A 42,681-nucleotide genomic window follows, 5' to 3' on the forward strand; every position below is an offset into this window, starting at 1 on the left:
CTGCCTTAATTTTTGATTTCAGAATAAATTAACGAAATTTGATTTTCATCATTAAATAAAAAATCAAATGTTTGACACGCTCCTCTATGAAGTGAAGGACGGTAAGTGCTATATTACCCTCAATCGCCCCGAAGTTTTTAATGCACTCAATAACAAGCTATTAACAGAGCTAAATAAGGCTATAACCCATTGTCAAAACGATGAATCCATTAGAGTAGTCATCCTTTCTGGTGGAAGTGGCAAAGCTTTTTGTTCTGGGGCAGATTTAAAATCTGGAATAACAGACTCGAACCTTGGCAATGTTCTAAAGGCTACTTATAACCCACTAATTACGGGTATGAAGGCTTTGAAAAAGCCCATAATATGTAAACTAAACGGAATGGCTGCTGGTGCTGGAATGTCACTTGCTTTGGCATGTGATGTGATAATTGCAGACAAAGACACCTATTTGACAGAACTTTTCGTTGGAATAGGCTTACTACCTGATGCGGGTTCTATGTATTTTTTACCTAGATTAATAGGAACCTTGAAGACCTTTGAACTTTGTAGTACTGGTAGGAAAGTATTTATGGAAGAGGCTCTTCAGCTTGGCTTGGTAAACAAAATTGTTGATTCAGCGTTTTTAACTGAGGAAGTGGAAAAAATGGCAGATTTTTATGCCAAATCAGCCACAAAAAGTATTGGCTTGATGAAAAATATCTTAAATAAATCGTTTGAAAATGACCTTGAAGGTGTCCTTAACCTTGAAGCAGAAGGCCAAACCCAATGTGGTTATAGCCATGATTTTGCAGAGGGTGTAATGGCCTTTTTACAAAAAAGAGAAGCCAGTTTTCAGGGGAAATGATACAAATGTATGTATTAGAAAATTATTAATTTATTTTAGAGATATTCAGATTAATTATAAAATCAATATATTTTTTAGGATTAAATCAAGTTGCCTTTGCAAAACACCAAACTCAAAATACAATATTAGAAGTGCTTTTTATAAATTAGCTTTTTGGTACAACAAACATCGAGTATGTCAGAAACAATTAAAGAACGTAGTTTGAATTTCGTTGAAGAAATCGTCGAAGCTGATCTAAAATCAGGAAAACATAATGGCAGGTTGCTTACACGTTTCCCACCTGAACCTAATGGCTATTTACACATTGGCCATGCTAAATCCATTTGTTTAAATTTCGGACTAGCTCAAAAATATGGTGGTGGCACTAATCTTCGTTTTGACGACACCAATCCAGTAACCGAAGACACAGAATATGTAGATTCTATCAAAAATGATTTGAGGTGGTTAGGTTTTAACTGGACCAACGAAATGTATGCTTCTGACTATTTTGACCAACTCTTTAAATATGCAAAAAAACTCATTACCAAAGGCTTAGCCTATGTAGATGACAGCTCTGCTGAGGAAATGGCCACTCAAAAAGGATCCCCGAACGCTCCGGGAGATGAAAGTCCATACAGAAACAGAACGGTAGAAGAAAATTTGAGCCTGTTTGATGGAATGGCCAATGGCGATTTTGCTGAAGGAAGTAGAGTATTAAGAGCAAAAATAGACATGACATCTAGCAATATGCTCATGCGTGACCCTATTATTTATAGAATTAAGTTTGCGGAACACCACCGTACTGGCAACAAATGGTGTATTTATCCCATGTATGACTTTGCTCACGGGCAGTCAGATTCAATAGAAGGAATTACGCATTCAATTTGTACACTCGAATTTGTTTCTCACAGAGAATTGTACGATTGGTTTTTGGAACAATTAGAGATTTTCCCTTCTAAACAATATGAATTTGCTCGCTTGAACCTCACCTACACGGTTATGAGTAAGCGAAAGCTGCTTCAACTGGTCAACGAAGGTCATGTAACCAGCTGGGACGACCCACGAATGCCAACCATTTCTGGTATGCGAAGACGTGGTTACACACCTAAATCTATCGTGGATTTTTGTGATAGAATAGGCGTTCAAAAAAGAGACAACCTAATAGATGTCAGCTTATTAGAGTTTTTTGTTAGAGAAGACCTCAACAAAACCTCCACAAGAGTTATGGCGGTTTTTGAACCTTTAAAAGTGGTCATAACCAATTTGCCTGATGGAGTTGTGGAACCTTGTAGCCTCGAAAACAACCCTGAAGATCTAGAATCTGGACATAGAACGGTGAATTTCACAAAAGAGATTTATATAGAACAAGGGGATTTCATGAAAGAACCTCCTGCTAAATACTTCAGACTTTCTCCAGGCAAAATGGTAAGGTTAAAAGGTGCTTACATCATTCAGTGCGACGAAGTCATTGAAAATGAAGACGGTAGTATAAAAGAACTTCATTGCAGCTATATTCCTTCCTCAAAAAGTGGTGCTGACGAAAGCGGCATAAAGGTAAAAGGTGTGATTCAATGGGTAAGTGCAACGGAAGGTATAGCATCTGAAATCAGAATTTATGATAGGCTTTTTAAAGTAGAAGACCCCAGTTCAGAAGAAGGCGATTTCAAAGAATACATCAATGAGAATTCACTTGAGGTTTTAACTGCTTATGTAGAACCCTCACTAAAAGATGCCAAACCTGGTGACAGATACCAATTTATGAGGAATGGATATTTTGTACCAGACACTGACTTTTCTTCACAAAAATTAGTCTTCAACAAAACTGTAGGTCTGAAAGAGGGTTTTAAAGTGGGTTAATTCTAATACAACAAAATTGACAATATAATGGGAGGTGGTCCTCGCTCAGAAATTGAATTCTTAGACGGTCCAAAATCAAGGTGGACAGAGTTAAAGTTTACTTTTAGTGTTTTCAAAGAGTTTATCAATGGCTTTAGAACACTTCACTTCGTTGGCCCTTGTGTTACCGTATTTGGTTCAGCCAGATTTACCGAAGAAAATAAATATTATCAGGACGCCCGAAAACTTGGAGCAGGCTTGGCACAACTTGGCTTTACCATATTGACTGGTGGTGGCCCAGGTATTATGGAAGCTGCCAACCGTGGGGCAAAAGATGTTGGCGGAAAATCCGTGGGATGCAATATTGTGCTGCCATTTGAGCAAAAACCAAATCCATACCTCGACAAATGGATGGATTTTGAATACTTCTTTGTTAGAAAAACACTTCTTATTAAGTATTCATACGCTTTTGTTATTTGTCCGGGCGGATTTGGAACTTTAGATGAGTTTTTTGAGGCACTCACACTCATTCAGACTGGGAAAATAGAGAAGTTTCCGGTGGTTATTTTTGATGATGGATTTCATTCAAATATCATTGACCATATAAAATATATGATAGAAAAGAAAACCATATCTAAAGATGATGAGCATTTGTTCCTGATTACAAATGATGTGGAAGAAGCTATTTCTTACATAAAAAGAAAGACTGAAACTGGTTTTGGGTTAAAATATAAACCTATTAAGTGGCTGGGTGAAAGTAAGGGCTAAGTCAAGGTATTTTCTGAAACTAAATCTAAACAAATCAATCAAAAATAGTATTTTTGGGAAACACTAAGTGCCAAACTAGAAGTAAAACCAAATTTATGAAAATACTATTTTTCGTCTTTTGTTTCCAAGTTATTTCATTTGCCCAAAACGGCACAGAAATTTATTTGCTCGAAATCCAGAAAACATCAGATGGGTTCAATATTCAAAACCCAGTAAATATCTCTAATAGAACCGGTTACGACAATCAACCTAGTTTTCATCCCACCAAATCATTGATTTATTTTAGTTCTCAAACAAACAGTCAAACCGACATATATGCTTATAACTATAACTCAAAAAAACTTACTCAAATCACTAACACCGAGGACTCTGAATACTCCCCTACTGTAACTCCAGACAAAGATTTTTTTTCCTGTATAGTTCAAAGAAAATCAAATGGAGACCAAGATTTGGTGAAATTCTCGATAAAAAATCCAGAAAAATCAGAGATAATATTAGAATCGCAAAAAACAGGAAAGGTTGGATACCACGCCTGGAGTCCTGATAACAAGTTGATTACTTTTGTTTTAGGTGAACCAAATACACTGCAACTGTTTGAAAATAAATCAAAATCTGGAAATATTCTTGGAAAAAACATAGGTAGATCTTTACATTATCTACCTCATAAAAAAGCATTTAGTTTCGTTGAAAAGGAGGGTGAAACCTGGAAAGTAAAACTATTGGATCCAGAAAATCAGACGATTTCAGTTTATACTGCTGCTTTACCAACCTCCGAACAATACAATGCTTGGGATAAAAATGGGATTTTGTTTGGTACTAAAAACGAGGGACTTTACTTTTTTGAAGAAAAAACCAACTCTTGGAAAGAACTAACTTTACCACCAAACTTACCAAAAAATAAAATTAGCCGATTAGCTATAAAAAATCAATATTTGGTTTTGGTCATCAACGAATAATTATCATTAAAAACAATATTTAACGAATGAAAAAACTAGTTATAAGCTTACTATTTGGTCATACAGTTTTGTTTTCTTGTCAAACAGAGGAAGGAAACGAAAAACTTGCTGATGCAGGACAAACTGTTGGAAAGTCTGCTGCAACCATTGCTAAAAGCGTAAAATCGGGCATTGAACAAGCTACTAAAATAAAAATTGACCTATCAGAAAACCTTAAAAACAGAGGTTTATCGACAGGCAAGATAACTTTGGGTAGCAAAGGAGGCAGACACAACCTGCTGAATGTTTATATGATTTTTGACAAAAAAATCAATAGAAATGTTACCATGAAAGTATTGGACGCTGAAGGACTAGAACTTGGTAGAACAAAAGTACTTGTAAAAGGAGAGCCAGGAGATGCCAAATTCATAGACTTCGTTTTTGACACCCGAACCAACATCGACAGAGACAACAAAATTATTATGGAATAAAAGTAAGCGTCAATCAAAAAATCATTCGGCTATTTTTTATGACCAATGAAGCATTTTTTAATGATTTGCTATATTAATTACGTTCAATTTCGAGGTTAATTTTGCACCAAACCAAAGAAAAAATGACAAAAGGAATTTATATAGCTTCCATAGAAGACCACAGCGGCAAATCACTTGTTTCACTGGGGTTGATGCAGAATTTATTAGGAAAAATGCCCAAAGTTGGATATTTCAGGCCAATGGTTGAAGGTGGTGAAAAAGATAATCATACCCAGATTATGCTTTCACATTTCAATCTCAAACTTACCTATGACCAAGTAGTTGGTATCACGAGAATAGATGCTGTTAACCTAATAAATAGCGGAGAAACTGGCGAATTGATTGACTTAATTATATCAAAATATAAACAGATAGAAGAACAATACGACTTTGTGTTGGTTGAAGGTACTGACTTTACGGGAGATGGAAATCTGGTAGAACTCGACATCAACGTACTGATAGCCAAAAACTTAGGTCTTCCTGTGATTTTAATAGGAAATGGTATAGGAAAGTCAAAAGAGGAATTGACCGCAAGTATGAAGCTTGCTTACAACTCCTATCACCAAAAGGAGGTTCAGATTATAGCCATTATCAACAATAAAATCTTGCCTGAAAACCTTGAAGTGGCCAATGCTGCGATGAGAAGCTTTCTCCCAAAAGATATTGAAGCTTATGCTATCCCACGAATTGGTTCATTGTTAAACCCAACCATGAAAGAGGTGGCGAATGCATTGAACGCCAAAATTCTGTTTGGTGAAGAATTTATGGAAAACCAAATTGGCTCAATAGGTGTGGGTGCAATGCAACTCCGAAATTATCTTCCTCAAATAAAAGAAGACAATTTAGTAATAACACCTGGAGACAGAGCAGATATTATTTTAGGAGTTTTGCAGGCCAATATTTCGAAAAGTTATCCTAGAATAGCTGGAATTATATTGACCGGCGGCCTTTTGCCTGAGGAACCTATCATTAAACTGATAGAGGGTTCGCCCCAAATTGTACCCATTTTGACCGTTGAAGAGGGAACATTTCAAGTTGCCAATCTTGTAGGTGATTTAAAATCAAATATTTATGCCTCCAACAATAAAAAAATCCAGACTTCTATCGAAACTTTTGAACATAATGTACCCATTGGAGCTCTACTAGAAAAACTCATGCAGTTTGAAAATAAAGGGCTTACTCCACGGATGTTTCAGTACAGTTTAATTAGAAAAGCTCAAAAAAATAGAAAGCATATTGTATTGCCTGAAGGTACTGATGAGAGAATTATACAGGCCGCTGCAAGGCTTATCAAATCTGATTTAGTGGAGATCACGCTTTTAGGAAATCCTGAACAAATCAAAGAAAAAGCGATTCAGCATGGCATTTCTCTGGATTTTAGCAAATTGCACGTAGTTGATCCAGTAAAATCTCCAAATTTTGAAGATTATGTGGAAACCATTTACCAGCTACGCAAACACAAAAATGTAAACATGGATATAGCCAGAGACCTTATGTCCGACGTTTCGTATTTTGGCACGATGATGATTCACAAAGGTCATGCAGATGGCATGGTGTCGGGTGCCGTACATACCACACAGCATACGATAAGGCCAGCTTTGCAGTTTATAAAGACCCGCCCTGGCGTAAATATCGTTTCTTCTGTATTCTTTATGTGTTTGGAAGACAGGGTTTCTGTCTTCGGCGACTGTGCTATCAACCCCAACCCTACTGCACTAGAACTGGCCGAAATTGCCATTTCATCTGCGGAAAGTAGTTTGGCATTTGGCATTGAACCCAAAATAGCCATGCTCTCCTACTCTTCTGGCACTTCAGGTAAAGGTGAAGATGTAGAAAAAGTAAGAGAAGCCACCGAAATTGTAAAAAAAATGCGGCCAGACTTGAAAATCGAAGGACCGATTCAATATGATGCTGCGGTAGACATGGAAGTTGGGAAAAGTAAACTACCCAATTCTGAAGTAGCCGGGCAAGCGAGTGTTTTAATTTTTCCTGATCTCAACACAGGAAACAACACTTACAAAGCCGTTCAAAGAGAAACGGGAGCGTTGGCCATAGGACCTATGCTTCAAGGACTTAACAAGCCAGTAAACGACCTCAGCCGTGGCTGTACGGTAGACGATGTGTACAATACGGTCATCATTACGGCAATTCAAGCACAAGATTTATGAAAAAAATATTAGTTATTAACTCGGGAAGTTCATCGCTAAAATTTCAGTTAATTGCTATGCCCGAGGAAACTGTCATCGCTTCCGGATTGGTCGAGCGAATCGGAATGGATGACGCCATTTATAGTTTTGAGTCCATCAAAAACAAGGATACCAAAATATTAAAAATCCTTGACCACCATCAAGCTCTGGAGTTGGTTGCTATTTTTTTGTTAGCTATCGATTTAGGCGTAATTGCTAGTCCAAAAGAAATTGACGCTATTGGTCATCGGGTGGTGCATGGAGGTAAACATTTTTCGGATACAACGCTCATTACCAATGAAATAAAACAAAAAATTCATCAACTATCCAGTTTGGCACCCTTGCATAATCCACCCAATTTGGTAGGAATAGAGGTAGCAGAAAAAATATTCCCGGATGCCAAACAAGTGGCGGTTTTTGACACGGCTTTTCACCAAAGTATTCCAGAAAAAGCTAATCGATATGCCATTCCGAAGGAACTTTACGAAAAAGAACACATTAGATTATATGGTTTCCACGGCACAAGCCACAAATATGTCAGTGAAAAAGCTACGGCGTATTTAAATAACCCAAAATCTAAAATCATTGTGCTGCATTTAGGAAACGGATGTAGTGCCACCGCCATAAGTGCTGGAAAAAGTGTGGATCATTCTTTGGGTTTTGGCCCACTTACTGGTTTGGTAATGGGAACTCGAAGTGGAGATATTGACCCTGCTATTATTCTGTATTTGATGGAAACCAAAGGCTACAGCTATCAAGAAATCAGCAACTTACTCAATAAAAAAAGTGGCATGCTTGGTCTAACGGGTTTTAGTGATATGCGGGAAATTCAAAAAGGATATACCAATGGTGATCCTGATTGTATAATCGCTTTGGAAATAACCGTCCACCGCATCAAAAAATACATTGGAGCTTACGCAGCGGCCATGAATGGGCTCGACGCATTGGTTTTTACGGCTGGAATTGGTGAAAACAGCTCCATGTTGCGTGAAATGGTATGCTCTGAGATGGACTTTTTAGGAATTGAGCTTAGTCAAGAAAAAAATAACTCGAAAGAAAAAGGAATCAGAGAAATACAGTCTGACAACAGTAAAGCCAAGGTGTTGATTGTCCCTACCAACGAAGAGCTGGAGATTGCGAAACAATCTTTTCAATTGATAAATTAAAATTCAACGTCAAGCGGATAAATAAAATCAAATTTGACCTTTTTTCAGCCTGCACTGTTTGAACACAATCAAAATTCTCAATACGAGAAAGTTAAATTGCATAAATAAATGATTTTGAGAATTTTGAGTGTGTGAGTTTGCAGGCGGTCGGCCGCTGCCGTGCAGTTTTTTTTGGGGTCCGACCCCTCGGTTCGTTTTTTTTCGAAAAAAAAGGAAGGCGGACGGCTAGTTGCCCAGGCGGCAGCCGACTCAATGAATGTGATAGTTTTTTTTCTATTTTTAACAAAAATGCAATCTAAAACTAGATTAAAGGCCTATTTCTTTATAAAAAATATTAAACCGTTTGACAGAAATAAAACTCAAGAATTGGTTTTGGATTAAAAAGCAAGATTTATAAAGAATATACTAAATTTGCACCCTAAAACTTCAACAAATGTCAGAAAACCTCTTTGAATGGATTGGCTATGCAGCTTCATTGATTGTAGCAATTTCGCTGGTGATGTCTTCGATTGTCAAATTTCGTTGGATAAACCTTTTGGGCTCAGCACTTTTTGCTGCTTACGGGTTCTTGATTCAAGCTTGGCCGGTTTGTTTTTTCAACAGTGCCATCGTATTTATAAACCTCTACTTTTTGTATAAAATATATTCAAAAAAAGACGAATTCAAGATTATCAAAACTTCTGAGAATGAGTCGCTTCTGAACGAATTTGTAAACTTCAACAAAAAAGAAATAGAGAAAATAAGTCCGGATTTTGACTTTAAGCTGAGTGACAAAGAATATAATTATTTCATTACCAGAAATATGGTATTGGTTGGTTTGTTTTTGGCACATAAAGAATCCAGTAGAATTTTATGCATCGATTTGGATTTTGTAACACCACAATACCGTGATTTCAAAAACGGGGCATTTTTGTATAATTCCCTTCAATCAAGCTTTGAAAAATCAGGAATTGACACCATAAAGGAAATAGCAAAAACCAATGCTCACGCAAATTATTTAAAGGAAATGGGCTTTAAAAGTGAGGACAATCATCAGTTTACAAAACATATTTAAAAAATTCATCTAATTTTACGTCGAAATAAAGCGTGAAAAAGGAGACCAAAGAGAATGATTGAAACCGAAAGACTCATATTAAGACCCTTAAACCACAGACAACTCGAAAAATACATAAAACTTGACAATTCCTTAGAGGAAGAGCTCAAAGTTAGACCCACCAAACGAGAAATTTCGCCCGACTTGATGGAAGCTCTTGAATATTTTATCATGCCCAATGTGGCAAATCCACTAAAAAATCACCTTTTCTTTACACTTTGGACGATGATTTGGAAAGAAAAAAACTGTTTGGTGGGTGATTTGTGCTTTGTAGGAGAACCCAACGAACTCGGGGAAGTTGAAATAGGCTACGGCACTTATGAGAACTTTAGAAACATGGGCTTTATGTCAGAGGCGGTATCCGGCATCATCAATTGGTTTAAACCTTATTTAAACGGCGTTTTGGCCTCCACCGAAAAAGACAATCCTGCCTCCGCAAAAGTTTTATTGAAAAACAATTTTGTGACCTACTCCAACGATGAGCAACTGGTGCATTGGAGGATGGATATTGCGAGGTGAAGATTACATTATAAAGTGGATTACAAATACTTCTTTATCTAGCTTCGATCTGTTTTTCAGATCATGTCGAAGAGCTGGCAAAAACCTTTATACGAGCTATTGATATAGTTTTCATTTTTTTTATGACATTTATCTTAAAATTACAATATCCTCGTTTCTTACCCAAAGCTTTTCAATATAATCAAAAAAATGTCATCTAAGATGAATTCTCACTTCCCAACTAAGGGCAATGACATCTGTGAATCTAAGATACAATTTTAATGAAAACCATTGCAAGATTTATGAAATATTCACCAGCAAATTCAACTCTACTTAAATTTTCGTTTACACTTCTATTCTCCATATCAGTAATTTTCTGTGTCGGGCAAAACCAATACGAGAATTTGATAAAACAAAATTTCAAAGTCCTTTCTTCCGACTCAAATAATGTAAAACTTGAGAATTTTGACTTTGAAAAAATTATTGATTTTCCGACAAACCATATAAAAGTTTTGTCAATAGGCGAAGCCGTCCATGGTTCTGACGAAATATGGCAGTTACAGTCAAATCTGGCAATTTATCTAGCCACAAAAGAAGACTTTAAAACTATCGTTCTGGCTGAGTTTGGATTTATTAACGCTCTGAAATTAAACTCCTACATACATTCTAAAATTGACTCAATCGACAAAAAACTCATGATCCCAAAGACTTTTTTTGATAGACTACGAGTTCTCAATCAATCAGCTCATAAAGATAACCAAATCTCTATATTTGGTACAGATAGAGATGAATATAAAGATATCATAGAATATTTAAATTCGATTGGAGGAAACATGCAGGATTCCATTTGGAAATACACAATTATTCAATTAGAAAAGTGTCTTCTCGAAAAAAAAACAAACTATGCGATAAGTAATGCCTTGGTACTTACAAACCAGCTTAGACTCATGGCATTTAACGAGGGAAAATCTTTAAATGTAAGTCGTTATGACGCAAAGATTCTATTACAAGTCTTGGGTAACTTAAAACTAAACTTGGAATGGGAATTCAGCGAAAAAGAGGCTATGTTGAACCGAGACAATATCATTTTTGAAAATATTAATTGGATTTATCAGGAATTAGGGTTGTCAAAAATTGGGATTATATATTCCCATAACTTCCATGGTAATAAAATTACTTTGTTCGAAGGGCATAAAAACAATGGCATAAAGGCCTACGGTGAACTGCTTAAAAATACTTTTGGGGAACAATATTATTCAATTGGAACTGAAGTTCATTCAGGCAAGTACCGCTATGGTGATATAAAAGAAGTTGTGACACCCAGTAATAAACTCGGTACCACAATAGCTAATCAATTTCCATTATGTCAAATTGGAATTTTTTCTGATTCTAACGAAACTTGTGATAACTATGATTTAGAATCTTTGACAATTACCTATGGTACAAGTGTTAGTTCTGCCGAATTTATTGGCTCCAATATTTGTAAAGCGTTCAACAAAATTATATATCTCAAAACAATTGCTCCCGTCCAAGTATATTCTTCAAAGATTGCAACTTTCCATCTTCTACTATCTTCAAAAAAAGAGAGGGAAATATTATCCAAAAGCAAACTAACTATATCAGCATCAGCTACATACATCAAAGAAAGCAAAAAAGGCAGTAATTTTATTTCGATATACTTTCACGACAAGAACTCAAATCAACTTTCGGCAAGTAAACTCAATGATTTGACCAAAAACAACGAAATAATCATTCCTAAAAATGCGGAAAAGATATCAATCGGATGGAATTTAGTAGACATTCATGCTTTACAACTGAATTCCATGACCCTCAATAACAAGCAAGTGGATTTAGATACACTCTCTTTTTATGATTGGAATGAGAATTATAACCTTAAAAAAGAGCAAAACAGATACATTGTCGAATTGAAAAGTGATTAACAAAAAAATGAACCTAAAATAACTTTTAACACTTGATTGTATTTTTAAACCCCCAGTTGCAAGGAATTAAAAATGAATGCTGAAATACAAGAAATTGAACGGTAAAGAAATGAACTTCCACCCAACAATATTCCAAAGCCCACTTGCATTGCTCACAGATTGTGCTTTAATTTACTTTTTGGATTACATCAAAACTTCAGAAAACGTAAAAATAATCTTTCAGCGATGACCAAAACCTTAGCAGCTTCCGAACTCATACTCAATCCCGACGGCAGTTTGTACCATTGCAATCTTCTGCCTGAAAACTTGGGAGACATTGTTTTTTTGGTGGGCGACCCCGACAGGGTGCCTACGGTTTCTGCTTTTTTTGATACCATAGATTTCAAGACTCAAAAAAGGGAAATCGTGACCCATACCGGTACCAAAAATGGCAAAAAAGTTACGGTTATTTCTACGGGCATGGGTACTGACAATATTGACATTGTACTGACAGAATTGGACGCTGTGGTGAATATAGATTTGCAAAAAAGACAAATAAAAGATAGGCATAAACAACTTACTTTCATACGTTTAGGCACTTCTGGTTCTTTACAAAAAGACATTCCAGTAGATAGTTTTTTGGCAAGCACGCATGGCTTAGGAATGGACGGCTTATTGCATTTTTACAAAAACTCAGAGGCTTTTACTTATAATCCTTTTATAGAGAAATTTATAGAAGAAACCGAATGGAGCTCTAAGCTTTCGAGACCGTATTTGGTTGAAGGTGATGCAGATTTAATTCAAAAAGCCAAGAATTTAGGTTTTTATACGGGTGTTACAGCCACCGCCTGTGGATTTTTTGGCCCTCAAGGGCGAGTTTTAAGATTGGATGTGCAAGATAACAGCCTGAATGAAAAACTTTCAAGTTTTGAATACAATGGCCTAAAAATCACCAATTTCGAGATGGAAACCTCAGCCATTTTTGGTCTTTCAAAACTTTTGGGACACAAGGCCATTTCGATAAATTGTATTATAGCCAACCGCTTTTCGGGCGAATATTCCAAAGATTATAAAAAATCGGTAGAAATAATGATTGAAAAAGTCCTTAATAACTTCATTTAATTTTTTAGAAAAACAAAATCCTAATATGGTAAAAAAGACAATAAATATAGAATACACTGCCTTTACCAACACCGAAGAAATGGCAGAAAAAGACAGAATCCTCATAAACAGAGCCATAGAAATAGCCAAATTGAGTTATTCTCCCTACTCAAAATTCCCAGTTGGAGCAGCTGTAATGTTAGATTCTGGTGAAATTTTCGCCGGAAATAATCAAGAAAACATAGCATTTCCGTCTGGAACCTGTGCAGAAAGAACTGTTTTAAACTATGTCAATGCCAATTTTCCTGACAAAAAAATAAAGACCATCGCCATAACGGCCACCAATACCACCACTGCAGAACCCGTAACGCCATGCGGTTTTTGCCGTCAAGTAATTGTAGAAATGGAAATGAAGCAAAAGTCTCCCCTACGCATCATTTTGCACAAAATTGGTGGCGAAACCTACGTTTTCGAAACTTCCAAAGCTATTTTGCCTTTGGCTTTTGATGACAATGTTTTGAAAAACTGAGTCTTTCTACATGATTATTGCTACTTTTGGCACTGTCATAATTGTCCATATTTTTTCTTCAAAATTTACTTTTGGCAGACAAACATGAAAAAATGTCAGTAAAAATATAGCTACTTGGGCTTTGGCTTAGTAATTGTTGATAGGCATTGCAGATAAAATTAAATAATCTTTAAACTTTAAATAGTATTATGTCAGTAAACGTGAAACCTTTAGCAGACAGAGTTTTGATAGAGGCAGCTCCAGCGGAGGAGAAAACAGCCTTCGGAATTATTATTCCTGATACAGCAAAAGAAAAACCTCAAAAAGGAACAGTAGTAGCTGTAGGACCAGGCAAAAAAGACGAGCCAATGTCAGTAAAAGTAGGTGATGCAGTATTGTATGGTAAATATTCTGGTACTGAGCTAACAGTAGACGGTAAAGAGTATTTGATCATGAGAGAATCAGACATCTACGCAATCGTTTAATTTCATTTTTAATAGACAGATTACAACCATAAAAATACGAAAATGGCAAAACAAATTCTTTTCGATACAGACGCAAGAGATAAACTAAAAAGAGGTGTTGATACATTGGCCAACGCCGTGAAAGTTACTTTAGGACCAAAAGGTCGTAACGTAATCATTGACAAAAAATTCGGTTCACCAGCAATTACAAAAGACGGTGTAACTGTAGCCAAAGAAATCGAATTGGCAGATGCCATCGAAAACATGGGGGCACAGTTGGTTAAAGAAGTTGCTTCTAAAACTGCTGACCAAGCAGGTGACGGTACTACTACTGCAACTGTTTTGGCTCAGGCTATCTACACTATCGGTGCTAAAAACGTAGCCGCTGGTGCCAACCCAATGGAATTGAAAAGAGGTATTGAGAAAGCTGTAACTGCAATCGTTAAAGAATTGCATGCTCAGTCAAAATCAATCACTACTTCTAAAGAAATCACTCAAGTAGCAACTATCTCAGCAAACAACGACCACGAAATCGGTCAAATGATAGCTGACGCTATGGATAAAGTAGGCAAAGAAGGTGTAATCACTGTAGAAGAAGCTCGTGGTACTGAAACTGAAGTAAAAACAGTAGAAGGTATGCAGTTTGACAGAGGATATCTTTCTCCTTACTTCGTAACCAACACTGAGAAAATGGAAGCCGAAATGGATCGTCCGTTTATCTTGATTTCTGAGAAGAAAGTTTCTTCAATGAAAGAATTACTTCCAGTATTGGAGGCAGTTGCTCAAACTGGACGTCCTTTGATGATCATCGCTGAAGATGTTGACGGAGAAGCTTTGGCTACTTTGGTTGTTAACAAAATCAGAGGTGCATTGAAAGTATGTGCTGTAAAAGCTCCAGGATTCGGCGACCGTCGTAAGGCTATGTTGGAAGACATCGCTATCTTGACAGGTGGTACTGTAATCTCTGAGGAAAGAGGATTTAAATTGGAGAACGTAGAAATCACGATGTTGGGTCAGTGTGAAAAGGCTTTGGTTGACAAAGACAACACAACGATCATCAACGGTGGTGGCGAAGATGCTGAAATCAAAGGAAGAGTGGGTCAAATAAAGGCTCAAATCGAAAGCACTACTTCTGACTACGACAAAGAGAAATTGCAAGAGCGTTTGGCGAAATTGTCAGGCGGAGTTGCGATTATCTACATCGGTGCTGCTACAGAGGTAGAAATGAAAGAGAAAAAAGACAGAGTAGACGATGCATTGCATGCAACACGTGCCGCTGTTGAAGAAGGTATTGTAGCGGGTGGTGGTGTGGCTCTTATCAGAGCTCAGTCTGCCCTTGATGCTATCGAAATAGCAAGCCCAGACGAAAAAACAGGTATCAATATCATCAGAAATGCTGTAGAGGCTCCTTTGAGAACTATCGTAGCCAACGCTGGTGGCGAGGGTTCAGTAGTAGTTCAAGAAGTAAAAACTGGCAAAGGAGCTTATGGCTACAATGCTCGTGACGACAGATACGAAGACATGATCACTGCAGGTATCATTGACCCTACGAAAGTAACTCGTTTGGCACTAGAAAATGCGGCTTCAATCGCAGGTCTATTGTTAACTACTGAGGCTGTAGTTTGTGACATCCAAGAAGACAAACCAGAAGCTCCACACATGCACGGTGGCGGCGGAATGGGCGGAATGATGTAATTCGTTCTGAAATATTTCATAAAAAAACCTGCAAAATCTCTTTGCAGGTTTTTTTTAGCACAATTTTTGCTAGGTATTTAGTAATAACTGTACCATAAATGCTAAAAAAATATTTTCACTTAACTATTCTTCTTTTTTCACTCATGGGTTGTGAAAAAGATGCAACAAAAAATCTCGGAATCGAGAAGCCTATTGAAGTAAACAAAAACTGTAAAATCCTATCCAACTATAGATCTGATGGTCAACAATATCAATATATCTTTAAGGATGAAAAACTACAAAATATCCTAGGTTTTAACGACTTTGATACATTTATATACACTGCTGGAAAACTTTCAAAAGCAGTACACTCAAAAAACAAGGGGGCCTATGCCTTGTTTGATATCGATGATAAAGGACTTCTTAACAAAATCACCTTTGAAGGCACTGATAGTCAGGGTAAAGTATTTAGCTTTCCGACAACAATAAAGTATAATAACATTGGAAAAATAGATCAATTGGTCTTGAATTGGCCTACATTTCCAGACAAAGTGGATACCCGATTCACCTATGATGCCAACGGAAATGTAAAATATATAAGTGCTTTTTTGGATGGCGAATGGATGACCATTTTGGAAAATACGGAGTTCGACGACAAACCTTCTCCCTACAAGAATCAGCAACTGGGTAACCTTTTAAGTTATTATATGGTATACTCATTATTGAGTGGTGGACTCAATTTTACTCATTATATCAATACCAATAATGTAAAAAGTTCTGTAGTGACCAAAGGTTTTGAAAAAATAAATTACAGTTACGAATACCAATACAATAACCTCGGATTCCCAACCAAAGTTGATTATACAAGAACTATCAACAACAGACCTATGCCACAATCAGAAAATTTCTCTTACGATTGCGAATTATAATGTTGTAGTTTATAAGGTATTAAGATTTTTGTTTATTTTTATTCCAAAAAGTATGCTCGGCTTAGCCAAATATTCCTAACTTTGTATCCCGTAATCAATCATTTAATACGATGCCATTGAGCGGAAAGCAAAAGAAAACTAAGTATATATTCGTAACAGGCGGAGTAGCCTCATCATTGGGCAAAGGCATCATTGCTTCTTCATTAGCTAAACTACTACAAGCTAGAGGCTTATCTGTAACCATTCAAAAACTCGACCCATATTTAAACGTAGATCCAGGCACACTCAATCCTTATGAGCATGGTGAATGTTATGTAACCGACGATGGTGCTGAAACCGACTTGGATTTAGGACATTATGAGCGTTTTTTGAACGTTCAAACTTCACAAGCTAACAACGTTACCACGGGTAGAATATACTACAATGTGTTGAACAAAGAGCGTAAAGGCGATTTTCTAGGAAAAACCGTTCAAGTAATTCCGCACATTACAGATGAGATAAAAAGAAATATCAGGATACTTGGCGAAACAGGTAAATATGATATTGTCATTACGGAAATTGGTGGTTGTGTGGGTGATATTGAATCCCTGCCATTTATTGAGGCTGTAAGGCAACTGAAGTGGGAATTGGGAGAAAAAAACATGCTTACCATTCACCTTACGCTTGTTCCTTACCTAAAATCAGCAGAAGAACTTAAAACCAAACCGACTCAACACTCTGTAAAACAACTGCAAGAGTCTGGTATTCAGCCAGATATAATAGTTTGTAGAACTGAACATCACTTGCCTTCAGAAATTAGAAGAAAGATTGCCTTGTTTTGTAACGTAGAAATAAACTCAGTAATAGAAGCCATGGATGCCAAAACCATCTACGAAGTGCCTATGCTGATGAAAAAAGAAAAGCTGGATCAACGCGTACTTTATATGCTAGATGTATATAACGACCACGATGCAGATATGAAAAAGTGGGAGGAATTTCTCCAAAGGTTAAAAAAACCTGAGCATGAAGTAAACATTGGCCTCATTGGTAAATATGTAGAGCTAAAGGATGCCTATAAATCTATCATTGAGTCATTTATACATGCCGGTGCTGAAAACAATTGTAAGGTAAAAATATCTTGGATTCACTCAGAATCATTGGTAGTTGGTACTGCCGAAGAAAAACTAAAAAACCTTGATGCTGTTTTGGTGGCTCCGGGTTTTGGAGAAAGAGGAATTGAAGGGAAAATAGAGGCTGTAAAATATGTTAGAGAAAACGACATACCGTTTTTAGGAATTTGTTTAGGTATGCAAATGGCCGTTATAGAATATGCCAGAAATGTATTAGGTTGGTCGGGAGCCCATTCTACAGAAATGGAAAAAAATACCGAATACCCTGTCATAGACCTAATGGAAGATCAGCAGAATGTGGAGAACAAAGGAGGCACCATGAGGTTGGGCTCTTACAACTGTAAATTGACCGATAAGTCGCTTGCCAAAAAGATATATGGTAAATCTAAAATTTCAGAGAGACACCGCCACCGTTGGGAGTTTAACAACAAGTACCGCAAGGATTTTGAAGCCAATGGTTTATTTATCGGTGGAACCAACCCAGAAAATGATTTGGTGGAAATAATTGAAATTCCTACAAAGAAATTCTTCATTGGTGTGCAATATCACCCTGAATTGAAAAGTACCGTATTGCAGCCGCATCCATTGTTTATAAGCTTTGTAAAGGCTGCATTAGACTACCACAAATGGAAAGCTTCAAAAAAATAATTGTTAAAGAACTTGAAGATGGCTCGTTTTCTCAAACCATTGAGAAAGCGGGCCTTGATTCTTTAATTCCCAATGACCTTTTGGTCAAAGTAAAATATTCCTCCATAAATTTCAAAGACGCACTTTCTGCATCTGGCAATAAAGGCGTGACAAAAAAATACCCCCATACACCTGGCATAGATGCGGCTGGTGTTGTAATGAAAAGCAACACTGAAAAATTTAAAATTGGAGATGAAGTAATTGTAACAGGATTTGACCTTGGCATGAATACCTCTGGTGGATTTTCTGAATACATATCCATTCCCTCTAATTGGGCAATTCACAAGGTTGGAGGACTTTCTTTAAAAGAAAGCATGATATTTGGCACAGCGGGTCTCACCGCGGCCATGTGTATTGATAAACTCCTTAAAAATGGCCTATTGAATGGCCCAGTGATTGTAAGTGGAGCAACAGGCGGTGTAGGGTCATTGGCGATCATGATACTGAATAAACTCGGAATAGATACGGTTGCTTTTTCCAGAAAAGAATCTGCTAAAGAGTTTTTGCACCAAATTGGTGCTAAAGATATCATTCATAGTTTCGAAATCTCCGACAGGCCATTACTTAAGCCACTTTTTTCTAGTGGAATAGATACTGTTGGTGGAACTGTTTTAGAAAACATACTAAAACTTGTAAAACCTAATGGAGGAGTATCAATTTGCGGTATGGCATTATCACCCAATCTTCATATCACTGTATTTCCTTTTATTTTAAGAGGTTTGGCACTTTTTGGCATTGATTCTGCAGAAGCAGAAATTACTTGGAGAGCATATCTTTGGAAAAAACTCTCAAATGAATGGAAGCCAATAAACCTTGAAAGTATTTGCCAAGTAGTTAGGCTCGAAGATATTGGGGCGGAGATTGAAAAAATGTTAAAAGGAAATCAAGTCGGAAGAGTTGTAGTGGAAATCTAAACAATTGTCAAATAGTAAGATAAATTTCTTCCCCTTTACAATTTTGGTGATTTAAAGTCCATTGACTGGTAAAAGTAGTTTCTACAGTGGACGTACCCATTTTTCGAAAAATTGCTACTTTTAAACCTAGGTTTAAGAAAAAAAGTTGTTCAATTTCACTCACTTTCAGTTCGCCATGTATCGTAAAATCTTTAGGTTCTTTGATACCCGCAATTTCAAAAAGCCTAAAATCTCTGTGATCTAAGGTAATTACCTCCCCCTTTTTATAAATTTCAATTCTTAAAAAAGGGAAAGCAGCATTAAAACCATTCAAAATCTGCGAGATTCTGGTTTCGGAATTAATAAATATTTTCTCTTTGCTCTTCATTCTTTCTATTTCAAATACTGAATCAAAATTGGTGAAAACTTTTATCACTAATTATGACCCTAATCAGCCACAAATAAAAATAGAAAAAGAATTATTGGAGCTTCATAATACTAATTATGACAAATGTCATAATTTTGGTCAAACATTAAGGATAGTTTGCGAATGGAACCAAAAAATGATCAGTTTTACAATCCGTACTTTGTGGAAATCGATATATTAAATCAATTCGAAGCTATTTTTAAATACGCCAATGAGGGTATTGTCATTGCTGACAGTCAAAGTCGAATATTAAAAATTAATCCATCCGTATTAAAAACTTTTGGCTATGATACTGAAAGTGAAATCCTTGGCCAAAATATTGAAGTTTTAATTCCTAAAAGATTTCAGCATAATCATGTTGGTCATCGTGAAAAATACATGGAAAACCCACATGCGAGAAGCATGGGTCTTCAGTTTGACTTGTTTGCCGTAAAAAAAGACGGCGTTGAATTTCCAGTAGAAGTGAGTCTTAGTCCATTCAAAAACTCTTTGGGAAGTTTTGTAATTTGCTTTATCATCGATATCACCAATAGAAAAAAAGCGGAAGAAAATGAAAAAAACTATCGGAAAGAACTTGAAAAAGAAGTAGAGGAAAGGACGCTAATTTTAAAAGAAGCCATTCAAAAGCTAGAAAAAACTAAAAATGAGCTTGATAATTCATTGAAAAGAGAACAAGAACTCAACTCCATGAAAACAAAGTTCATATCCATCGCTTCCCACGAGTTTAGAACTCCATTATCGACGATTTTGTCATCGCTCTCTTTGATGGAAAAATACAATGAATTGAACGATGTTGAAAAGCGAAATAAGCATAATGAAAGAATAAAGAAATCTATCAAAAATCTGACAGAAATCTTGAATGATATCCTTTCAGTCAACAAAATAGAGGAAGGTAAAGTCATCATAAACCCAGAAACTTTCAACCTAAATAGTTTTGTAAATGATTTGATTTTGGATTTACATGGACTTTTAAAACCAGGGCAAAAACTCAACCTCATAGCTTCAGATATTGATGAAATAACCGTATATCAAGACCCCAAACTAATTAGACATATTTTGATTAATCTTTTAACCAATGCCATAAAATTTTCAGGCGAAGATAGTCCAATAGATATAATTATAAATATGGATGACTCTGATGTTCTTTTCTCAGTCAAAGATTACGGATTAGGCATTCCAAAAGTCGACCACAAAAAACTGTTTACAAGATTTTTTAGATCAAGCAATGTAGAAAATATTCAAGGAACAGGGTTGGGTTTGAGTATCGTTTTGCAATATGTAAACTACCTAAAAGGAACCATTAAATTTTCAAGTGAAGTAGGCAAAGGAAGCATTTTTAATGTAAATTTACCTAGGAATCTAAAAACCCCATAAAAATAATAACTTCTTGCTCCCATGAAAAAAATATTACTCATAGAAGACAACAACGAAATCAGAGAAAATACTTCCGAAATATTAGAACTGGATGGATATGAGGTAATTACAGCTGAAAATGGAAAATTAGGGGTCGAATTAGCCTCTAACTCAAAGCCTGATTTAATCATTTGCGATATCATGATGCCTGTTTTGGATGGATATAGCGTGCTTCATTTACTTTCAAAAAATCCAGAAACAGAAAATATCCCTTTCATATTCCTGACCGCAAAAGCAGATCGTCAAGACTTTAGAAAAGGCATGGAAATGGGTGCTGATGACTACATTACCAAACCTTTTGATGACGTAGATTTGTTGAATGCCATAGAAAGTAGATTCAAAAAAATTGAACTTCTCGAGAAAAAATATTCGAGAAATATTGATGGACTAAACAACCTTGTGCGTGATGTGGGTGGCGAACAAGAACTTCGCAACTTGACCAACAACCGAGAAAAAAGAAAATACAAAAAAAAATCTGAAATATTTAGAGAAGGGGATTTTCCACTTTATTTGTTCTACATTGAAAAAGGGAAAATCAAAACCTACAAAACTAATGAGGATGGCAAAGAGTTAATAATAAACCTCCACAACGAAGGTGATTTCTTTGGCTACGTAAATCTGATGCGAGAAAATAGCTATATGGAATCTGCTGCAGCTCTAGAAGATTGTGAGGTAATCCTAATACCAAAATCTGAATTTTTCAAACTTATTCATCAAAACAGGCAGGTTTCTCAGAAATTCATTAAAATGCTTTCTGACAACATCAAAGAAAACGAAGATCAACTCTTGAAACTGGCCTATAATTCTGTAAGAAAAAGAGTTTCAGAATGCCTCATTAAGTTTTTTGACCAAAACGAGGACAAGAAACCTGCGAATGGACTGAAAATAAGTAGGGAAGATTTATCAAATATGGCTGGAACATCCATAGAAACAGCCATTCGGACACTTTCTGATTTTAAAGATGAGAAATTGATTGAAATTTCTTCTGGAAAAATAAAAATCCTTAACCTGGAAAAACTACGCCACCTCAAAAATTAACTTTGTAAGCTCTACAAATTGCAGATAATCAAGGTTCTCCGCTCTCTTGTTGGCATAAGGTAGCTCTTTAGTAGTAATTGGTTTTAGGGCATTTGAAAGCATCTTTCTTCTTTGATTAAAGGCTGTTTTAACCACCAGTTTAAATTTTTTAAAGTCACAGTCTAGCACTTTATCATAATTTCTTACTAACCTAATAACGCCAGAATCTACTTTGGGAGGAGGATTAAAAGCACCTGGAAGGACCGTAAAACAGTATTCAATATCATAAAAAGCCTGAAGTAGCACGCTTAAAATACCATAGTCTTTATTTCCAGGCTTAGAAGCTATCCGTTGTCCCACTTCTTTTTGGACCATTCCAACGACTTCCTCAATTTGGTCTTTGTGATCCAATACAGTGAAAAATATTTGGGAAGAAATGTTGTAAGGAAAGTTTCCAATTATTCCAAATTTTTGATTATCAACCAATTGTAATTTTTCTTGAAAATTCATTTTTAAGAAATCACCTTCTATTATTTTATTCTCAGCAATGGCAAAGTTCTTTTTTAAATAAGCTACCGACTCTGTGTCAATTTCCACCAATACCAAATCCAATTCATCTCTCTTCAATAAATATTGAGTTAAAACCCCCATTCCTGGGCCGATTTCAAGCACCAACTTATTGCTATTTTTGTCTTGGAATAAATCTACAATTCTTTTAGCGGCTTCGAGGTCTTTCAAAAAATGTTGACCTAAGTGTTTTTTTGCCCTTACGTTTTCCAAATGAAATTCTTTTTTATTGAAATAATACCCAAAATTAAGCATTAATTATTTAGATTTAGGCAGAAAAAGACCCTAAAGCTAAATGGCAGAAATAATTTCAAACAAAGCAGAAACCCAAACTAAAGACAATTTTGATCTCCTTCAAGATTTTGTGGACAATACCTCCGACATCATCCTTATGTTGTCGCTAGTGGGTGAGTTTATGTTTGTAAACAATGCTTTTCTAGAAATTATAGGATATTCTAGAAACGAAATTAAGGAAATGTCCATAGATGACATATTGCATCCTGAATTTATAGATACCATAAAGACCAATTTTGAAAAAATAAAAAATGGTGAACCCATAAGCGATTTTCTGTTGGTAATTAGAAACAAACAGAAAAAAAGAATTTATCTCTCAGGTGACATCAATTGTAGATATATAAAAGGCGAGCCGGTTTCATTCCGCTGTATCCTCAAAGACATCACCCAAAGACGGCGAGCTGAAGCCGCTCAAAATTTGTATTATGCCATTGCCCAGAGTAATCTCAACACAAAAAGCCTAGAGGGGTTTCTTTCGCAAGTTCACCAAAACCTTCAGAAAAATATTTATGCCAACAATTTCTTTGTAGCGGTTTATGAACCCGAGAACAACAGCATTTATTTCCCATATCATGTGGATGAATACTACGAAACCGGTCAGAATTACTTAAAACGTAAGCTTGGAAACGGACTCATAGAATATTCAATTTTGCAAAACAAACCACTGATATTTAACAAAGAAGAACTGAGTTTATTAATTGAAAAGGAAAAACTCTTTATCTATGAATCCAACCTTCCAGCTGTTCAGATTTTAGTCCCACTCAAAATAAATGAGAAAACCATCGGTGTAATTGGCATTAAATCTTATTCTGATGAAAACAAGTTTTCTAGCCGCGACCTCGAACTTTTAGAGTTCGTATCGGGACAAATAGCCATTGCGATGGAAAGGAAAAAATCGGAAGAAGAACTAATGATTCAAACCTCCCGTTTAAACGCCATTTTTGATAGCAGCACACATTATATTTGGACAGTAAATCAAAAGCGTCAACTGAGTTCTTTCAATAAAAATTATCATAACCTCATATTCGAGCAACTTGGAATTTCTCCAACCATCAATAGCAGTATTGAAAAACTTGGCTGGAAGCTTATTTCATCGGACGACAGACCCACACTAAGAGAGAAATACAATCTTGCTTTCCAAGGTTTACCTCAATATTTTGAAATGCATTGGGGAGAAAAAGATGGAGGAAACAATTGGTTTGAATTCTATTTAAACCCTATTTTGTCTGAAGATGATGGACAAATAGAAGAAGTATCTGGGATTGCAAGAAATATCACTGAGAAGAAAAATGCCTTGATAAATCTTCAGAAAAGTGAAAATAAGTTTAGAAATACAATAGAGTCTTTCATTGACATTTACTACAGGACAGATTTGGCGGGAAACGTTATTATGATTTCACCTTCTGTTTTTGCTCATACTGGTTATACGGTTGAAGAAGTAATTCATCAAAAAGTGGACAAATTTTTTGAAAACGCAAAGAATTCATCCCAAGACATTAAAGCTCTTCTTAAAACTGGAAGCATTACAAATTTTGAAGTAATTGTAAAACGTAAAGACCAGACATTGAGGCAGTTTATGCTCAATATCAGAATGATAAAAGACTCAAAAGGCATACCTATAGAAGTAGAAGGCGTAGCAAGGGACATAACAGAGCTGATGAAAAGTGCCGAAGAACTCAAAAAAGCTAAAAATGAAGCAGAGCACTCGCTAAAAATAAAAGAGCAGTTTTTGGCTAATATGAGCCATGAAATCAGAACACCGATGAATGGAATCATTGGGATGATAGATGTTTTGAACGAAACTCCTTTAGAAAAAAATCAAAAAGATTATGTTCAAACTATAAAAAAATCATCAGAAACCCTACTGACTATCCTAAACGATATCCTTGATTTGTCGAAAATCGAGGCTGGCAAAATGGAACTCGTTTATAAGCCTTTTGAAATAAGTGAAACATTAAGCAATCTCGTGGCACTTTTTAACCAAAAAGCCCTGGAGAAAAATAATCAATTGATATTCGATATTGATACAAAAACCCCGTCTTGCATAGAAGGTGACCAGATTCGATTATTGCAAATCCTATCTAATTTAACTTCTAATGCTATTAAATTCACTCGAGATGGAGTGATTAGGGTTAAGGTAACCAGTTTACCATTAGTTTCTAATGAACATTTGGTAAAATTCGAAATCATCGACTCAGGAATCGGGATCTCTGAAGAAAACCAGAAAAAATTATTTAGCTCATTCCAACAGTTGGACATTTCAACGAAAAAGTCATTTGGAGGAACGGGGCTGGGATTGGTCATATCCAAAGAACTTTGCAGACAAATGGGCGGAGAGATAGGGCTAATTTCTAATCCCAATGAAGGAAGTAATTTTTGGTTCACAATTAAAGCCAAACAAGCCATAAAAGCTGATGTAACAGCTAGCGAATACGCAGAAAATGAAATATCATTCAATAATTATTTCAAAAACTATTCGCCTAAAATACTCTTGGTAGACGATAATGCGGTAAATAGAAAAGTGGCCTCTGAGATACTAAAAAAAGCCAATTGTATTGTTGAAAGTGCAGATTCAGGACAAAAAGCGATTGATATTTTCACTCAAAATCAAGCTTTTGATGTTATATTGATGGATATTCAGATGCCTGAAATGGATGGAATAGAAACCACACAAATATTAAAAGAAAAATTTGGGAGTCAACTGCCCAAAGTTGTAGCCATGACCGCATATTCAATGCAACATGACCGGGAAAACTTTATTTCAAAGGGAATGGACGATTATATATCTAAACCAATCCGTGCCAATTTGCTCATCAAAAAGGTGGAAGAATATATTTCAGGTCAGAAAAAATCAGGACCTATTGCAGAAAAAGTTGATACTGAAGAAAAAACACAGTCTGGCGTTTACCAAATCTCAAGCGAAATCCCAGAATTTGATCCTGAAGTCATATCAAGCCTTCGAGATATGGTGGGTCAAGAAATGCTTATATCTGTTTTTGAGGATTTTGAGAAAGAGGCAGAAGAACAAATAGCCCATTCGATTGAAGCATTTAAAAATAATGATGTAGTAACTATCCAAAAAGAATTACATACTTTAAAAGGCAACTCAGGCACCATAGGTTTGATGCGAATTCATGAAATAACCAAAGATATTGAAGTACCCGCAAAAACAGGTAATCTGGAAGGTTTTGAAAAAAGAGTCGATCTATTAATGCATGAGTTTGAGCAATTTAAGTTGAAATACAAAAATATTTAATCAAAAAAAACTAATTTTGCTTTTTGAAATTTGTCAGTAAAAAAAAACATGCCTCTCCAGAGAATAATCATATTTTTGGGCCTTATATTCTATTGGCATTCAGCTAAAAGTCAAGTATGGTGTGGTGCAACAGATTTTTCTGAAAGCGACAAAAAACTATATGCTGAAATACTTAAAAAAAGCCTTAATATAAAAAATGGCAGGAAAGGTGCCACATACGAGTTATATATAAAACCAAATGTTATACATAGCAGCTTATCTCCAATTTCGATCACTACAGAACAAGTTTTAGAATTGATAAACAAACTAAATCTGGTGTTTTCTGAAATAAACATACGATTTTTAGTCGAGAACAACGTCGTTCAACACATTTATGACAATGAATTCTATGATTTAAAAACCGAAAGTGATGCCAATTTAAGAGCCAAATATGACAGTGATAATGCTATAAATTTATATTTTACGCATACCATTACCCGGCCAGATTTAAGCCTGCTGAATGGATACAGCAGTTTACCAAACTTTAGCAAAAGATCTAACGCAGTGATTTTAAGCTATCGAGATAATGACCCTGTTAGTTTTTCACTACTAAAAGAAAAAATAGTTCCGCATGAATTTGGCCATTATTTTGGTTTACTCCATACTTACCAAGACAGCAACAACAATGATATCAAAAAAAGAGAATTGGTGACGAGAGGAATAGGAGCAAATTGCACCACTGCAGGTGATGAACTTTGCGATACACCCGCAGATCCATTTGAGAGAAACCCAGCACTCATTTCTTTGGATTGTGCAGAAAAAATCCCTTCTGATATTTTAGATTTTAATGGTGAAAATTACAGCCCTCCGATAGACAACTATATGTCTTATCACCACAAATGTGGACAACAATTTACTCCAATGCAGTTTCAGAGAATGGAATCTGGTCTTAATATTAGATTATCTTCTTTTGCTGAATACAAAATCACAAAAAACATATCCAACTTTTTGAGCATCACGGATTTAAATAAAAAAATTTATTGCAAAGGTGATAGTATTACAGCTACTTTTCAAAAAACAGGCTCTTTTGAATCGAAAAATGAATTCAAAGTGGAGATATCAGACAAAAATGGAAGCAACTTTAGAGAGATTTTTGGATATAAAATTTTAAGCGATAAACAAATAAAAATACCCATCGACCAGTCCTGGGAGAATGGCAGTAATTATAGATTGATTATAACTTCTACGCTGCCTTATACCGAAAGCCCTATCAGTGAAAGCTTTGAGATTAAATCTTTGCCTTCCGCTGAGATTTCAAGCTCTCAAAATGCGATTCAAAAAGGCGAAGAGCTACAATTAAACCTCAAATTTGGGGGGTCGGGTCCATGGAGTTTTAAAGATTGGGAGGGTTTCACTTACGAAAAAATCAACTCTGAAACCATCAATTTTGGTTTTTTGGCTGATTCCAGCAAATTATTCTTTATTTCTGAAATCAGCAATGTATGCGGACAAATTGACCAAATACCAAGTTTATATGTAGAGGTGTTGCAGCCTAATTTACAAATCCTAGGCTCCGAAACTTATTGTAATGAAAGTTTGATAGATTTACCTATTATTGGCTTGAGGCAAAATGAAGACCCAGATTATTATAGCGTACAAGTAAAAAACAGTAACCAGATTTTCAATATTTTACCAAAAATAAACTCTAACTCTTTACAATTTTATCTGCCTCAAGAAATTCAGAAGAATAAGCTTTACAGCCTGAAAGTTATGGGGAAAAAAGCAACAGACTTTAGTAATGCTTTCCAATTTATGGCAAAAAACCACCCCACACCACCTAATGTGATCAGTCCAGTTAATATCTGCTTTGGAACTCAAGATTATTTGCTCCAAGCCAGTGGGATGAATTTAAAATGGTATGAAAACGAAAGTTCGAAAGAGTTCACATACAGCACTTTAGTAAACGGAAAAACTGCAAATAAACAAATATTCTATGTTTCTCAGAGTGACTCCAACAATTGTGAAAGTAAAAAAAGCAAGATTGAAATCATAATTGATGAGCCAGTTGAGGCCGAAATAAGTGGTACCTCAAACATTAAATTAGGAGACTCCACCAGCCTAAATATTTCACTCAAAGGATCTGCCCCTTGGGTTTTGACTTTAGACCCACTCGGCGAAATAAAAGTAAACTCTGCCGAAACTAAAGTTTCTGTGAGTCCACTTTTTTCGACAGAATATAAATTATTGAAAGTATCTAATTATTGTGGAGTAGGAACCTCAAAAGGGTCGGCGGTGGTAAATGTGATATCAATTCTTGGAAACACAGCATCTGATAATGATGCACTAAAAGTATTTCCAAATCCAGTTTACGACCAGAAAGTAAATTTCGAGATATTGGGTGATGAAATTTCTGAAGTCATTTTATTTTCTAACGAAGGAAAACGTTTAAAATCCTATAAGCTTATTGAAAAGTCAAAAGGTGAAATTATTTTACCTGATCTTAGTTTTGGAAAGTATAATCTTAAATTTTTCAGCAAAAAAAAGAGCTACACCTTCACAGTCATAAAATAAAAAAAGAGCCTCGAAAGGCTCTTTTTTTTATAATTCAGGAATTCTTAAAACTTGACCTGGATAAATCAAATCTGGATCTTTTAGCATTGGCTTGTTAGCTTCGAATATAACAGGGTATTTCATTGGATCACCATACATTTCTTTGGCTATTTTAGAAAGAGAATCTCCCTTCTCTACAGTATGGTATCTAGCTTCTGGAGCTGGACTAGAAACTACCATTTGGTTATCTACTGCCTCAACGCCTTCTACGTTTCCTACTGCCAATGCAATCTTTTCTGCTTGCTCTTGCGTTTCTACTTCACCTGAAATGGTCACAGTGTCTCCATTAACTTTTACAGTAAGTGCTTTAAATTCTAAACCTAAACCTTGCACGTGTGCTAATAGGGCAGATGCTTTGAGTTCTGGAGTTTTGTCTGCAACTTCAGCCTCTGATTTTCCAAAAAGCTTCTCGCCTACTCCCTTAAAAAACGACATTAATCCCATTTTTGTTGAAATTTTAATTTTAAAAATTTATTTAAGACAAATTTAATTTTTTTGTCTGGTATTTAGACCGAAAAGAAAAAAAAATGTCACAAAAAATATTGATTAAAAAAATACGTTTAAATTGCAGAAAAATAATTTTAAATATGCGAAATATACTTTTATCGTTGACATTGATTTTGTCGCTTTTCTCAGCCAGTGCTCAGTCAGACGAAGAATTGATAAATCAAACTCTTAATGACTATTTAGAAGGAGGTACTAATGGAGAAGTTGAGAGGTTTAAGAAGGCTTTTTTTAGTGATGCCATTCAAAAATCAGTTGGAAAAACCGGCGTAACGGGCATGACAGTGGAGTCTTTGGCTTCTAAAATTAAGCCGAATCAAAAGATGGAGCGAACTACTAAGGTAGTTTCTTGGTCTTATGCAGGTACAGCTGCAACAGCAATTACCGAAACCGAATACCCTACCTCAAAAATTATAGATTTACTGAATCTTCTAAAAGTAAATAACGAATGGAAGATTGTGAGTAGAGTTTACTCAAGAATAGAGAAAGGTGAAAGCGTGGTATCTTCTGCACCACTCATTGCAGCCAAAGCAGATCCTAAGGCAAAAGGAAAAACAACAGCCGCCACCACACCAGTTAAAAAGAAACCTGTTGCTGATGACGGCTGGTGATATTAATATGTCATTTCAATATATTCAATAGATACTGACCATAGCCCGACTTTACCAAAGGTTGGGCTATTTTAATAAGTTGGTCTTTGGTAATAAAGCCCATTCTATAGGCCACTTCTTCAATACACCCAACTTTTAATCCTTGTCTTTCTTCGATAACTTGAACAAATTGGCCAGCTTGCATCAAAGAATTAAATGTACCCGTGTCTAACCAGGCAGTTCCTCGGTTCATTACACCTACTTTCAACTTACCTCTTTCTAGATAAACTCTATTTACATCGGTTATTTCATACTCACCTCTTGGAGATGGCTCAATGTTTTTAGCAATTTCTACCACCTCATTATCATAAAAATACAAACCTGGCACAGCATAATTGCTCTTCGGTTTTTCTGGCTTTTCTTCAATACTTAAAGCATTAAAATCAGCATCAAATTCCACAACACCGTATCTTTCAGGATCATGCACTGGATATGCAAACACCATTCCACCATCTGGATCAGCACATGACTGAAGCAATTTACTCAATCCACTTCCGTAAAATATATTATCTCCAAGTACCAAAGCTACTTTATCATCACCAATGAATTCCTCACCAATGACAAAAGCCTGGGCAAGTCCATTTGGCAATGCTTGTTCAGCATATTCAAATTTACATCCGACTTGAGAGCCATCCCCCAACAATTTTTTAAAATGTGGTAAATCGTGGGGTGTTGAAATTATCAAAACCTCGTTTATTCCAGCCAACATTAAAATTGACAATGGATAATAAATCATGGGTTTGTCGTAAACGGGCATCAACTGCTTGCTTACAGCTAAAGTAAGGGGGTGCAAACGAGTTCCGCTACCACCTGCTAAAATGATTCCTTTCATATTTTATTAATTAGCACTTGTTTCGTACATCGAGGTATAATATTTCTGGTAATCACCAGAAGTGATGTTTTCTATCCAATCCCAGTTATTCAAATACCAGTCCACTGTTCTTGACAATCCTTCTTCAAAAGTTACGGAAGGTTCCCAACCCAACTCCGACATCAATTTGCTGGCATCAATGGCATACCTCAAATCATGACCTGCTCGGTCTGTTACGTAAGTGATTAATTCCCTACTTTTTCCGACTGGATTTCCTTGTTTTTCATCCATCAAATCGCACAATAGGTGAACCAAATCTAAATTTTTCCACTCGTTGTTTCCACCTATGTTGTAAGTATCCCCATTTTTACCATTGTGAAAAATATTATCTATGGCTCTGGCGTGATCTATTACAAATAACCAGTCTCTTACATTCTCTCCTTTTCCATAAACTGGAAGAGGTTTCCAATTTTTGATATTATTTATCATCAATGGAATGAGTTTTTCAGGAAAATGATTAGGCCCATAATTGTTAGAACAGTTAGATACTACTATCGGAAGGCCATAAGTATTGTGATATGCCCTCACAAAGTGATCAGAACTCGCTTTAGACGCTGAATATGGCGATCGAGGGTCATAACTGGTAGTCTCTACAAAAAACTCACTTGGGTCATGCAATTCTCCATATACCTCATCTGTAGACACATGGTAAAACCTTTTGCCTTCCATTTGGCCTTTCCAGAGGTTTTTAGCAGAATTTAACAAATTGCAAGTTCCTATTACATTGGTTTTTACAAATGCCATAGGGTCAGTTATTGACCGGTCTACATGAGATTCCGCAGCCAAATGAATTACACCATCAAACTGATACTTTGCAAAAAGACTATCTATATAATTTTCGTCAACTATATCACCATGTTCAAATGTATAATTGGGGAGTTTATCTATGTCTTTTAGATTCTCCAAATTACCTGCATAAGTCAATTTGTCTAGGTTAACTATTTGATATTGTGGATATTTAGTAACAAATAGTCTTACCACATGTGAGCCAATAAACCCTGCTCCACCTGTTATTAGAATGCACTTTTCAAACTTCATTAATTATTGTTGTTTTTTAGTTTTAATTCCCATGTCCAAGCATCTTTGAGGCTTTCTTCTAAAGACTTTTCAGTTTTCCAATTTAGAATCTTAGAGGCTTTTTCAACGTCTCCATAGATTTTTTCAACATCTCCAGATCTACGCGGACCAATCTCGTAATTCAGTTTTAAATTATTCACCTCCTCAAAGGTTTTAATTATTTCTAAAACGGAGTTGCCTGTTCCTGTCCCTAAATTGAAAACATCATAAAATGCTGTCTCCTTACCCTTTAGCAAATTCAATGCCGAAACATGGGCTTTGGCCAAATCAACCACATGGATAAAATCTCTAACATTGGAACCATCAACAGTATTATAGTCGCTTCCAAAAACCACCAATTTGTTTCTTTTACCTATGGCAGTTTGGGTAACAAAAGGAATTAAGTTGCTAGGAACGCCATTGGGCAATTCACCAATTTCAGCACTTGGATGTGCACCAATTGGATTAAAATACCTCAGCGATATGATACTCATCTGTTCCCCAGATTTTATTACGTCCTCCAAAATATCCTCCGCTATGGCTTTAGTATTTCCATATGGCGACTCTGCTTTTTTCTTCGGAGTATCCTCAGTTACTGGAATATGATCAGGCTGACCATACACTGTGCAAGACGAACTAAATACAAGATTTTTTACTTTGGTGACTTGCATCACTTCCAAAATATTTACTAGTGACCCAATATTATTTTTGTAATATTTGATCGGTTTCTCTACCGATTCTCCCACAGCCTTGTATGCAGCAAAATGGATAATACCCTCTATTTTGTGTTTGACTATAATATCTTTAACTACCTCAAAATCATTACAATCAGCTTTGTAAAAAGGCACATCAAAACCTATTATATTTTTCAAACCAGTCAAAACTGATTCGGATGAATTATTCAAGTTGTCAATAATTACTGGAGAAAAACCAGCATTTACCAATTCTACAACTGTGTGGGAGCCAATAAAACCAGCACCTCCGGTAACGAGTACGTTCATAATTAGATATTTTAGCAAAAATAGTGAGATAAAAAATGTTTTAAAAATAATGTTTGGTTTTAAATTTAATACTTAAGATATTGACCAAAAAAATAACCAAAATCATGAATAGGGAGGATTTAAAGGCAATGATTTCACTTCTTGATGATTCTGACATGGAGGTGGTAAATATTGTTGAGAATAATATCAAAAATTTAGGTCATGAAGTTATTCCAATTTTAGAAAAAGAATGGGAGAGAAATGGACTTAACCCCGTTCTTCAAAAAAAAATAGAAGATCTAGTTCACGATTTACACCTCTCCAATCTTTCTGCAGATTTGGAGTCATGGAAAAACAATAACCATACAGATTTGATGACAGGCCTTTGGTTGATTGCGAAATACCAATATCCTGACCTGAAAGTGGAAACTTTAAATCAGGAAATAAAAAATATTCAAATGAAAGTTTGGGTAAATACGCATGAAAAAATGCACCCCAACGACATGGTAAAAATCCTCAATGATGTGATTTTTGAGCAATTGAAGTTTGAGCCAAACATTAAAAACTTTCATTCTCCCTCCAACTCGATGTTCAATTTAGTGCTCAGCCAAAAAAAAGGTAATCCAGTAGCTTTGAGTTGCTTATTTATATTATTGGCCCAACGTCTAGACTTACCTATCTATGGCGTTAATCTTCCCAATCTTTTTGTTTTAATCTTCGATTACCCAGGGTACAGATTTTATTTAAACCCATTTAATAGAGGCCAAGTTTTTTTGGAGAAAGACATCGACGACTACCTCAAACAGATGAACATTGAGCCAAATGAGAAATATTACAAGTCTTGCTCAAATATTGAGATTATCAAACGCGTACTCACCAATCTATCTTTTGCCTACCAAAAAATAGGCGAAGAAGATAAACAAAATGAAGTCAACCAGTTTTTAAAGATTTTTGACTAAAAATCAATTGGGTTTCCAACTGTTGTTTTTGGTATTAAAATCTACCAAAATACCCTTAGGATTAAGTTTAATTGACTCTATTTCTCCGGTAGATGGATAATTGAACGTCCATTCCTTGGTTTTTGCCCAAATATCTACTGGAAGATTAATATACTTGGTTTCCTTACCTTTCTCTTTAATTTCCATTTCCACTGGCATAGGCATTTGCTCTAAATTCTCTAGGGTAATACTTATTCCATTTGAAGCATTGTTGTTTATATACTTGGCGTTTTTTATAGATTGATCTATTTTGTAGTTTTCAAAATACCAAGATTTCCAAAACCAACCCAAATCTTCACCAACCACATCCTCTACCGTATGGAAAAAGTCAAAAGGCGTTGGATGCTTAAAAGCCCATCTACGAATATATTCTTTTAGAGCAAGATTCATTCTTTCTTCGCCCACAACTGCTTCAGCCAACATTTTTAGCCCCATGGCTGGTTTATAATAAGCTAAAGAGCCAATTTCTGCTTCAGGCATAGCATCCGGCTGTGTTAAAATTGCCTTGCTTACTCGTGCAAAAAATGCCATGTCTTGTGTTTTTTGTTCTTTGTAGTATTCTCCTTTGTTAAAAGCTTTCAATGAAAGCATATTGATGTACGTATTAAAACCTTCATCCATCCAAGCAAATTTCCGCTCATTTGTACCCACAATCATTGGAAACCAGGTGTGGCCGAACTCATGGTCTGTAACGCCAAACAAACCTGCTCTTTTGCTCCTAGCACTACAAAATACAATGCCTGGGTATTCCATTCCACTCACAATTCCAGCAACATTGGTGGCTACTGGGTAGGGATATTCGTATAATAATTCTGAATAATATTCCATGCTGTGTTTTGTATATTCGGTGGATCTACCCCACTCAGCTTTTGCGTCAACTTCTGCTGGATAAACCGACTGCACTAAAATGTTTTTACCAGATGGCAAAACCGCACGTGCTGCGTCCCAGACAAATACTGAAGAGCTGGCCCAAGCTACATCTCTGGTGTTTTTACATGAAAACTTCCAGGTTTGTGTTCCAGAATTCTTTGGTCGAGAGCCATTTTTGCCAATCTCCGATTTATCAAAAATCACCACAGTTTCATCAGAATTTTGAGCTTTTTTGAGTCTATCTATTTGTTTTCCCGTTAAAACTTCTCGGGTATTCAATAATTCACCAGAGGCCACCACGGTGTGGTTGTAGGGAACCGTAATTTCAAAATCATAATCGCCATATTCAAGATAAAACTCTCCAGCTCCCAAATACGGCGTGGTGTTCCAGCCTTCAATATCATCATATACACAAACTCTTGGAAACCACTGAGCTATGGTGTATATCATCCCATCTTTGGCTTCATACATACCCATTCTATCTGACCCATTACTGGGTATCAAAAAATCAAAATCCATAGAAATCTCAATTTTTTGTTTGGTTCTTAAGGGTTCCGATAAGAATATCTGCATCCTCGTGTCATCAATCAAAGATTTAACAGACTGATTTCTCGCACTCATTTTGGGTGTTTCCAATTTAAGGTTAGATATCTTATAGCCACCCTCAAAGTCTTTTAAACCATACCTACCCAAATTCGGCGGTGTAGTTTTGCTCCCCCTCGAATCTGAATTAAATTTATTCTGATCCAATTGCAGCCAAATGAAAGTAATTTCATCAGGTGAATTGTTGATATATTCGATTTTGACGGATCCAGAGATGCTATTCTTTTGATCATCGAGTGCTGCAGTTATCTTATAATTGGCTTGATTTTGCCAGTAGGATGGCCCAGGATTTCCGGACGCACTTCTAAACACCGTAGAAGGTTGATAGTTGATCATTGGATTAAACACCGCCACCGGATCATACTTCGACTTTTCCGTAGATTCCTGCCCAAAACCTTGAACAGCAAAAGATAATGCGAGAACAAATAATCTGATTTTCATAATTTAAGCTTTTGGATGAGCCTTTTTATAGACTTCCTTTAATTGACTAATTGAATTGTGTGTATAAATTTGCGTAGCGGCTAGGTTAGCATGACCCAATAATTCCTTGATGGCATTCAAATCTGCTCCCCTGTTTAGTAAATGGGTAGCAAATGAATGCCTTAAAACATGAGGAGACTTTTTGGATATAGTAGTCACCAACTCTAAATAATGTTTAACTTTTCTTTGAACGAAAACCCTGTAAAGTTGGTCGTGTTTATCTGTTAGAATTAAATAATCATGCTCAGAATCAAAGTAATCTCTCTTAGCTTTTAAATATTTCTGAATCAAATCTAGTAATGTCTGATGGAGGGGAATTACTCTGTATTTGTTTCTTTTGCCCAAAACCGTTATTTTTCTTCCGAAAATATCCACATCCGAAACTTTAATATTTATCAGTTCAGACAGCCTTATACCTGTTCCGTAGAGCATTTCTAACAATAATTTATCCCGCAATCCTTCAAAATCTTCTACAAATTCTATATCAGCAAAAAGGTTCTCCATGGGTTTTTCTTCTACATAAACAGGCAGTCTTTTGGCTGTTTTGAGCGATTTCACCAAAGTCACTGGATTAACTTCAATCTTCTTTTTGATTTGTAAAAATTTAAAAAAAGCTCTTAAACTCGCTATTTTCCGATTTATGCTTCTGTTATCAATCTCATTTTCAGACAATTGAACAATCCATCTTCGAATATCTTGGTATTGGGCTTGTATTATGTCAAACTCAGTATTTGGAGATTTAAGAAAGGTCTGAAATTGAAGCAAATCTATTTTGTAGGCTAACACCGTGTGCTGGCTTAGTCGTTTCTCGTTTTGAAGGTAGGATAAAAAAAAATCGACCAATTCTGTAAGATTATTATTCATTACAAAATTAGTCGAAATATATGGTTCTACAAAAACGATTAATCGTCGATGTGTCCGTATGTTTTTTGCTTGTATGACGCTCTGATCACTTCGAATCTTCGCGATACTGAGGTTTTTTCAAACGCTTGACGGCGTCTTAGTTCTTTCAAAACTTTAGTTTTTTCAAACTTCTTCTTGAAACGTTTCAGAGCCTTATCGATTGACTCGTTATCCTTAATTTGAATATGTAGCATAATTTACACCCCCTTCTTTTTTAAATCGGACTGCAAAGGTAGAAAAAAAGATAATAAAACCAATGCCTTTTATTTGAAATAAACCAAAAAACTAAATCTTTGAAGGCAAAGCCACCTCACTTTCGAATAATTATAATTATTTTTAAGAATCAAACCTTAATTAATAAATGAAACTTCAATCAAAAAATGATGAAAAGCTTACTTATGATGCCATTGTAATTGGCTCGGGTATTTCTGGCGGCTGGGCAGCTAAAGAACTGTGCGAGAAAGGATTGAAGGTACTTATGCTAGACAGAGGTAGGAATATTGAACATATAAAAGACTACAAAACGGCACTTAAAAATCCTTGGGATTTTGAACACAGAAATGTAAAAGTTTCTTTGGAAGAAATGAAAAACTATCCCATACATGAGCGAACTGGTTTTACCATCACTGAAGCCTCCAAAGAAATGTTTGTAAAAGATGTTGACTATCCATATCTCGAAGAAAAACGTTTTGATTGGATAAGAAGCTGGCAGGTGGGCGGCAAAAGCCTAACTTGGGGACGGGTGGCATTGCGATTCAGTGATTTAGATTTTGAAGCCAATATAAAAGAGGGGGTTGGTGCCGACTGGCCCATCAGATACAAAGACATTGCTCCGTGGTACGATTATGTAGAACGTTTTGCAGGTATTTCTGGTAGTTTAGAGAATATTCCACATTTGCCAGACGGTGTTTTTCAAAAACCATTCGACCTTACGTGTGTTGAAAATCATTTGAAAGCTGTGATAAATCAGAAATTTGATGGCCGACATGTGATTCCTCCAAGACAAGCCCACATAACCGAACCCACCGAAGAGCAACTTTCGCTCGGGAGAGCCAAATGCCAAGCCAGAGACATGTGCTGGCGTGGTTGTCCGTTTGGGGCATATTTCAGTACGCAATCCGCCACATTACCTGCAGCTAATCGTACTGGCAATCTCACCGTCAGACCACATAGCATAGTGAGCGAAATACTTTACGATGAGAAAAAAGGAAAAGCTTCGGGCGTAAGAGTTATCGACCAAAACACGAAAGAAGTTTTGGAATTTAATGCCAAAATTATCTTCGTAAATGCCTCTGCCATGGCTTCTACCTATATTTTACTCAACTCCAAATCGGCAAGATTTCCGAACGGAATGGGCAATGATAGTGGTGTTTTGGGGCATTATTTGATGGATCACCACTTCTCTGCGGGAGCTTATGCCAGTGTGGAAGGTTTCGACGACCAATATTATTTTGGCCGAAGACCTAACGGATTCTATGTGCCTCGCTACAGGAATATTGGCAATGACAAAAGAGATTATTTGAGAGGATTTGGTTATGAAGGTGGTAGCGGCCGCGGTTGGAATATGCCGAAAGAGGATTTTGGAGTGGATTTCAAAAATAGTGCATCAAAACCAGGGCCTTGGAATATAAGTTTGAGTGCTTTTGCAGAAACTTTGCCATATTTTGAAAACAAAATGTGGATAGATGAATCTCAGAATGATCAATGGGGAATGCCTTTGGCCAATTTTTCAGCAGAAATTGGTGACAACGAAAAACGCATGCGAAAAGACATGGTAAATGATGCAGCAGAAATGCTAGAAGCCGCTGGATACAAAGACATTGGCACCTACGATGATTTCGAAGGCTTTGGCCGTTGTATACACGAAATGGGTACAGCTCGAATGGGTCACACACCAAAAGAATCAGTTCTCAATAAAAACAACCAAGTTTGGGGAGCTGAAAATGTTTTCGTAACAGACGGTGCTTGTATGGTTTCAAATAGCTGTGCAAATCCGTCGCTGACCTACATGGCTCTCACAGCTCGGGCAGCTGATTTTGCGGTGAATGAGTTGAAGAAAGGAAATTTATAAGTAGAGCACTTTTCCTAAAGTGCAAACAACAAAAAAAGAGCGATTTACACAAATCGCTCTTTTTTTTAATAATCTCCACTGGCACCGCCGCCACCACCACTTCCGCCGCCGAAGCCACCAAAACCTCCACCGCCGCCGGACCAGCCGCCACCGCCTCCTCCGCCACTTGACCAACCACCGCCCCAGCTTCCTGTTTGACGGCCCCAGCCTGTATAAGTGGTGTAAGGTGCAGCACTGTCGCTGAGCAATCCGCCGCCACCTTTGTTATTTTTACCTATTTTGTAGAATATCCAAATTATGAATATGATAACAAGTAAAATTATAATGAAACCTAAAAAGGCATCACCTTCTTCTTCTGGTTCGGCTTTGTACTCGCCAGCAGCATATTTGAATATCTCTGTAGTACCTTCGTCTAGTCCTTCGTAGTATTTTAGTTCCTTAAATTTCGGTCCGATAACATTGGTAATGATTCTTTTGGCATACATATCCGGCAAAACACCTTCCATTCCATATCCTGTCTGTATGGCTATTTTTCTGTCTCCTGGAGACCAAAGCAATACTATGCCATTATTTTTGTCTTTTTGACCAACACCCCAATCTCTTAAGATTTTTAGAGCCACATCCCCAGATTCATAAGGCTGAACGGTCTTCACAATCACAATAGTGAGCTGCGAAGATGTAGAGTCGTTGTAAGCTACCAGTTTCTGCTCCAAGGCCTGAATTTGAGCCGCACTCAATAATCCGCCCACAAAGTCATTGACTAATCTAGGTGGGTTTGGCTTCTCTGGTATGTCTTGCCCAAAGCCAATTTGTAAGGAAAAAAGTAAAAATATTACAGCGAGAAATCGTATTATTGTTTTTTTATTATCCACGGCTTATTTCATCTGAAATTTCATTTTTATCGTCTGTATTGTATGGAAAATAGTACTTCAGCTGTTCCCCAGCTTCTTTTATGCCCAAACACAAGCCAGTTTCGAAATCACCTTTTTTAAAATTCTCTTTAAGAATTTCTTTGGTAGAATCCCAAAAAGTCTGACCGACTTTTTCATTGATTCCTTTGTCGCCAAAAACCGCAAACTTGTGGTCTTCGTATGCCAAATAAAACAACACTCCGTTTCGTTGAGCTGTTTTTTGCAAAGACAAATATTTGAAAACTTCTTTGGCTCTGGCCATTGCATCGCCACCAGGGCAGTTTTCTTCAATATGTACTTTTATTTCACCAGAAGTATTGGTTTCTGCCAATTTAATGACTTCCGTAATGTTTTTTTGCTGAACTTCAGAAAGGATAAACATAAAAAAAGCCCGCCTCACGACGGGCTATTTAATTATTTCTTAAAATCGAAATTTACGTCGGGAGCATCTTGTGCTTTTGAAGAAGCTTCAAAGAATCCTTTAGGAGCAAATCCAAAAATACCAGCCAAGATGTTCATTGGAAATGATCTAACAGATAAGTTATACTCACCCACACCTCCATTAAAGTCCCTACGAGCTACCGCTATACGGTTTTCAGTACCAGCAAGTTCCGCTTGCAAGTCAAGGAAATTTTGGTTGGCCTTTAGGTTCGGATACTGCTCTACAGACACCATCAATCTACTCAATGATCCACTTAATTGATCTTGGGCAGCTTGGAATTTTGCCATGTTTTCTGGCGTAAGGTCTTTGGCCTCAAACTTAACTTGTGTGGCAGAAGCTCTTGCTTGAATCACTTCTGTAAGCGTACTTTTTTCGAAATCAGCGGCACCTTGAACAGTTTTCACCAATGTACTGATCAAATCTGCTCTTCTTTGATATTGGGTTTGTACATCTGCCCAAAGCTTTTGAACGTTGTTGTCTTTACCAACCAATCCATTGTATGAGCTACATCCGTACATTCCAAACAACAAAAGAATTGCCACAATTGCGAGAGTTCCTTTTTTCATTTTCAGTTTATTTTTTATTAAAATTTATCAAATTTAAATAAAGAATCCAATATCAAAAAAAATATTATTTATGAATTCTTCAAATGCTGTGTTAAACGGTAGCTTTTACCATTTTTTATTTTTCGGTATTATTTGACTGGTATATATTATAGAATCATTCAAAACTGATTTGAGCTCATTTATCTCCAAAATCACCTCATTATCAATACTTTGCAGTTCAGGGATCCAATATTTTATAAATTCAGCATTGGGATCATACTTTTTTGCTTGGCTTACAGGGCTAAAATACCTATCTTCTCTTGGGTCTGTTCCTATCCCAGCCAAATAATTCCAATTCCCCCAATTACTACAAACCTCATAATCAACTAATTGACTCTCAAAATACATGGCTCCCCACCACCATTCTAAGCCAAGGTCTTTTGTAAAAAAGCTGGCCACATTTTGTCTTCCCCGGTTGGACAAATAACCTGTGAGTTTTAGCTCTCTCATGTTGGCATCAATAAATGGCACGCCTGTTTCTCCATCCATCCACTTTTTAAAATGCTCACGGTTTCGCTTCCATCTTTTAGTAAAATCATGTTTGATACCTGCTCTTTTGAAAAGCCTAATACCGAATTTGAGGGCAATAAAATAATAGTAATCTCTCCAAAGTAGTTCGAAAATCAACCAATAAGTAGATTCATTGGCTCCTCTGATGGCTTCAGCTTTTTTTATTTCCTCATAAATCATTCGTGGAGAAAGACAGCCTAAGCTTAAATAAACTGAAAACTTGGAGGAATAATCCTTGCCTAAAAGACCGTTTCTTGTTTGTTTGTAAGTATGTATGAGTTCCTTATCCCAAATATATTCTTGAAGACGCTTTAAAGCTGCAGTTTCGCCGCCATCTAAACCCATAATATCTTTGGGATGTTTTTCAAAATGCTCATATCCCAAATCCAAGAGTTTTGGAATCAAGCTTTCCTCCAAATCATCTGGAGAATCAAGTTTTGTTATGGTTTCAAATGTTCTTCTTACTTTCCAAAAGTTTTCTACCTTTTTCCTGAAATCGGTAAAAATATCCGGAACAAAATGTATCTGAAAAGGAAGATCTCTAACATGAATGAGTGTGTTGCCCCAATACATCTCAATATCAATGTTTTTTGTCTTGAGTTTTTGAGAAAATGCTGCTTCTACACTGGTTTCTTCTTGGGTAACCTCTTTGGATGTAACCACAAACTCCACATTATACTTAACAGCGATTTCAAAAAGTTCATTTTCGGGAATCCCTACCTTCACAATAAGATCTGAGCCCAAAGATTGTAGTTGGGTTTTTAAATCTGCTAGAGACTCCAGTAAGAATTTCAAACGAAACTTGCCCGTTCGCTTAAAACCTAAAAAAGTATTTTTAAGTAATCGCGTGTCGATAACATAGACAGGAACTACTGCACCCATTTGAGCAGCTTTACAAAAAGCCTCATTGTCGTGTAGCCTCAAATCATTTCTGAACCAAAAAAGAACATTACTCATCTATGTATTTAAAAAGAAGCAAATTTCTTCAATAGGTTTGGTAAAAGAAACAAAATAGAGATTTATTTAAAAAGAACCGTTAAGCGACCAATCATAAGTGGCGTAAGAAATCTTGGCTTTTGAATCCAGTTTCGTTTTTGAATATTTGTTTAGGATATCTATAATGGAGGTAGGTTTAAAATCCATGCCGTACCAATCAAATATTTTTGAAATGCTTGCACTTGATTTTGAGATTTTATTTTTAGATGTATCGTTTATGAATTTTTCAGCTTGATTGTTCAATTGCTCGTTTAACCTCTCAGCCGTAAAAGCCTCGTTTCTTAGTGGCGGACATGATTTAGCGGCACAAACTAAAGCGAAATGAATACGAGGCTCTTTAAACTGCTTTCTTATGATACCATGCTCTATATTATTCAAATCCATTTTTTTGCCACCAATGTTTATAAACTTTACATCCCAAGGCGTATTCACAAATGGTATTTTAATTTTGTCTCCAATATCTTTTATGCTTTTGAGGTCATTCTCTGAGTTGTCAAGAATCAATTGAATCGTAAAAGCATTGTAGGCATTTATCCAATAAGCCAGCTT

At 36.2% G+C, this 42,681-nt stretch carries 38 protein-coding genes; 24 read left to right on the forward strand and 14 right to left on the reverse strand.

The window, feature by feature from the left end:
* Positions 1-67: 67 nt before the first annotated feature.
* The 17 genes from EGI24_RS13255 (at position 68) to EGI24_RS13335 (ending at position 19,140) form a co-directional block, all read left to right on the forward strand.
* Positions 68-844, forward strand: a complete 777-nt coding sequence (locus EGI24_RS13255; protein ID WP_255048158.1) for an enoyl-CoA hydratase/isomerase family protein — start codon at positions 68-70, stop codon at positions 842-844.
* Positions 845-1,018: 174 nt separating this feature from the next.
* Positions 1,019-2,680 carry a glutamine--tRNA ligase/YqeY domain fusion protein gene (locus tag EGI24_RS13260; RefSeq protein WP_255048911.1) on the forward strand — a complete coding sequence of 554 codons (1,662 nt, stop codon included), beginning with the start codon at positions 1,019-1,021 and terminating at the stop codon, positions 2,678-2,680.
* Between the two features lie 27 nt (positions 2,681-2,707).
* A complete protein-coding gene (locus EGI24_RS13265) occupies positions 2,708-3,427 on the forward strand; it encodes a TIGR00730 family Rossman fold protein (RefSeq protein WP_255048912.1) in 720 nt (239 codons plus the stop codon).
* Between the two features lie 95 nt (positions 3,428-3,522).
* Positions 3,523-4,383 (forward strand): hypothetical protein, encoded by an 861-nt coding sequence (locus EGI24_RS13270; RefSeq protein ID WP_255048913.1) that lies wholly within the window; start codon positions 3,523-3,525, stop codon positions 4,381-4,383.
* A gap of 26 nt (positions 4,384-4,409) precedes the next feature.
* Complete coding sequence (locus EGI24_RS13275) at positions 4,410-4,853, forward strand: hypothetical protein (RefSeq protein WP_255048916.1); 444 nt, start codon at positions 4,410-4,412, stop codon at positions 4,851-4,853.
* A gap of 122 nt (positions 4,854-4,975) precedes the next feature.
* Positions 4,976-7,060 carry a phosphate acetyltransferase gene (pta, locus tag EGI24_RS13280; protein WP_255048917.1) on the forward strand — a complete coding sequence of 695 codons (2,085 nt, stop codon included), beginning with the start codon at positions 4,976-4,978 and terminating at the stop codon, positions 7,058-7,060.
* The gene (locus EGI24_RS13285; RefSeq protein ID WP_255048918.1) at positions 7,057-8,244 is read left to right on the forward strand and encodes an acetate/propionate family kinase; all 1,188 of its coding nucleotides are present in this window, start codon (positions 7,057-7,059) and stop codon (positions 8,242-8,244) included. Before pta ends, EGI24_RS13285 begins: the two co-directional genes overlap by 4 nt.
* 433 nt (positions 8,245-8,677) lie before the next feature.
* Positions 8,678-9,298: an L-lactate permease gene (locus EGI24_RS13290; protein ID WP_255048919.1), complete on the forward strand. Its 621-nt coding sequence runs from the start codon at positions 8,678-8,680 to the stop codon at positions 9,296-9,298.
* Between the two features lie 54 nt (positions 9,299-9,352).
* Positions 9,353-9,856: a GNAT family N-acetyltransferase gene (locus tag EGI24_RS13295; RefSeq protein ID WP_255048920.1), complete on the forward strand. Its 504-nt coding sequence runs from the start codon at positions 9,353-9,355 to the stop codon at positions 9,854-9,856.
* A 281-nt stretch (positions 9,857-10,137) separates the two neighbouring features.
* Positions 10,138-11,775 (forward strand): erythromycin esterase family protein, encoded by a 1,638-nt coding sequence (locus EGI24_RS13300; protein ID WP_255048921.1) that lies wholly within the window; start codon positions 10,138-10,140, stop codon positions 11,773-11,775.
* A gap of 225 nt (positions 11,776-12,000) precedes the next feature.
* Complete coding sequence (locus tag EGI24_RS13305; protein WP_255048922.1) at positions 12,001-12,876, forward strand: nucleoside phosphorylase; 876 nt, start codon at positions 12,001-12,003, stop codon at positions 12,874-12,876.
* The gene (locus tag EGI24_RS13310; RefSeq protein WP_310586086.1) at positions 12,848-13,384 is read left to right on the forward strand and encodes a cytidine deaminase; all 537 of its coding nucleotides are present in this window, start codon (positions 12,848-12,850) and stop codon (positions 13,382-13,384) included. The genes EGI24_RS13305 and EGI24_RS13310 overlap by 29 nt, the downstream gene beginning before the upstream one ends.
* 188 nt (positions 13,385-13,572) lie before the next feature.
* Positions 13,573-13,848 (forward strand): co-chaperone GroES, encoded by a 276-nt coding sequence (gene groES / locus EGI24_RS13315; RefSeq protein ID WP_255038473.1) that lies wholly within the window; start codon positions 13,573-13,575, stop codon positions 13,846-13,848.
* 42 nt (positions 13,849-13,890) lie between these two features.
* Positions 13,891-15,522 (forward strand): chaperonin GroEL, encoded by a 1,632-nt coding sequence (groL, locus tag EGI24_RS13320; protein ID WP_255048924.1) that lies wholly within the window; start codon positions 13,891-13,893, stop codon positions 15,520-15,522.
* 98 nt (positions 15,523-15,620) lie between these two features.
* Positions 15,621-16,430, forward strand: a complete 810-nt coding sequence (locus EGI24_RS13325; RefSeq protein ID WP_255048925.1) for a hypothetical protein — start codon at positions 15,621-15,623, stop codon at positions 16,428-16,430.
* Between the two features lie 110 nt (positions 16,431-16,540).
* The gene (locus EGI24_RS13330; RefSeq protein WP_255048926.1) at positions 16,541-18,187 is read left to right on the forward strand and encodes a CTP synthase; all 1,647 of its coding nucleotides are present in this window, start codon (positions 16,541-16,543) and stop codon (positions 18,185-18,187) included.
* Entirely contained in the window at positions 18,166-19,140 is a 975-nt protein-coding gene (locus tag EGI24_RS13335) for a YhdH/YhfP family quinone oxidoreductase (RefSeq protein WP_255048927.1), read from the forward strand. Before EGI24_RS13330 ends, EGI24_RS13335 begins: the two co-directional genes overlap by 22 nt.
* A gap of 7 nt (positions 19,141-19,147) precedes the next feature.
* On the opposite strand, the gene EGI24_RS13340 is transcribed toward EGI24_RS13335, so the two are convergent.
* Positions 19,148-19,507, reverse strand: coding sequence for a hypothetical protein (locus tag EGI24_RS13340; protein WP_255048928.1), 360 nt, complete (start codon positions 19,505-19,507; stop codon positions 19,148-19,150).
* A 162-nt stretch (positions 19,508-19,669) separates the two neighbouring features.
* Here EGI24_RS13340 and EGI24_RS13345 point away from each other — a divergent pair, with 162 nt between their 5' ends.
* Both EGI24_RS13345 and EGI24_RS13350 read left to right on the forward strand, forming a co-directional pair.
* The gene (locus EGI24_RS13345; RefSeq protein WP_255048929.1) at positions 19,670-20,920 is read left to right on the forward strand and encodes a PAS domain-containing sensor histidine kinase; all 1,251 of its coding nucleotides are present in this window, start codon (positions 19,670-19,672) and stop codon (positions 20,918-20,920) included.
* Between the two features lie 21 nt (positions 20,921-20,941).
* A complete protein-coding gene (locus tag EGI24_RS13350; RefSeq protein WP_255048930.1) occupies positions 20,942-21,997 on the forward strand; it encodes a response regulator in 1,056 nt (351 codons plus the stop codon).
* Here the strand turns inward: EGI24_RS13350 and rsmA are convergent.
* Positions 21,977-22,756, reverse strand: coding sequence for a 16S rRNA (adenine(1518)-N(6)/adenine(1519)-N(6))-dimethyltransferase RsmA (gene rsmA, locus EGI24_RS13355; RefSeq protein ID WP_255048931.1), 780 nt, complete (start codon positions 22,754-22,756; stop codon positions 21,977-21,979). The genes EGI24_RS13350 and rsmA overlap by 21 nt on opposite strands.
* A gap of 82 nt (positions 22,757-22,838) precedes the next feature.
* On the opposite strand from rsmA, the gene EGI24_RS13360 reads away from it, so the two are divergent.
* A complete protein-coding gene (locus EGI24_RS13360; protein WP_255048933.1) occupies positions 22,839-26,093 on the forward strand; it encodes a PAS domain S-box protein in 3,255 nt (1,084 codons plus the stop codon).
* A 48-nt stretch (positions 26,094-26,141) separates the two neighbouring features.
* Complete coding sequence (locus EGI24_RS13365; RefSeq protein WP_255048934.1) at positions 26,142-28,643, forward strand: M43 family zinc metalloprotease; 2,502 nt, start codon at positions 26,142-26,144, stop codon at positions 28,641-28,643.
* A gap of 27 nt (positions 28,644-28,670) precedes the next feature.
* Here EGI24_RS13365 and lysM read toward each other — a convergent pair whose 3' ends face one another.
* Complete coding sequence (gene lysM / locus EGI24_RS13370; protein ID WP_255048935.1) at positions 28,671-29,126, reverse strand: peptidoglycan-binding protein LysM; 456 nt, start codon at positions 29,124-29,126, stop codon at positions 28,671-28,673.
* Positions 29,127-29,269: 143 nt separating this feature from the next.
* Here lysM and EGI24_RS13375 point away from each other — a divergent pair, with 143 nt between their 5' ends.
* Positions 29,270-29,797, forward strand: coding sequence for a nuclear transport factor 2 family protein (locus tag EGI24_RS13375; protein ID WP_255048936.1), 528 nt, complete (start codon positions 29,270-29,272; stop codon positions 29,795-29,797).
* Positions 29,798-29,807: 10 nt separating this feature from the next.
* Here EGI24_RS13375 and rfbA read toward each other — a convergent pair whose 3' ends face one another.
* The 3 genes from rfbA to galE are packed head-to-tail and all read right to left on the reverse strand — an operon-like array spanning position 29,808 to position 32,764.
* Positions 29,808-30,668, reverse strand: coding sequence for a glucose-1-phosphate thymidylyltransferase RfbA (gene rfbA / locus EGI24_RS13380; protein ID WP_255048937.1), 861 nt, complete (start codon positions 30,666-30,668; stop codon positions 29,808-29,810).
* 6 nt (positions 30,669-30,674) lie between these two features.
* Positions 30,675-31,745 carry a dTDP-glucose 4,6-dehydratase gene (gene rfbB / locus EGI24_RS13385; protein ID WP_255048938.1) on the reverse strand — a complete coding sequence of 357 codons (1,071 nt, stop codon included), beginning with the start codon at positions 31,743-31,745 and terminating at the stop codon, positions 30,675-30,677.
* A complete protein-coding gene (gene galE / locus EGI24_RS13390) occupies positions 31,745-32,764 on the reverse strand; it encodes a UDP-glucose 4-epimerase GalE (protein ID WP_255048939.1) in 1,020 nt (339 codons plus the stop codon). Before galE ends, rfbB begins: the two co-directional genes overlap by 1 nt.
* 104 nt (positions 32,765-32,868) lie before the next feature.
* On the opposite strand from galE, the gene EGI24_RS13395 reads away from it, so the two are divergent.
* Positions 32,869-33,702 carry a transglutaminase-like domain-containing protein gene (locus tag EGI24_RS13395; protein ID WP_255048941.1) on the forward strand — a complete coding sequence of 278 codons (834 nt, stop codon included), beginning with the start codon at positions 32,869-32,871 and terminating at the stop codon, positions 33,700-33,702.
* Between the two features lie 3 nt (positions 33,703-33,705).
* On the opposite strand, the gene EGI24_RS13400 is transcribed toward EGI24_RS13395, so the two are convergent.
* Genes EGI24_RS13400 through rpsU form a run of 3 tightly spaced genes read right to left on the reverse strand, consistent with a single transcriptional unit; the run spans position 33,706 to position 36,791 of the window.
* A complete protein-coding gene (locus EGI24_RS13400; RefSeq protein ID WP_255048942.1) occupies positions 33,706-35,655 on the reverse strand; it encodes a M1 family metallopeptidase in 1,950 nt (649 codons plus the stop codon).
* Positions 35,656-35,658: 3 nt separating this feature from the next.
* The gene (locus EGI24_RS13405; RefSeq protein WP_255048943.1) at positions 35,659-36,558 is read right to left on the reverse strand and encodes a tyrosine-type recombinase/integrase; all 900 of its coding nucleotides are present in this window, start codon (positions 36,556-36,558) and stop codon (positions 35,659-35,661) included.
* A gap of 38 nt (positions 36,559-36,596) precedes the next feature.
* Positions 36,597-36,791 (reverse strand): 30S ribosomal protein S21, encoded by a 195-nt coding sequence (gene rpsU, locus EGI24_RS13410; protein ID WP_255038492.1) that lies wholly within the window; start codon positions 36,789-36,791, stop codon positions 36,597-36,599.
* Positions 36,792-36,958: 167 nt separating this feature from the next.
* Between rpsU and EGI24_RS13415 the strand changes: the two genes are divergently transcribed.
* The gene (locus tag EGI24_RS13415) at positions 36,959-38,668 is read left to right on the forward strand and encodes a GMC oxidoreductase (RefSeq protein ID WP_255048944.1); all 1,710 of its coding nucleotides are present in this window, start codon (positions 36,959-36,961) and stop codon (positions 38,666-38,668) included.
* A gap of 65 nt (positions 38,669-38,733) precedes the next feature.
* Here the strand turns inward: EGI24_RS13415 and EGI24_RS13420 are convergent, their stop codons facing one another.
* From EGI24_RS13420 to EGI24_RS13440, 5 genes are all read right to left on the reverse strand, one after another.
* Positions 38,734-39,540 (reverse strand): TPM domain-containing protein, encoded by an 807-nt coding sequence (locus EGI24_RS13420; RefSeq protein WP_409035480.1) that lies wholly within the window; start codon positions 39,538-39,540, stop codon positions 38,734-38,736.
* Positions 39,533-39,961, reverse strand: a complete 429-nt coding sequence (locus tag EGI24_RS13425) for a TPM domain-containing protein (RefSeq protein WP_255048945.1) — start codon at positions 39,959-39,961, stop codon at positions 39,533-39,535. The genes EGI24_RS13420 and EGI24_RS13425 overlap by 8 nt, the downstream gene beginning before the upstream one ends.
* Before the next feature lie 32 nt (positions 39,962-39,993).
* A complete protein-coding gene (locus EGI24_RS13430) occupies positions 39,994-40,587 on the reverse strand; it encodes a LemA family protein (protein ID WP_255048946.1) in 594 nt (197 codons plus the stop codon).
* Between the two features lie 105 nt (positions 40,588-40,692).
* Entirely contained in the window at positions 40,693-42,093 is a 1,401-nt protein-coding gene (locus tag EGI24_RS13435) for a DASH family cryptochrome (RefSeq protein ID WP_255048947.1), read from the reverse strand.
* A gap of 66 nt (positions 42,094-42,159) precedes the next feature.
* Positions 42,160-42,681, reverse strand: a 522-nt coding sequence (locus EGI24_RS13440; RefSeq protein WP_255048948.1) for a DUF547 domain-containing protein, incomplete at its 5' end; no start/stop codon positions are given.

Origin of the sequence: Lacihabitans sp. CS3-21 (genome assembly GCF_024343675.1) — a bacterium.
In the GTDB taxonomy this organism is placed as follows: domain Bacteria; phylum Bacteroidota; class Bacteroidia; order Cytophagales; family Spirosomataceae; genus Leadbetterella.

Bases quoted from the DNA above. Each gene is read 5' to 3' on its own strand.
- EGI24_RS13345 (WP_255048929.1), top strand. From the start codon at position 19,670: ATGGAACCAAAAAATGATCAGTTTTACAATCCGTACTTTGTGGAAATC.
- EGI24_RS13425 (WP_255048945.1), bottom strand. From the start codon at position 39,961: ATGTTTATCCTTTCTGAAGTTCAGCAAAAAAACATTACGGAAGTCATT.
- EGI24_RS13305 (WP_255048922.1), top strand. From the start codon at position 12,001: ATGACCAAAACCTTAGCAGCTTCCGAACTCATACTCAATCCCGACGGC.
- EGI24_RS13415 (WP_255048944.1), top strand. From the start codon at position 36,959: ATGAAACTTCAATCAAAAAATGATGAAAAGCTTACTTATGATGCCATT.
- EGI24_RS13430 (WP_255048946.1), bottom strand. From the start codon at position 40,587: ATGAAAAAAGGAACTCTCGCAATTGTGGCAATTCTTTTGTTGTTTGGA.
- groES (WP_255038473.1), top strand. From the start codon at position 13,573: ATGTCAGTAAACGTGAAACCTTTAGCAGACAGAGTTTTGATAGAGGCA.
- galE (WP_255048939.1), bottom strand. From the start codon at position 32,764: ATGAACGTACTCGTTACCGGAGGTGCTGGTTTTATTGGCTCCCACACA.
- EGI24_RS13270 (WP_255048913.1), top strand. From the start codon at position 3,523: ATGAAAATACTATTTTTCGTCTTTTGTTTCCAAGTTATTTCATTTGCC.
- EGI24_RS13350 (WP_255048930.1), top strand. From the start codon at position 20,942: ATGAAAAAAATATTACTCATAGAAGACAACAACGAAATCAGAGAAAAT.
- EGI24_RS13360 (WP_255048933.1), top strand. From the start codon at position 22,839: ATGGCAGAAATAATTTCAAACAAAGCAGAAACCCAAACTAAAGACAAT.
- EGI24_RS13255 (WP_255048158.1), top strand. From the start codon at position 68: ATGTTTGACACGCTCCTCTATGAAGTGAAGGACGGTAAGTGCTATATT.
- EGI24_RS13285 (WP_255048918.1), top strand. From the start codon at position 7,057: ATGAAAAAAATATTAGTTATTAACTCGGGAAGTTCATCGCTAAAATTT.
- rpsU (WP_255038492.1), bottom strand. From the start codon at position 36,791: ATGCTACATATTCAAATTAAGGATAACGAGTCAATCGATAAGGCTCTG.
- EGI24_RS13275 (WP_255048916.1), top strand. From the start codon at position 4,410: ATGAAAAAACTAGTTATAAGCTTACTATTTGGTCATACAGTTTTGTTT.
- EGI24_RS13375 (WP_255048936.1), top strand. From the start codon at position 29,270: ATGCGAAATATACTTTTATCGTTGACATTGATTTTGTCGCTTTTCTCA.
- EGI24_RS13395 (WP_255048941.1), top strand. From the start codon at position 32,869: ATGAATAGGGAGGATTTAAAGGCAATGATTTCACTTCTTGATGATTCT.
- rfbB (WP_255048938.1), bottom strand. From the start codon at position 31,745: ATGAAGTTTGAAAAGTGCATTCTAATAACAGGTGGAGCAGGGTTTATT.
- EGI24_RS13295 (WP_255048920.1), top strand. From the start codon at position 9,353: ATGATTGAAACCGAAAGACTCATATTAAGACCCTTAAACCACAGACAA.
- rfbA (WP_255048937.1), bottom strand. From the start codon at position 30,668: ATGAAAGGAATCATTTTAGCAGGTGGTAGCGGAACTCGTTTGCACCCC.
- EGI24_RS13330 (WP_255048926.1), top strand. From the start codon at position 16,541: ATGCCATTGAGCGGAAAGCAAAAGAAAACTAAGTATATATTCGTAACA.
- EGI24_RS13435 (WP_255048947.1), bottom strand. From the start codon at position 42,093: ATGAGTAATGTTCTTTTTTGGTTCAGAAATGATTTGAGGCTACACGAC.
- pta (WP_255048917.1), top strand. From the start codon at position 4,976: ATGACAAAAGGAATTTATATAGCTTCCATAGAAGACCACAGCGGCAAA.
- EGI24_RS13405 (WP_255048943.1), bottom strand. From the start codon at position 36,558: ATGAATAATAATCTTACAGAATTGGTCGATTTTTTTTTATCCTACCTT.
- EGI24_RS13300 (WP_255048921.1), top strand. From the start codon at position 10,138: ATGAAATATTCACCAGCAAATTCAACTCTACTTAAATTTTCGTTTACA.
- EGI24_RS13260 (WP_255048911.1), top strand. From the start codon at position 1,019: ATGTCAGAAACAATTAAAGAACGTAGTTTGAATTTCGTTGAAGAAATC.
- EGI24_RS13265 (WP_255048912.1), top strand. From the start codon at position 2,708: ATGGGAGGTGGTCCTCGCTCAGAAATTGAATTCTTAGACGGTCCAAAA.
- groL (WP_255048924.1), top strand. From the start codon at position 13,891: ATGGCAAAACAAATTCTTTTCGATACAGACGCAAGAGATAAACTAAAA.
- EGI24_RS13400 (WP_255048942.1), bottom strand. From the start codon at position 35,655: ATGAAAATCAGATTATTTGTTCTCGCATTATCTTTTGCTGTTCAAGGT.
- lysM (WP_255048935.1), bottom strand. From the start codon at position 29,126: ATGGGATTAATGTCGTTTTTTAAGGGAGTAGGCGAGAAGCTTTTTGGA.
- EGI24_RS13325 (WP_255048925.1), top strand. From the start codon at position 15,621: ATGCTAAAAAAATATTTTCACTTAACTATTCTTCTTTTTTCACTCATG.
- EGI24_RS13290 (WP_255048919.1), top strand. From the start codon at position 8,678: ATGTCAGAAAACCTCTTTGAATGGATTGGCTATGCAGCTTCATTGATT.
- EGI24_RS13340 (WP_255048928.1), bottom strand. From the start codon at position 19,507: ATGAAGAGCAAAGAGAAAATATTTATTAATTCCGAAACCAGAATCTCG.
- EGI24_RS13365 (WP_255048934.1), top strand. From the start codon at position 26,142: ATGCCTCTCCAGAGAATAATCATATTTTTGGGCCTTATATTCTATTGG.
- EGI24_RS13335 (WP_255048927.1), top strand. From the start codon at position 18,166: ATGGAAAGCTTCAAAAAAATAATTGTTAAAGAACTTGAAGATGGCTCG.